Genomic DNA, 56,456 nt, shown 5'->3' with positions numbered 1-56,456 from the left:
GAGGTATATCCATTGTTGTGGTACATTTTAATGGCGTTTGTGGTACATCGTGAGAAGTGTACCACATCTTCATAAAACAGCCACCTTACAAGGCTTTCGAGGTGGCAAATCTTTAGCCACCTTGTCGTGTGCAAATCACTGAAAAATAATGAAATAAATCCTTTCGAGGTGGCAAAACATGGTACAATTTCTATTGCCACCTTTATGCACACCAGATACTTCAATATTTTGCTGCGATTGGGGATAGAGGGCATAAAGCAAAACCTCTGAAAATCGGTGATTTTCAGAGGTTTTCGTCGGATTGATAAACCCTTCTGTGATCCGCCTGGGGCTCGAACCCAGGACCCCAACATTAAAAGTGTTATTTTCAACGCCTCTTAATCGTGGTGGTTTGGTACACTTAAACCTTATATAAAACAAGCAATTAAATGTATATCAAATTCGGTTAATGCTTGGTTTAATATTCTTTAGTTTAACCTATGGTTTAACTTGTTGTATATCCAAGAGTAATTAATATTTTGTTAATTAAAAAGGTGGTTCTTCTTCGTTATATTCACATTCCATTCCATGAGGCTTGTTGTATATGTCCTCAATGCTTTCAGTTTCTTCTTCATAAGTCATGAAGCATGGTTGTAAATGGGAAGAAGGTTGGATGATAGGGTTATTCAATGACGTTGGGGTTGTTTCCATCATAAGAGGCACTGATTTGGTTGACCTTGTAGAGTCATTCCTTTCTAAGGTTATAAGTTTAACCTTTGGCAATATGAAATCAAGATACCCGCAAACCTCACGAAAGAAATCGAAATAACTGCCATGCAATCTTGTGATAATATCTATAGTAGAAAGATCTACTTGTAGTACATTGGCATATTTCAGTCTTATTCTTTTGATGAGAGTATTTATGCCTTGGTAGAGGTTGATACATCTATCCATGTGACTACATAGTTCACACTCATTGTAAGGGTGTATATCTGATTTATAATCCTTGCTGTCAGATATGTTGCAAGGATAAATAGCTTTAAGAAACAAACTATATCTTCCTATGGATTTACTCACTTTAAATCTTACACCAAGCCTAAGTATGCGACCATATTCCAACTTGACACCAACCTCATTATTATCAAATATTTCATAGACTGTAATATTATTTGAATTGATGTCTTTCCATCTTCCAGCATTTGCCTCCTTTTTCAACAGCAGGGAAAATATCCTGAAGAAGTCATAAATATCCTCGGTAGTAGGACAATCAATACCATCAATGAAATCTAAGTATTCAATATCTTCCATATACATAAAAAGGTATGCACTTCTATTATTTTATATACGATGAAGTGCATACAAATTCAGGTTAGAATTTGGAGGTTGTCATAATCAATAATCCATTTATTGTCTGCAAGAAATTCAGAGCCTAAAATACCATGCAGTTGAAAGCCATTCTCCTGCTGCATCCTATAGACTACTTCGTCTGCCTCTAAGACTGAGAATATAGTTTCTGCTTTGGTATTCTCAATCTCTATAGTTGCTTTCACCTGTCGGTTATTGACCACATTGCCCTCTATTCCATACATGGACTTTTCAGAGTCCAATAAGTTGAAATAATCAGGCAACCCCTCATAGACAAAAGAGAAAATCACATTATGACTTGCTCCGGTATATATCAAGAAATTAAGATGGGGTTTACTTGATGTAACAATGATTGGAAGTCCAACACATTGTATACTGTCTGAAATTGATATTGCCATTTGATTTCCTATTATTGACTACTTCCACTTACCACCACATGTAAAACTTTGATATACAAAGTTGTCATATAGTTTGTCATAGGTTATAGTCAGTTTAAGATTATCAGAATAAGGGTTCTCCAATACAAAGGAGGCATAATATGTATTATAACCCGACTTAATCACACATTCTCCTAAGATTTGGTTATTTGGGAATCTTACATTATAAAATTGTGTGATGGGAAAGTCATAGCCTTCTTCAAGTTCTATCATATTCCAAATACCTTCCATATAAACCTCATTAGGTCGCTTAAAAGCTGTAACAAGTTGGGTTCCCCAATAATTAGAGAATCCTTTCCATTGATCCAAATCAACATATTCTGTTATAGTTATATCAGTAAATGTTGATAAAGACGTGGTAATTGCTCCTATTTGAGGATTGTATTTCCAAGTGCCACTTTCACTTCCCGAATAGCATTTGTTATTAGGAAAGAACCAAAGTATACCCCAATTATCATATTCTGTCATAAGCCTCCATGCTCCACATAAGTTTTCCTTAGAGAAAATATCATCATCCTTTGTAGATGGTTCATCATTACCACAACTGGTAAATGACGTGACATAAAAACACGAAGCTATTATAGCTATGACAGACTTGTTAAATAATTTTTTTTCATATTATGGTAAATCTTTTGGTGGATATGCTGTTGTGTAAGGAGATATCGTGTCATCGTAAACGTAATTTTTGACTTCGTTCCATTTGTCCATGGTTTGTCGCATTGATATGCGAGGAAAACCATCGGCTTTAATATGTTCGCCTTTCAATGAAAAGAAGCAGCCCTTGAAGTTGTCATATAGTCTGTCTAAATTTTCAATTTCTGATTCATTTTCATTAAAGCCCAAGGAATAATAACCGGCATATGCTCCTAATTCAGATTCATCAAAATATTCATCCTTAACTTTTAACTGAGATATTTTGTCTGAGATGGCTGCCAGACTGCCTCTTGTAAATTCATTGTGCTTCTTTATGATTTGAAAGAAGAGTTGTCGTTGCTCTTCAGTTAAACCCTCTTCTTTTGCCAATTTATATAAATCAACAATAACTAAATATGCGCCTTGCACATTATACCCTTGGTAGAAGTATTCAATATCCCACTTATGTTCATAATTGGGATTCTGTATTTTCTGAACCTTTTTTGACAAGGTATTCCACTTTGCATGTAGCTGTATGAAATCTATATTCCTCATGTCCTTAGAATAGGACATAAAAAAGGTGTAAGCTAATCCTATCTGTTGTTCTGAAGGTATCGCCAAACACCTATGCCCATACAAAAAGGAAGCCTACACCTCATGGTGCAAGCGTTCCTCCTTACTTATGATGGGCAGTTCTTCTAATTTGGCGATTTTTCAGAACACATCATGTAAGAAGTCACACTTCTTTAATATGTCGTTGTTAAACTTTTATTCCATTTGCTGTTAAGTTTTGATTAACAATGCAAAGTTAATTCTTTTACATCATATAATCAATACCCTACAGAGGAAACAAGAAATAACCTTAGACATAATTACCATGTGGAATAGGCTTCTGTGGATACAAACCTTTTGGATTGAAGAGGCTTCAACAATCCTAAAAGTTCAGCAATATATAATATCAATGTTCTCTCTCATTATAGAATACAGCCCAGCATCCTAATAACCCAAGAGCAAGAGATAAAGTAATATGAATGATTTCTGCCATATCAGTTTTATTTTAAGAACCATGAGTATTCACTATCTCCATAGATAGCCTTGTTCAGCCCCTCTGCAAGTTGAGTGGCATTGAGGCTTCTGTCAAGGAAGTTATCAATATAGGAAGACTTATTGGCTCCCGTAAGGAGATTATAAACATTCCACATATTGATTTCCTTACTGCCTTGTGGCACAGCGAAGTTTTCATCATTGTAGTAGGCTCTGGCTATCATGCCTATCTGAGTGTCAGTCATAAGCATCTGAGGGAGCTTCTTCTGTTCAGCCTTAGGCAGAAAGCCATATAGCCGTGACTTACCCAAGAACTGGGCAAACTGATGTTCCGTCATATAGCTTTCCTGCAAATCACCCATCTCATAGAGATGTTTAGCCATATTGTAGTCCTGAAACAAGGCTAATGCAGAATTGAACAGACCTCTTACATCCATACATTTGAGTTCAGACTGATAGCCATCTGTGCTGACACACAGATTACAGCATACCATATTCTTGAAGCCAATGAAGATTTTGAACTTCTCTGCACCTTTCTTGCTGTAGAGGTTTTCATGATTGTAGGCTCTTACTCCACCTATTGTGAGATTGAGTCTATTGCCACGGATATCCTCGCAGATTGAGGGAATCTCAAAGCAGAACATCATTCTCTCATAGTAGATGGTCTTGTCCTCATCAGTCAGCTCTTTTACATTCTTATGTATTGCTTCGGGTGTTCTGCCCTTGATTACATGGCTTACTCTGATTGAAGGTTTCTCTATACTCTCTCTTGGAAATACCTTAGTGGCTGCTTCCCATACTGCTTCAATGAAAGCAGGATGAGAGATAGTAACCTCATTGTCCTTGGAGAACACTGGCACAACACAATCCTCTTTGAGATGATTGATTGTAACCTCTTTTGTATTGGCTTCTATGAAAGGAAGTCTTTTGGTGAATTGCGGAGTTATGATGTTCTCCACAACCTCAACAGCTTCAACCTCTATGGGCTGTCTAAGGCTGTCATTCAGTCTGCTTGGAAAGGTATTGAACCTACTGACAGGCAGTAGTTGCAAAGTTGATAGTGCGGTCTGCATGGTTTATTCTTGTGAAATTTGGTTGATAATTGATGTGGTGAGCTTCCTCTTTAGGCTGTAAAAGCTCATTCTTTCTATTGGTGAAGTCAGACAGAAGTTGCTGATTCCACTCAGGGAACTGCTGATATACAGAGTTGAGTTGCTCAATGGTTTCAGCATTGGAGATTTCAGCCTTTATCATCTCCAATGTGACACCATCATTACACCAATCAAGTATGATTTTACCTGTAGTTGGTGTTATGGTAAACTCAGATTTATTAGCAAAGAGATTGGTTCTGTCCTTTGAAGCCACGGCTTGATGCTTCATGTTGATGTCAAAGACTATGGTGTATTCATAATCTATTCCATCCCTCATCACAGCCTTTAAGCCTACTTTCTCCGGAACCATTTTGCCATTCTTCTCAGACAGCACATAGTCCTGCTTGCATCTCATAGTGGAGATTACATGGCAGTTAACACCAAGTATCATCTGAATAAGAGATGTCATTCTCGGAGTGACCTTTTGCCAATTAGTGAAAGAATTGCCGGGGAGACAGGCATGGTATTCAAGAAGATTGTCCCAGCACTGACTCATGGAGTCAATGATGATAACCTCCATACCAGCCTTTTCACATACCTTGATGGCATCAATATATGTTTCGGGGTCATACTTTCCCTCAAGCGGGAGTACATTGTATTGACCTAAGTGAGCATATAGATCAGCAGAGTTATTCTCGCTGTCTATCACTGCAATCTTAGTCCAATCTCCACATAGCCCATAGGCTAAAAGCAGTGCTGAGTAGGTCTTGCCACTCCCTGCACAGCCTTGAAGAGCAAGCTTAATCTTTGCTTGCTTCTTGGATGATTTTCTTAACTGCATATTGTATTGATTTGAAATGTTGTAATAATGGAAAGGCAGCCTTACACTAAGTAGTGCAGGCTACCTTTGTAGAGGTTATTGAAAATCTTATAGAGTTGCAAGGGTAGGTGCTCCTCCTTCCCCTCTTTGGTGTAGGAGATAGAACATGTCACCTGTCTCTGGGACACAGACATGAGAGATTACAGGTGAGGTGATTTGTCCTTTGAGGAACTTGTCACTTACTGCGCCAACCTCAACTCCATATACGAAGAAGCATTTTCCATTGTTAGGGTTCTGTTTGACCTCTATCTTGTTAACACCCATCTTCTTTTTGAACTCCGCTACTGACAGAGTCTCAACAAACTTGATTTTAACCATGACATTGAATTATATATTGTTATACTTACAGAGGGGGGAGAATCCCCATTTCCAATGTCAAGGGCGGGTTTATTGGTGGCTATAACGTGCTTATATTTGCAAGAAATAATGAAAAAAAATCAGAAAAATTTATTTCCATTATCAACTGAGGCAGTAAAAATAGCTATGGTTATTATAAGCAAGACGATATTGTAGACACAACTCTTAATATATTATATTAGATGTGTCTACAATCTCACTCTCATCTGTATATTATCTTCCGAAGAAATTTGTGTTATTGGTTCTGATGATAAGTTTAGCGCATTTAAACTTTCAATTACATATTCTTTTGTAGGAGACGCATTTCTCTCCTTTCTTACTGATTTTCTCCGCATACTTAAAAAGTATCTTTTAGCAAACGACATCGCTTGCTTATCGGTTAACAGACCTAATCCCAAAATACCTTGCCAAATAGAGTTCACCACCTCTATAATATAGTTATTGGGATAACTCTTTCCGACTTCAAATTTACTATCAATGGTGATTCTGATGGGGTGATTGGGGGATAAAGCCCAAAATACAACCGCATTGTATAGTTGTTTATATTGAACTGGGTTATCATATTCTTGTAGAAGTGGTATTAAGTCCTGAAATGGTACATAGTTAACCAATTCAATCAATCTATCTAAAAAAACACCATTAGCATTTGTCGCAGAATTTCTTCTCGCCATAGCAACTGATTTTAATTGTCCTAAATCATGATATTGCTGTAATTCTGAAATGATAGCATCCCTTTCCACCATTACATTATGGAAGACTTCAGAGTTAATTTCTGAAATGATTTCTTCCGGAATAGGGGAGAGTATTTTTTGACTTAAATCAAGATGACAATTATTCCCATCTATACAAAGTTGATGGAATAGACCTCTTTCATCTGAATACAGTTCGTTTGCTAACTTTATCTGAATCAAAATATTGTCAATGTTAAAGTATGATAAAGCTAACGTATTATCAGTGACTCTGATTAAAGGAGCTTTTGAACTTGATAAGTATGACTTTTTTGAATATAGAACAAAGTCATCTAAAGAGAAGCAATTAAATGCTCTAAGTAGATTCGGGAATAACAACTTTGTATTGGCTATATTTTGGTTTAAACTAATAAGAGTTTCACCATCCTCAATAATCTTATTCCTTATAGCCTCATAATCTATAGAATTATTATTCGGTGAATCTCTGAAACTATATATGATTTGTTCGCTTATAAGTCCACCTTCATGTCTACACCTACCAGCAATCTGTTGCAATTTGTCTGGTGACAATAAGGAATAAGGATGAAAGACATCAGCAACAGATATTAGATGAAATCTTTCCGATATATCTATTCCCACAAAATAAGAACATGTCATGAATATAATATTCTTATCGAGAGTGTCATTAACATCTTCTATATAGTATTCCTCAACATGCTTCTTACTTTTAATTCCACACCATACTCCACATTGTGATTGAATTTCAGTAGATAAACTTTTTATGACAGGCAATATCCCATGTAACACGCTGTTTAAAGCTATTACAATCTTGTCTGTGGGGAAAGCATCTTTTATACTTTGGATAATATTGGAGGTTGCTGTAATAACATTATTAGTTGGATAAAACGTGATATTTCTTGGAGCCTCACTATTAAATACGATGTCTATTATAGGCTCTGAATTAATCATTGGATTTGAAAAAGAACCTACAGTTGCTGATACAAGGCATCTGTTAGTGTATGGAAATTTAAAATAACAATCAATTACTTTTTCCATATTAGGACGATACCAATTATCATATTGGTATGAATCAATTTCATCAACCATTATGAAATATTTGGAAAAACACTCTTCTCCAAGTCTCTTTAAAAAATTAGGCAGACTGTCAGAAACCACTATAAATTTCTTATATTTGATTTCATCATCCGAAAGGTAGTCTTCTAATTCTCTTGGTTGATGCCCATTGATAGGACTTCCTACATAATAGGAGGCGTGTTTAACAGTATTAGGTATATGACTCTTTATAAATTTATCATATGCCAAAGCTCTTGTAGGTACAACTATTATGCTATTTCTACGTGATTTCATTTCTAATGTTGTTGCACCAACACCAGTCCGATTCTTTTTTATAAGTCCCCATGGCAACATGTGGAAAACAGAACTTAGTTTCGCGTTATCTACGGGCATCTTGAAAGATACAGACTTTACGGCGTTTGATATGTGATCTCTTTTTATAGAGCACTCCAACAAAACATTTTGGCATACATGAGCTCCGTTTACATAGCTGGGGGTTCTATCCAAATACACTTCATCTGTATTGGAGTCAACATATGGGTAACTGTCATATAATATCTCATATTTTTCTTCTGAAAACATGCTTGACCCAAAAATATTTTCTTCAAAAAAATCCATTGTCATTTTTTCTTACAAAGATAATGGATTGTAGACACATCTCCTAATAAATAGAAATAAATGTGTCTACAACCCATTAGTCAAGATGAGACATAGCATCCTCAATTTGGCTATTTTCAAAGGAGTCAAGATAAGTTTGAGTGATTTTTTCTGAACTATGCCCCAGAGATTCACTGATTATAGCAGTCGATACTCCAGCCCTTTTTAGTACAGTTGCATAGGAATGTCTTGCAACATAGGTTGTCAACTTTATTGGCAATCCTATCCTTTCTCCTATTTCTTTCAACGTTCCATTTACTTTCGCCAACACTTTATGAAGTCTGTTAACCTTTTGGACTTCGGTCTGATGAAAATGGGAAAGTATTGGAAAGATGAATGAATTGTTGCCTACTGTGGCATCAGAGTATCTTGCAATGACATTTATTGCCATAGGATGTAATGGTATGACTATCTGCTTCTTTGTCTTAGCTCTCAAGTAACATAACTTACCACCCGTAATATTGGAATGCTTAAGCATAGCCATGTCTATGAAGTTAATGCCAGCACAATAGTAAGAGAAAGTGAACAGGGATATAGCCAATATCTCTATATCTGTTTTCCCTTTATAGGATAATACCTTCTGGATGTCTACCTTGGTCATAGACCTCTTGGGTGGGGATTGACTTACTTTTGACACTTTATAGGATTGAAAGGGATAGCATTCCTTGTCTATAACATGATATTCTATAGCCATATTGAATACAGCTCTAAGATGCCTAATTCTTGTGCCAATTGTATTGACTGCCAAGCCTTGTTTATGCATCCATATCTCATACTTCTTTAGCCACACCACATTAACATCACTAAAGGGAATGTCAAGAGATCCAGCATACTTTACAAAAGAATTATAACTCACCTCATACATCCCTGCATACCTCAATCTACCTTGCTCTTTCAGAAATCTTACATAATAATTGAAACATTCTCCAACATTATTATGCAGATGTGCTTTAGCAGACTGAGATGGTGATAGGAGAGATGACGCAGTAAATTCCTTTCCCTCTATCTTTTTACTAAGGATAGTCTTTTGAAGCTCAAAGAGCCTCTGTTGTATCAGCAATCTTATCTCATCTCTATTGGGGCAACTGTCATTAGGTTCATTCTTTTTGAAGTCCCAATGAGATGGTAAAATGGAGATGCCAAGACTTTGGTACTTTTTCTTCCCATCTTTGCAGATGCGTACCATAAGAGGGTGTTTGCCGTCACTTAAAGTTTTTGACTTGTAACACACGACTTTAACTGTTTCACTCATGAAAGTTTTGGTTTAACTCTCGGTTTAACTTTCATAGTAAAACCACGGTGTACACAAAAGAAAAAAGCAGTTAGATTTTAGTCTAACTGCTTGATTTTCAGTGATCCGCGTGGGGCTCGAACCCACGACCCCAACATTAAAAGTGTTGTGCTCTACCAGCTGAGCTAGCGAATCTTTTTTGCTATTGATTTGGTGTGAACCGGCTTTGACAATCTCGTTTGTGGTAGCCCTTGTTCTCAAAAGCGATGCAAAGGTAGGGGTTATTTTTGAATTGTGCAAATTTTTAATCGTTTTTTTGCAAATAAAATGCAAAAATTAAGATTTCGGGTGTTTTTGAGGGCTTCATATTGGCTTTTACTCTCTATTTGCGAGTACAAAATTAGCGGTTAGTTGGGAAAATGCTACACAGAATAATTTTAAATCTGCCATTACCGCAATTGAAACCCATCTTAATCTTACACTCTTTATTGCTGTCCTCAAAATTTTTTTACCTAACAGCAATAATAAAAAGTAGACTCGACCGCTGATAATCTGCTGCCGAGCCATCTCTTTTTGCTTTAACCGAATTTTATCGGATAGCAATAACACTCTGCCTAAACACCCAGATAGTCCAATTAACACATATAATTAAAAAATGCCATTGACTCATAATACAAAAATGCCATTGACTCACTTGTCATATTCCAATAATGTTCCCCAAACAATAACTCTATCACGGTTCATAAGCAACCGCTATCCTATCCATCTCACCACTTATCCTTCCAAACACCACACCTATCTCTATCGGACTAAACAAAAATCCAATACACGAATCTTATACCCAACTAACCAAATCCGTTACTCACTCTTCCGCTTCCTCACACCATAGCTTTTCCTGCTCTGCTCTCCCACTCCCCTACCCCTGTCTTAATCTACCCAACCTGAAGTATATATCCTTTCTTCTTTATGGAAATGATAGCCACAGCAGGGTCTGTCAACATTTTCCTGATATATGTAATCTGGACATTCAATGCCATTGAATTTGAGTAGCTCGCATCGCCCCAGACGGTGTTGAGAATCACATCACGCTCAACAAGCTTCCCCTCATTACGGGCAAGAATCGAGAGAATCTCGGATTGACGGACCGACAGCGAATGCGTCTCTCCGTCATAGCTTAATGTCGAGAGATTCGGATGGAAAACCGTGTTCCCAAAACGATATTCCATTTCATGGCTGACGAGATCGCTTTCAAACCGCTCATTGATTTTAGCAATCAGCTCTTCCGGATAGAACGGTTTCGGAATATAGTCGTTGCCTTTAAGTGAGAATCCATACAGACGGTCCACCTTGTCCGTTCGGTCGGTAAGGAAAAATATAATCACCCTCTTGTCCGACAATCGTATGGTCCTTGCCACTTCAAATCCGTTCATCTCCGGCATGTTAATGTCAAGCAATATCAGGTCAGGACGGCTATCGCGATACAGTTCAAGACCTATCCGGCCATTCGAGGCGTAGGTGACCTCGTAGCCCTCGGCTTCAATGAAGCGCTTGAGCAACATTGAATTAGTCAGATCGTCATCGACGAGCAATATCTTCTTATTCATTGCGGTATGGTGAATGTTCATTGCGGTATGGTAAATGTGAACGATGTGCCTGCTCCGGGAGTGCTATCGACAAATATGTTCCCACCGTGAGCCTCCACGAGAAGTTTGACATAGGTCAACCCGAGCCCCATTCCGGGAATGTCGCTATCCACTGCCCTACCCCTGTAAAATCTTGTAAATATCTTTGCTTGGTCAGAAAGAGGAATACCGTTGCCGGTATCAGTGACAATGACAGACACTCCCTTGTCGGAAACCGTCGCTTCAACACTTATCACGACCGTATCACCCGAATACTTAATGGCGTTTTCAATCAGATTATTAATGATGTTGAAGATATGGCTACGGTCGGCTGACACCTGAATGTCGTCTTTCACGCGGTTCTCAAACACAATGGTCTTTCCACTCGGTCTTTGGATGGAAGAGACAACGTCGGATACCAACGCCGCCAGATTGAAGCAGACAATATTCAGAGGTATCTGCTCGACACGATTGAAGGTTATGTCGCGCAGTTTCGAGAAATAAGCCGAAAGATTGTCAAGAGCCGTCCGCGTAGCTCCCATTAATTCCGCTTTTACATCCTTGTCGGCAAGCATCTTTTCATTCTCAATTCCCGAAACACACATTTTCAGCGTCGAGATTGGCCGTTTCAGTTCATGAATCATAGTGGTTATGAACATATTGCGCATCCGGTCAAGCCGCGTCAGCCTGACAATCGTCTTTATCTGCCATAAAAGACACAGGATGAGAAACAACGAAATGACAGAAGCCAGCACCAAAGTCCAACCCATGCTACGCAATATCTCCGAAGAAGGAATTTCACATTCTATCACCACCGCCTTTCTTTCAAGTTCGGAATAAGGGGTCGTGACACTGAAGCGGGGCGAGATTACAGATGAATGACGTATGGTTACAGGTTCCCATGTCACGCTGTCCTGCAAAATCAAAGTGATTTCAGCATTGAGGTTACTCTTTCTTAATATTGAGTCTATCCCCACTGTGGTGAAAGGAGATTGTATCTCACTGTCGAAATTCCTCATGGCATTCCACGCAATACCGTCGGAGGGAGCACTCGTGGCATCGACCGTGGCTATCTTTGCATCAACCATCTCAAGTGAGTCAAGCACCAATTCCTGAAGCCTTTTCATTTCTTCGGGGGTAAGGTCGCGTTTATCCGCTATCCCCAGAAGTTTACGGCCATCAATTTCCTTTGTGGTCACAGTCACATTGCGTCGCCGGTTTCCGGCAGAGTCAACATCGGTATTCATCTGATACGATGACTGCGTTCTGGCTATTTTCTTTACTGCTGAGCGTTTTGATCTTTCATTATTATACTCGGCAATGGCATTTGAAATTATTTCGCACGAAATATCCTCATATTCAGATAGAGTATATTCATAGCGACCATACAGCCAATATACCTGCATTCCGAGGAAGGCAAGAATCGCCGCAATTGACAATATATAGAGCGTTTTTATTTTCTTTTCCATTGCGCAAAATTAGTCAATACCTATAACATAAACGCCTGAAACGGTGGATAATTTACAGGGAGTAATAATTTAGTAATAATTCCATAATGTTTGAGTAATGATTATTTTCGATGTGTGCCTCATGGTGGCAGTAACTTTGCATCGTGAACCTCGAAGAGCTCGGCGAGGACCTATAAGACAAGGCAACCGAGCCAAACAAAAAACTACAACAAAATGAATAAATCAACAATCATCCTTGCGGTCATCATGCTGCTGTCAATGGCCGCGTCAGGCAAAGTGTTGCGCCGCACCCTCGGCATATTCCAGCACAATGTGCCCGAAACAGAGACCCTCGCACCGGAAACAATGGAATTTGTCTATGACTACTCATGGTGCAATGATACGACCGATCAACTTGAAGACAACTACACCACCGACCAAATGCTTCTGCAAATAGGCCCCGACGGACTGTCAAAATTCTCAAGCTACAAGAATCTCACAGTCGATTCGCTCCTGATGAACTTGACCCAGGAACAGGTGGCACAAGCTGCTATGGACGGAAAACTTTCCAACGGTGAATTCATGACAATCTTCAAGAACTATCCGGAAAACAAACTTACCCACACAGAAAAAATCTGTATGGACTGGTTCCGCTATGAAGAGGATATGCCTGAACTTGAATGGGAACTGACCGACAGCGTGGCTACGGTTCTCGGTTACGAATGCCACTCAGCCATCTGCAATTTCCGGGGACGTGAGTGGACTGCCTTTTACACAGAGGATATTCCAATGATGGAAGGGCCATGGAAATTGCATGGACTTCCGGGACTTATCATGAAAGCCTCGGATAAAGATGAAAATTATATTTTTGAATGTATCGGTATTAAGTCAAAGGCCGACAGACCGATAACAATCTACAAAGTCCCTTACAACACAACTTCACGAGCAAAATATTATGACGCAAAACACCGCTACGACATAAATCCATACGCTTACTATGAAGCCGGTGGCCACGGACATATCACGGTCAGCGACGAAAATGGCAATCCCATGCTTGATGCTTACGACCCAATTGAATTGCCATTCGATTACATTGAACTTGACTGGAAAAAATAATGACAAGATACAGCTTTTTTATACTCAGCCTTTTCCTCGGACTGCTGTCGGCTTCGGCAGCAGTCCCGGAAACGGTGTCCGGGGCAATAGTTGACGGGGAGAACGCTCAGCCCGTGACGGGTGTGATTGTGCAAGCACTAAACAGACAAGGAAAAGCCATTGCGTTTGCGTCATCTGATGCGGACGGCGCTTTCAAAATCAAAATCTCAGAAGCGGCTGATTCCATTTCATTCCGCTGCATGGGATACGAACCATTGAAATTGCACAAGGATTATGACTTTGCTAAAGGCGTGGAGATGTGGCCAAAGGCCACACAGTTGAAGGATGTGATTGTGCAAGCCCCCGACATCTATGCAAAGGGCGATACTCTTGTGTTCAATGTTTCCCGGTATGCCAATGCCTCCGACAATGCCATTATTGACATCATCAAACGTCTGCCCGGCATCAGAGTCGAGGATGACGGAACCATCAAGTATCAGGGAAAACCTATCAACAAGTTCTATATCGACGGCGATGATTTCTTGGGAGGTCAGTATGGCCTCGCAACCAACAATATCTCACACAAGGATGTAAAATCTGTGGAAGTGATGGAAAACCATCAGCCCGTCAAGGCTCTTGAAGGGAGTGAGTTTCCCGAAGAGGCAGGTATAAATATCAAACTCAACGAAGGAGCGAAAGGCAAATGGGTAGGTGTGGCGAAAGCCGGGACGGGCGCACAGCCGTGGCTTTATGACGGCTCTCTGTATGCAATGCGGATTGCGCCTAAAGTGAATAATATCTTGACACTGAGAGGTGGCAACACAGGCTGGAACCCTGCCGAACAGATAACTGAGCATGATTTCAGCGATATGTCGTTCACCGGCTATTCGGAGTCGTTGTGGCCTGAATATATAGCAGCCGACATCATCAATGCCCCGCTCAATGAAAAGCGCACCCGCGACAACCTGTCGTGGCTCGCCAACTCCATAACGGCATGGACGCGTGGGGATGCCTCGATGCGATTCAAACTTAATTATGTCGGCGACAGACTCGATTACAATTCCGGATTACGGACAGATTATTTCAGCCAGTCAATTCCGGAGTTTATTCAAAACAACAGTCTCCGCACACAGAGTCATGACGTGTCGGCTCAGTTTAACATGCAGATAAACAAACGTGGATATTTCTTGAAGGACAAACTTACGGTTGAAGGCATCCTGGAAAATTCACGCTCGGCCATTACCGGCTCTTTCGACCTTTACCAGCGTATCCGTCGCCGCAATCTTTCTGCCACCAACGACCTGAAACTCGTGAAGCGCAACGACAAAAAACTCTTTGAACTGACATCCCGGAATTCGTTCTCTCACCATCCCGACCGGCTCTTTGTAAATGGCGATGAAGATGCAGTTCAAAACGTCGGCACAACTGATTTCCGAAGCACAACTGAAACTCGCTGGGGCAAATTAGGCCGTTTCTGGAAATTCTATATTAACGGAGGGCTTGACTTGAACTATCACCGCATGAATCTTTTCCTGCTTGGAATGGGAGATTTCGACAATTCGCGATATTTCAACGCATTCCTTTCAAACTTCTATGCCACTCCGCAGCTCGACTACGATCGCAATGGCTGGCTGTTGTCAACCAAAATAACGGCGAAATGGCTTCATCACAGTGTAAACCATCAATCTGACTACATGAATCTCTTCCCAAGAATTTATGTACGAAAGAAAATATCGGCAAAAAGCGAGGTTTCCGCCTCCATTTCATATCAGCTCAGTTCACCTCAGGCCTATATGAATATCAATGTGCCCGTGATGTCAGACTACCGTAATCTCTTCATAGCCAATAATATTGACAAGTATTCGCAGAATATTGCAGCGACTGCAAGTTATAGATACCGCAACCCCCTGACATCTTTCTTTGCCAACGCCTCGCTGACCTATAATTACAGTCGTAGTGCATATATGTCAAACCAATTGTTTATTGATGATTTCATCATATCGACATACTCCGACCGACTTTCGGGAAACCATTTCTGGAGCATAACCGGTGGCGTAAGCAAAGGTCTTGGCCATAGCCGGATGGTCATCGGCTTGGATGCCAATGCCTCTACGAGTTCTGCGTCGTCGATGCGTGACAACATCCTGGAGGATTACAGCCAACAGACCCTGAGCTTAAAACCATATTTCAAGGGAAGCCTGTGTAAGTGGCTTTCTATGAATTATGATGCGAACTATGGATTTTCGCAGTTGAAAATTGGCAACACCGACAATCGCACCCACTCATTCAACCAGAAAATCTATGCCATCATAATGCCGCATGACCGTTGGCAGTTTACATTAGGCGCAGAGCATTTCCTCACCAAATTTCCGGAAGGCAATGTTGAGAACCTCGTCCTGCTCGACGCATCTGCCGTTTGGAACTTCAACGGCAAAGTGCGCCTGTCGCTCACCGCCAACAATCTGCTCGACAACCGCCACTACGACTATGTTACCTACGGCACACTCTCCCGCTCAGAACATTCATTCCAAATCCGCCCCCGCAACATCCTCGCCTCAATCCAATACCGCTTCTGAAGACTCCTGGATGTCATATACATTATAATGGAGATGACAATTAAGGCCAACAAATCTAACGGTAGTTTTCACATAGTCATTTAAGGATTTAATTTTGCAGTGAATTTTAAATCCAAACAGCATAATGACAAACACTTGTACTAAAGTATTTCTTCGCAGACGGCCATACGCCGGAGGGAAAATTTCACTGTATCTTGACTATTACCCTGCAATTCTCAATCCCTACACCAACAGAATGACTCGCCGCGAGACTCTCGGCATTGTCATCTATGCGGAGCCTGCGACCGAGGAGCAGCGGCGGTTCAATCAGGAGATGGAGGACAAGGCTGAAGCTATCCGCTGCATCAGATACCAGTCGCTGATAAACGAGCAATTCGGATTTCTCGACAAGGCCAAGCAGAAAATGGATTTTCTCGCCTACTTCGAGAAGAAAGCCCGAAGCCAGGATGAGAAATGGATAAGTGTCTATCTTCATTTCAAGAATTTTGTCGGCGGCAAATGCTGTTTCAGCGATGTCACGGTGGCATTGTGTGACAACTTCCGCAGCTATCTCCTCAGCGCGGATTTATTGCGTCATCCCGGAAGAGGCGGCCGATTGTCGGCGAACTCCGCCGCAGGATATTGGGCCACATTCCGCTGCCTTCTGAAAATTGCTTATCGCGAACGGTTTTTCCCGGAAAATATCAACGACCGGCTAAAAGGGCTCAAATGGCAGGAGGTCAGGAAAGAGTATATCACCCTTGAGGAAATGAGGATGCTTGCCGATACCGAGTGCGACATTCCGGTCTTAAAACAGGCTTCCATGTTCGGGCTTTTCACGGGATTGCGACTGAGCGACCTCCTGAACCTGACGTGGGACAACATCGGGCGCAGTCCGGATGGGGGCCACTGTCTGCGCCTGCGCACGGAGAAGACCGATAGTCAGGTGACGCTCCCGGTCAGCGAAGAGGCCATGCAATATTGCGGCGAGCGCGACTGTGGCCTTGTGTTCAAAGGATTCCGGCGCTCGATGGCACAACATGCGTTCAAAAAATGGGTGAAATCAGCAGGAATCGAAAAGAAATTGTCGTTTCATTGCCTCCGCCATTCATTTGCAACGATTCTGATTTCATTGGGAATAGATGTCTATGTAGTTTCAAAAATGCTGACCCACCGCAGTGTCCGGACCACCCAGATTTATGCCGACATAGTCAGCGCGAAAAAACGTGAGGCATCCAACGCCATCACCCTTCGGCAGACCTGAAGTCCGGAAGGAGATGCTGATTTAGCGTAAGAGTCCGCATTGACCGTGACTTTTGAGGGCAAAAAAAATCGGCAGACTGTGACACCGTGTCACACTGCCGATTTATAACTTCTACATTGGATTATTTCCCAAAAATGCCACCGATTTTGCCTTTGATTTCGTCCAAAACGCTTTCCTGCACTCCGTCGCCGTCGAGATCACCGATGAGACCTGAGCCTTTGACTTTTTCAATAATCTCCGACATGGAGAAATTGCTTGTGTCAATGCCTTTGAGATGTTCTGTGACAGCAGAAATATCAAACGAATTGCCAAACTTGGCAGTCAGTTCCGACAGTATGTTCTGTATATCCATAACGTTTTTTCTTTTGGGTTAATAGAATTTTAGTACATAAACATAACAAATCGGACGATGGTAATGTTTATCCCCGGGAATGGAGCGGGCTACGGCTCATAGGCGAATGCCGTTTCGCAAGAGCGGTGCCTCCATCATCCCTTCAGGCATAAATTTCTTCAAGGTATCGACGACCGTGTTCAGCATCCGTTCCCTCACAAAATCTTCGCGTATATACATCGACATCTTGCGCAATGAAAGGTGGTCGCCGTCAATCCTGCGGACATTCGGGCGCTGCTGTTCCGTGAGCATCGGGATGTGCATTTCGGGGATGATCGTATAGCCCCCGTTGGCATCCACAATCCTTATCAATGTGTCGATGTTTCCTGCCTCATAGACATGTCGCTTGCCAATCCTCCCCTTGCAGAAACTGAAGGCGCTCTCACGCAGACATTGCACCTCCTTCATCACCCAAAGATGCTCATGCTCCAGTTCCTCGGGACGGAAAACGGCAAGCCTGCGCTGACAGCTCTCGGAGAGGTAGACGAAGAAACGCTCCGTGTAGAGCGGAATCTCATACAGTCCGGGGATTGCAAATCCGGTGGTGGCGATTCCGGCATCGGCCGTCGATTCCAGAATGGATTTGATCATGGCTTCAGGACGCATCTCCTCGACAGAGAGGGTTACGTCGGGATAGTCCGACAGATAAATCCTGATAAAGTCCGGCAATATGTAGGGCGCGATGCTCGGCCCCACCGAGATCCTGAATTCTCCGGCGACCGCACCCTTGCTTTCGCTCACCATCTCCTTGATGCGGTTGGCCTCCATGAGTATCAGGCGAGCTTGTTCCACTATCCTCTTTCCGATTGTGGTGGTCCTCACCTTCCGGCTCGTGCGCTCAAACAATTTGACATCAAGCTCATCCTCCAGCTTGCCGACCATACCGCTCAGTGTCGGCTGAGTCACATCGAGAGCCTCAGCCGCCAGAGCGAAGCTGCTGTAACGGTCTATTGCGACCACATATTTCAATTGCTGCAATGTCATATCAATAGTTTTTATCTATGCAAAGATAGTAAAAACCATTTGTTCGCCTATCGGTTTATATCTACCTTTGTGAAAAATAAATAAAGAACCAAGCAATTATGAAATATCTTATAATCGGAGGAGTGGCCGGCGGAGCCACCGCAGCGGCAAGAATCAGACGAATCTCGGAAGATGCCGAAATAATTCTCTTTGAAAAAGGGGAACATATCTCATACGCCAACTGCGGTCTCCCCTACTACATCGGAGGTGTGATAGCAGAGCGCGAGAAGCTCCTCGTGCAGACCCCGGAGTCGTTCGGACAACGTTTCAACATCGACGTGCGCGTCAACTCGGAAGTGACAGCCATAAACCCGAAAGCGAAAACCGTCACTGTGACAGGTCCCGACGGCTCGTCGTACACTGAGAGCTACGACCGTCTGCTGCTTTCTCCCGGCGCGTCACCCGTGCGCCCACCTCTGCCCGGAATAAACAGCGAAGGAATCTACACCTTGCGCAATGTGGCCGACACTGACAGGATAAAGGCAAAAGTTTTGTCGGGTGATGTGAAGCGCGCCGTCATCGTCGGCGGTGGGTTCATCGGACTGGAGATGGCCGAAAACCTCAGCCATGCCGGTGCGGAAGTAGCCGTCGTGGAAATGGCTCCGCAGGTGATGGCTCCGATTGATTTCTCAATGGCGCAGATTGTCCATTCGCATCTGCAGGAAAAAGGCGTGCGCCTCTATCTTGAGACAGCAGTCTCATCATTTTCGAAAACCGAGGATGGAATTGAAATCCATTTTGCAGACGGACGCACACTTGAAGCCGACATTGTAATCCTCTCAATCGGTGTCCGCCCCAATACATCCCTCGCTGCCGAAGCAGCTCTTGAAATCGGCCCGATGCGCGGAATCAAGGTGGATGAGTTTCTGCGCACCTCTGATGAAAACATCTATGCTGTCGGCGATGCCATTGAATATCCCCACCCCGTCACCGGTAAACCCTGGCTCAACTATCTCGCCGGACCGGCCAACCGTCAGGCAAGAATCGTTGCCGACAACATGGTATTCGGCGACAAAATCAAATACGAAGGTGCAATCGGCACATCCATCGCCAAGATTTTCGACATGACAGTCGCAGCCACCGGCCTCGCGGCAAAACGTTTGAAAAATGACGGCATAGAATATCTCTCGGCGACCATACATCCGTCGTCACATGCCGGATACTACCCCGATGCACTGCCCATGACCATTAAAGTGGTGTTCGCTCCTAAAGACGGAAAACTCCTCGGCGCACAGATTGTCGGCTATGACGGCGTGGACAAACGCATCGACATGATTGCAGAGGTAATCAAAAACGGAGGCACTGTCTCAGACCTGACAAGGATTGAACAGGCCTACGCCCCACCCTATTCCTCGGCCAAGGACCCCGTGGCCATCGCAGGATATGTGGCCGAAAATATCCTCTCCGGAAAAATGAGCCCTATCTACTGGAGGGACTTGCAGAATGCCAAGGCGGATGATTTCGTGTTGATCGACGTACGCACCCCGATGGAATTTGCCACCGGTGCGCTTCCCGGAGCCATCAATATCCCTCTTGACTCAATGCGCGGACAACTTGGAGAGATTCCGACAGGACGACCCATAGTGGTCTATTGCGGAGTTGGACTCCGCGGCTATCTCGCGTCAAACATTCTCCGCCAGAACGGTTTCGACGACGTGCGCAACCTCATCGGAGGAATCAAGACCTTCAAGAGTGCCACCAATCCCCTGCCCCAACCTAAACCCTTCTGCAATACCGAAAAAGTGAAATCTTCAACCCCCAAACCTGCAACTTCAACCATCAGAATTGATGCGTGTGGCCTTTCATGCCCCGGTCCGATAATGAAACTCAAAGAGGCTATGGACCGCATGACACCCGGAGAAACTCTTGAAATCACCGCAACCGATCCCGGTTTTGTACGTGATGCCGAAGCATGGTGTCAGTCGACAGGAAACAATTTCATTTCCTCGGACTCGACAGCCGGAAAGTATAAAATCTTCGTGGGTCGCGGAAATCCCAAAGAGAACGGGGAAAACTGCGAGACCGCAGTGGCAGGACGCGGCAAGACCTTTGTGCTTTTCAGTGATGACCTTGACAAAACTCTCGCCACCTTCGTGCTTGCCAACGGAGCAGCCGCCACAGGCGAGAAAGTCACGATATTCTTCACCTTCTGGGGGTTAAATGCCATCAAGAAATCAAGCAAACCCAAGGTGAGCAAGGACCTTTTCGGAAAAATGTTCTCCATGATGCTCCCTTCCGATTCAAAATCGCTCAAGCTCTCGAAGATGAACATGTTTGGAGCAGGAAGCAAGATGATGCGCCACATCATGAAACACAAGAACATCGCCTCGCTCGAACAGCTCCGTGATGCAGCCATAGAAAACGGTGTTGAATTCATTGCCTGCCAGATGTCGATGGATGTCATGGGCGTGCAGCGCGAGGAACTCCTCGACAACGTGACAATCGGCGGCGTGGCAACCTACATGAACCGCACCGACCACGCAAATCTCAACCTCTTCATCTGATTGCCTCACTCATGGGCTGTGACTTCCTTGACATGGAGTCACAGCCCTCTCTCATTTTACCGCCGTTGAACTTTTCCGTGATGACAGCGTTGTGATTATTGATTAATCAACAATAATCATCTAATCATGGATAAAAAAGTAATCATAACAAATTTTACCGATCCCCTCTGCACATGGTGCTGGGGACTTGAACCGGTGTTCCGCAAACTCGAAACCCATTATCCGGGTGAAATTGAATTCCGCTATGTGATGGGAGGATTGGTAGAGAATATCGAAGAAAAATGGGATCCGGCAAACGGAATCGGACATGCTGACATTCCACAAATCAACCGTCAGATAGAGGCACATTGGCTGGACGCATCACGCCGACACGGTATGCCGGTAAAGGGAACGGGATTCACGCTTTTTTCCCGTGAATACCCATCCACATACCCGCAAAACATCGCCTACAAAGCAGCCCAGATGGTCGACAAGCGAAAAGCCGACCGCTTCCTGCGCAGACTCAGGGAAGCATCGGCGGCGGAATATCTCATGACCTCACATGACGATGTGATTGACAAACTCGCGGAAGAGGTCGGCCTGGATGTCAAGAAGTTTCGCGGATACATTGAGGATGGATCCGCTGAAAAAGCTTTTAAGGAAGATTTAAAACTGACGCGCATGTTTGGAGTGACAGGCTTCCCGACATGTCTGGTCAGCTATGGCGACAAACAGGTACTTCTCCGGGGCTACAACGATTATGATACCTTTGTCAAAGTCATAGATATGGCAAGCGACGGTAGAATCAAGCCTGTCGACAATGTTGACGACGGTGATGACGCAATTCTCGATTTCATCCGCGAGCGCGGTCGTCTCGCCTTGGCCGAAATCACCTCGGCATTTGATTTCCCGGACATGGAAGAAGCTGATTTACGAATAAAGGATATGAAATCAAAAGGAAAAGTCAACATTATTCCGGCAGGGAACAGCTATTTTGTAGAAGCTGTACCTGAAATCAATGGCTCCACTATGTGTGACTCCATAACCGGTAAATGCATCTGACCTGCAATAGCTGAAATATTTTTAGGGATAATTATTGACATGTCAATAATTATCCCTAAATTTGTATATCTCAACAGAATCACATCATGACAAACGACATTTTGCAATTCGGCTATCTCATGGAACGCTGTATGCGCACCATGATTTCAAGGCTCTCCGACAATCTCGCCTCCGCCGGGATAGCATTGCCATATTCCCAATATGAGGTAATGCGTGTGTTGTACCGCGACGGTAACAGGAGTCAAATCCACATTGCCCATGCCCTCCAGAAAGATGCAGCTGCTATAAAACGATCAATCGACAGTCTTGAATCAAAAGGATTCGTGAACCGCAGGGAAGTGTCCGGGAGAGAAAACATTGTTGAACTTACCCCGAAGGGCGAAAGCATCAAAACAACAGTTATCGGAATTGCCGAACAAACCATCAACGATATACTCGCTCCTATAAGTACTGAGCATCGCAGGATTGTAATGGACACACTGGAAGCGATATGCCACCAAAAATGACATGCACAAAAAAATGAACATCCACGACACAACCGACAGACTTATCACTCCCGGGTTCTGCTTTGCAGCCGCTGCCAATTTCTTCCTCTTTCTCAGCTTCTACGCACTGATGCCACTGCTGCCCTTTTATCTGCGTGACAGATTCATGGCCGACGATTCTGCGGTCGGACTCATACTATCGAGCTACATGGTGGCGTGTATTTTGGTCCGCCCCGTCGCCGGATACCTCCTTGACACATTCAGGCGTCGCCCGATATACCTTATCGCATATATCGGCTTTGCCCTGTTGTTCTGCGGCTATATAGTTGCAGGAAGTATCGCACTGTTTGTCATTGTCAGGCTGACTCATGGCTTGATGTTCGGAACAGCGACCGTATCAGGAACAACATTGGTAAGCCAGATGGTTCCCAAGAAACGCCTGGGAGAAGGACTTGGAATATATGGCCTCGCAAATACCCTCTCCATGTGCCTTGGTCCTTTGGCAGCCCTGGTCGCTTACCGCCACCTGACATTTGACAGCATATTTCTTATCATCTCCATAGTGGCTGCCGGTGGCACAATAATGGCTTTTATGGTAAGAATACCTCCGAGACAGCACTTCGTGAGACATCGACTTTCAATCCGCAACTTCTTTATTCCGGAAGCAATTTCAGTCGGAATCACACAATTACTTGTGTTTATTCCCTACGGTGCCACTGTCACATATATCGCCGTCTATGCAGATGAAATTTCCATTGGCCAATATGCCGGATGGTACTTTACGGTCATGGCACTCGGACTTGCGATCTCACGACCCCTCTCGGGACGTTTGGTCGACAACGGCAAGTTATTGAGCTTGATCGGGACCGCTCTCATAGCTGCTACGCTGACCTTTTCGCTTTTGGCTTCGGCGAAACTGCTTCCGGTGGAATCACGACATGTAATATTTCTAACTACCGCTATGCTCCAGGGGCTGACCTACGGAACACTTCACCCCTCATTCAACACAATGTTTGTCCATCTTGCCCCGGAACATCATCGCGGAGCCGCGACATCCATGTTTTTAACAAGCAATGACCTCGGAATCGGAACCGGAATGATTGCAGGAGGTTTTATCGGGCAATTTTTCGGCGGTCTAAGCGAGGCATACATGTTTGGAGCATTGTGCAGCTTTATTGCATGGCTATTGTTCATCACAGCCGTCAGAAGAACCTACGCCCGGAAAATGCAGCCATGAAAATCAGAATGGTAAAAAATAGATTCAACTATTTATCGTAACCCGAGCTTTGGCAGCATTATGCCCACACGCCCCGTAGAATCTTCTGTAGTTCTTGATATGAAACAACAGAAAAATCAGGAATATAAAGCCTATTTTTCCATGAATACCTCCTATAGTGGTATGGATATAGCTTCCAATCCAACAGAAAGTAGCAATTACGCTTGTTATCAATGTAAGAAAAAACAGTAATCCCAGCCAACGAAGATTTTTCCCATGATAATGACGCTTCATCTGTCCGGAATCCACGACCGGTTTCCTATGTAACTTCACATGCCATAGTATGAATCCGGTGAAAAAACATCCAAATATGAGATGTAACCATACCCATGCTTTTTCCCCGACCGGGTTCAATTCCAATTCCACACTCGAAACGAGCATCAAGAGCGACAGAGATAACAGTGTCCAATTGCAGATACGTAATTTTTCAATCTTTTTCATTTTACTTTTTTTGACTGCAAAATTATCGACACTGACAGTATCCGACAATGGACAGAAACCGTGTATAATTGGACAAATCAAGGTTTCTGCCGGAACTTCACCGGTGATCGACCCGTAGCTTTTGTAAACAATCTGGTGAAATAGGCATTATCCTCAAATCCGAGTGATGAAGCTATTTCTTTAATCGTCATATCCGTGTGATACATCAAGCGTTTTGCCCGGAGGACAATCTCATTGCGAATATAACCTCCAACGCTTAATCCGGTGACGTTTTTCACAACCTCATTAAGATAGACCGGTGATATATGCAACTTTTCCGCATAATATGACGGACTATGGCTGTTTACAATATCCGTTTCAAGATGCGAATTAAGAAGAATTACAATCTCCAATTGTCGGTTGTTGCACACAGTGCTTTGACCACATACTTTTTGAAATTTCTCAGCAAATAATCCGATAAAAGCACTGACAAGGTTTCGAATCACCGGATAATCCACTCCATTCCCATTACGTTCATGGATTATTCGGAACAATGATTTAAGTTCCTCCGATTCAGACATTGAAACTGTAGCCGGAATACCTTTGACTGCTACTTCATCGAAGATATATTTATAGGAGCTATCCACAAGGCCGCTTTCAGCCATGAGCATCCACCCTTCAAAATTTTCCGAGTCAATGAATCTATGGACCTGACCGGGACGAATAAAATGGATGTCGCCACTCCGGAGATTGTATTCCTTGAAATCAATACTGCATTTCAACTGTCCTCCTGTGATTATACCGAATATGTAGTAGTCATCCCTATGAGCATAATCAACAGGCGGACTGTTTATCTCAGCGGGAGTAACTATTTTCGTATGAATTCCATTATTGATCAACTGATCGTGATAATGAACAGGTAGTGGGTGGCTCATATTTGATATTGGATTTTTCAATGTACAAATATACACATAATCCACTATATCCACCATTCAAATTCATATATAAACAGCCAATATTTCCCCAAATCGTTTCCTCATACCTCAAAATACATATACTCTTCAGAAGCTACATGTCGATGCAACTTCTGAAGAGCATGTATATCATCTCCGCTGATAAAAAATCAGAGATAATCTTCACGCTGTGGAGTGAAGACATCAACGACCTCCCCTCCTTCGATTACCTCAAAGGAGTGTGGAGTATTTCCCGGAATGGCGTAAGTATCACCAGGATGCATGATGACATCAATCCTCTCATCACCTTCCACAATCAGATGATACTCTCCGGATATGACATAGCCACACTGTTCATGTGGATGTGAATGAAGTGTTGCGAAATCACCTTTCACATAATTCATCTTCGTCACCATCGACTTTTCTCCCACAGCAAGCGAATCGAGGCTCACCCCCTTGAATCTTTTCTTAATTGCATCCTGACGGCGCACAAAAATTTTTCTGTCCATTTTAATTCTGTTTTTTTAATTCAATTTCATCTCCATCTGTATGTCACCTCGAGCGTAGGCCGGATGGAACTCAGGCAATTCCTTGAAACCAAGCTTCCGGTAGAGCGCAATCGCAGGCTTAAGTCGCGTATTGCTCTCAAGAAATATATTTTCTGCTCCCAGCTCTCGGGCCTTCTCCAATGCAGCCTCACACAAGCGCAACCCGATGTGCTTACGCTGTATCTTTGGATCAACGGCAAGTTTTGCCAGCTCAAAATCATAGCCGGTCGATGGATCCATTCGAGACAATGAGCACACTCCGACAGCCTGTCCATCATAGAGCGCGACAAATATGTAGCCTCCATCTTCAATGATACCATCCGGATTCTCAAGGACTTCAATATCATGTTCCTCAAGCTCCCAATAGCGTTCAATCCATTCCTTATTCAGACGGAAGAACGCTTCCGAATATTCTTCCCGGAAGCTGACAATCTCCACTTCGGACTGTTCACGCTCACTTTTCACATCCTCTACCCGTGAAAGAATGGATTTTTGAGCAAGCAGCCTCTCCCATTCCGCAATAGCAGCCCAGAGGTCATGCCGACTCTCATCTGCCACCTGTCTTATTGCCCTGTCGACATCTCGCAACAGCACTATAAGCTCCTGTGCAACCTTCTTCCCTTCTGACGATAATCCTATGAGCGAGCAGCGACGATCCATCTTATTGTCGACCTCAGCAAGCAATCCCTTTGCCATCATCTCCTTCACAATCGTACTGACGGATGGATGCGATTGGCCTATCTCCTTGGCAATCACAGTCACGCTCTTCGGTTGCTCATCGGCAAGAACATAAAAGACCGGAAACCACTTCGGTTTAAAATCTATTCCATATAATGCATAAATAGCCGAAGCATCCTTTGTAATAATATCGGTAAGCATTCTCAATCGGCTTCCTATGGCCATCGGCCCTGTCTTCTCAAAGAAATCCATATAATTTCGTAGTTAATTCCGTAATTGATTACGCAAATTTACTAATAATTCCCATCCCGACAAAATTACGTCAATAAAATTTTTCCACGTCAGTACTAAATATTCAAATTATTCAAATCGGCAATTACAATCCTCCTTAAAATTTTTATGTCTTAATAGCCAACTTATCAATGATTAATGTATACTAAAATACAAATTAAACCGTTTGAAACTCAAATACAACACCATAATTAATGATTTCTGAGTTTGTAATGAAAGCACTGACATATATCAAAAACGGGACTTTCGAATTGATTGACAAGTCAAAGCCCGAAATCTCAGACCAGAAAGATGCTATAGTGAAGATTACTCTTGCGAGCATTTGCTCTTCGGACATCCACATCCTTCACGGAGCTGTTCCGCAGGCACGACCTGGAATTACAGTGGGACACGAGATGGTCGGCATCGTCGAATCCATTGGCAATGACGTATCAACCGTGAAACCGGGAGACAGAGTCGCCGTCAATGTCGAGACCTTTTGTGGGGAATGCTTTTTCTGTAAAAACGGATGGGTCAACAATTGCACGGCACCTAATGGCGGATGGGCACTTGGATGCAGGATTGACGGAGGTCAGACCACATACGTCCGTGTCCCATTTGCCGACAATGGATTGACACGTATTCCCGACAGCGTAAGCGACGAACAGGCACTCTTCACCGGCGATATTCTTGCCACTGGGTTCTGGGCAGTGAGGATTTCTGAAATATCGGAGGATGATACAGTGCTGCTCATCGGTGCCGGACCGACAGGGCTTTGCACACTCGAATGTCTGCGTCTCAAGAATCCCCGCCACATCATCGTCTGTGAGAAAAACGACAGCCGTCGACGCTTCGTAGCCGAGCATTATCCGGATGTCTGTGTCGTTGCTCCCGAAGAATGTATCGATACTGCCATGGCGGTCTCCACAAATGGTGGAGCTGACCGTGTCATTGAGGTTGCAGGCACGGATGATACGTTCCAAATGGCATGGCAAGCAGCCCGACCGAACGCGATTGTCACTCTCGTGGCCCTCTACGAGAAGCCACAGACGCTTCCTCTACCATCCATGTACGGGAAAAATCTCACCTTCAAGACCGGTGGAGTTGACGGATGTGACTGCGAGGAGATTCTCCGCCTCATTGCTGATGGCCGAATCGACACCACCCACCTCATCACACACCGCTATCCTCTCTCCGGAACATTAGAGGCCTATCGAATGTTTGAAAAAGGTGACGACAATGTGATTAAAGTTGCCATCTATCCCGATTGATTAAAACGATTTCTAATAAAATCAACCATAATGAACTTACTGCTCAACATTATATGGGTGGTCTTCGGAGGACTGATGATCGCCATTGAATATGCCATTTCTAGCCTGGTGATGATGGTCACAATCATCGGTATACCTTTCGGCCTCCAGACGCTGAAACTTGCAGCCCTTGCTCTGTGGCCTTTCGGCACACAGATTGTCGACACCTCATGGCCGTCGGGCTGCCTCGCCGGCATAATGAACGTCATCTGGTGGTTTGTCGGTGGAATACCGATTGCTTTGACCCACCTTTGCTGGGGTCTCATCTTCTGCGTGACTGTAGTCGGAATTCCTTTTGGTCTCCAGCACTTCAAACTGATGAAACTCGCCCTGTTCCCCTTCGGCAACTCCATCAACTGACATCCATACGACAATAACGGTCATTCCTTCATATCCAACCTCACCGCCATCCAATCACTTTCCACATGACAATCAGAAGTCTTTCCAACATTCCCTTTGAGTCAATTCTCGAAGCATTTCAGAAAGCATTTTGCGATTATGCCGTTGAATTCGACCGCAAACAGGTGGCCGACATGCTTGTGCGGCGCGGTTTCTGCCCGAATCTTTCATTCGCTGCTTTTGAAAACGATGAAATCGTGGCATTCACACTGAACGGCGTCGGGCCATACAACGGCATCACAAGTTGTTACGATTGCGGGACAGGCACATTGCCGGCATTCAGAGGCCAAGGAATCGCGGGACAACTGTTCAGATACTCCATACCTTACCTGAAAGAAGCAGGAATAAAGCAATACATTCTGGAGGTGCTCCAAGACAACACTGCTGCCATCAATGTCTATCGGGCTAACGGTTTTGAAATCACAGCGGAATACGATTGCTACAATCAGTCCATCGATAGACTCCGGCTTGACCGTCCCCATCCCGACCGAATCGAATTTCATCTGCTCCAACCCGAAGCGCTTAACGGAATGGAACATTTCTGCGACTTCAGGCCATCATGGCAAAATGACCTCAACTCGATTTCAAGAGGGAAAGATGGCCTTTTGATAACCGGAGCCTTCCTTGACGGCAATCCGATGGGATACTGCGTGTTTGATCCCATTTCCGGAGATGTCACGCAAATAGCCGTCGACCGTCAACATCGCAGACAAGGTATAGCCACAGCCCTACTCGCCAACAGTCTGCAAGCAGCGGAATCTCCGACCATCAAAATCCTCAACATCGACACGAACGAGAAAACCCTCCCGGCCTTCCTCTCGTCACTCGGCGTGGCGAAAGGATTGTCGCAGTTCGCGATGTGCAGAAATATTTAATCCACACCCTTGAATCACTTAATATTAAGCATTAGTTCCATAACATTCCAATTAATTTCAACGAAAAGAAAGATTCCCTAAATTATGAATTATCTTCCGATATTGGATGTGGTTCGTGGGGGTAGATGACGTATTCTTCGTAGTAGGCGAGGAGGAGGGTAGTCAGGGGGAGGGCGATTATCATACCTATCAATCCGAGGAGTGTGCCCCAGACCGAGAGTGACAGGAGGATGATGGCAGGGTTGAGGCCCATGACTTTACCCATAATCTTGGGTGTGAGGATATAGTCACAGATACATTGGCTGATGACGTAGACAAGGAGGCATTTGCCAAAGAGTGTCCAGAAAGGTATTTCCCCGCCCATTGATGAAATCAGGCAGACAAAGGCAACGGGAATGACGGTGACATACTGGAAATAGGGTATCATGTAGAGCACACCGACCAGTATGCCAAGCACTATCGCAAGCGGAATACCGACAATCGAGAAACCGATGCAATAGAACACCGCAGCACAAAGCGCGAGGACGGCCTGACCGCGAAAGTAGCGGTTCATGCTGTTCTTGATGTCGTTTCCGACCTTATAGGCTATCGGACGGTATTTCGGCGGGACGAGAAGACGGAAACCGCGCATGATGTGGCGGTAATCAAGCAGGATGAAAATCACATAGATGAATGTCAGGAACCATTCGAGCGTGTGGAGCAGAAACTCAACCGAAGCGGTGATGACAGTCGAACCCTTCGAGAGAAGCGTCTCGAAACGCTGCCCCTCCATCAGCTTCCTCATCATGTCCTCATCGAAATAATTCACAAGGTAGTCATGAATCTCCTTCGGCAGAAACGGCATCAGCTCACCACGCCGGGAGTAGTCGTTAATCATCACACCCATGTCGTGAATCTCCTTCATGATTGATGGCAAAAAGAGATAGGCAAGACCGAAAACAATTCCGGCAACAGATATGAGTGTGGCGAAAATTGCCACGATGCGCCAGCGGAAGTGGAGTTTATTCAGACAGAACTCCACAATCGGTTCAAGGATATAGGAAATCAGACATGCCAGAAAGAAGGGCAACAGGACGTTGCTCAGGCGATTGACGAGCCACACTATAGCTGCGACGATGGCTGCACCGAGAATAAACCGCATGACGCGGTCAAATGTGATGGGATGTGATGCTGACATGAAACATGAGGATTATATCTATTATAATCATCCTCCTCAACAAAAGGTTTAGCCGTAGAATGATACAAATATCTCAAATCCTGTCCATCAGCGGCTGTCCGCACGGACAAAATCGGACAAAACTGTCCGATAGCGGACAGCACTATTTCGCACAACACATTGATTACCAATATATTGGCACTTTGGCACGATATTTGTAATTTATACCACTGAAAACAATAAAAATTTAAATCACATACTTTCATTTCAGACAATGGATAGAGAACTCACATCCGACGAACGCAAAAAAGCGATGCGCAAGAAGATGCTACCCTATATAATAGGTGTCGCTGTCGTGGTTGTAATAATCGCGATACTCATGATCACCCTCCGTTCGAGCGTCAACCGCGACGACCTGCTTATCGCAACCGTCGACACGGGAACAATCGAAACCACCGTCACAGGCTCGGGCAGCGTCGTCCCGGCATTTGAGGAGATAATCAACTCGCCAATCAATTCACGCATTGTCGAGGTGTATTGCAAGGCCGGCGACAGTGTGGATGTCGGCACTCCCCTCCTGCGTCTCGACCTACAGAGCACCGAGACCGAGCTCAACAAGCTTAAAGACCAGATAGAGATGAAGCGCTACGAACTGGAGCAGCAGAAGGTGGGCAACGACACCCGTATCTCCGACCTCACCATGCAGGTGAAGGTGAAGGAAATGACAGTCAACCGTCTTGAAGTCGAACTCCGCAACGAACGCTACCTCGACAGTCTCGGTTCAGGCACCGGCGACCGCGTCCGTCAGGCCGAACTCGCCTACAACACCGGCAAACTCGAACTCGAACAGATGCGTCAGCAACTCGCCAATGAGCATAAGGTCACCGATGCCGGTCTCAGCGTGAAGAATCTCGACATCAACATCGCAAGCAAAAACCTCGGAGAGATGAGCCGCACACTCGACGATGCACAGATACGCGCTCCACGCCGCGCCACCCTTACATTCATCAACGACCAGATTGGCCAAAAAATTTCCGAAGGCGAGAAAATCGCAATAATCTCCGATCTCAGCCATTTCAAGGTAGATGGTGAACTCGCCGACTCCTACGGCGACCGCATCCGCGTCGGGTCCAAAGCCGTCGTGCGCGTTGGCCGTGACCGTCTTCCCGGAATGGTCAGCAATGTCACCCCCCTCTCCCGCAACGGTGTCATCTCATTCTCCGTGCGTCTTGACGACGAAGCCAACGCCCGTCTGCGTTCCGGTCTGAAAACAGACGTATATATAATGTGTGACGTGATGGAGGATGTGAAACGTATCAAGAACGGCACGTTCTATACCGGTCCCGGCCTATACGAACTCTTTGTCTTCGACAGCGATGACGAACTTGTCCGCCGCAGCGTCCGCCTCGGCGAAAGCAACTTTGAATATGTCGAGGTCATCAACGGTCTCGAACCCGGCGACCGCGTGGTCATCTCCGATATGAAGCGTTTCAACACCAACACCTCTCTGAAAGTAAAGTAACCCTGACAACCCCAACCGGCCGAAGGCACCCACAACCCCTTATACTCCCCCCAATAAATTCTCCAATCTCCAACCACACCCAATCATGCAAATCAAATCATCACTCAAACAACTATGGGTCGAATCGCGAGCCAATCCCGGCTTCACATCGCTCTACATCGGCGGCGTAGCCTTCGCGGTGGCATTCATAATGATAATTGCCATAATATATTACGTCCATCTTGCCCCAATTTACCCCGAATATCAACGTGGTCTTACATCATACATGAGCTCAATACGTCTAACGACAGAGAATGGCATGAGTTCCAATCCGTTCTCCAAAAGCTTCATCGATGACTATCTGACTACAGACTCCACACTCTGTGATTACTTCTGTGTCACAGGAGAAGATTGGATGTCAAACGGCGATTATGTGCAACCAATTGACAATAGCGCGGATTTCAAAATCGTCACTAAATATGTAGATCCTAACTTTTTTAGACTCTACAGTTACGACTTTATATCCGGACATCCGTTTAGTAAAGCTGACTTCACGGCAGCAATTCCCAATGTTGTCATTACAGATGCACTCGCCAACCGTGTTTTCAGTTCAACTCAGAAAGCTGTTGGACAAGAAATATCAATGAATTTCAAACGCTATAAAATCGTGGGCGTAGTACGGCGAGGCACACCGCTTGCAAAATCTTCATACGGAGACATGTTCCTGCCCTACACTATCCTTGACCACTCCTTTACCGATGTTGAGTGGCCACGCACACTCATGGGAGCTCTCAAAGTCACTTTCATGTTCAAAGACCGCGAACAGCAAGATGCCATAAAAGACAAATTAGATGCAATCTGTCAGCGAATCACACTTGTAGATACTGTCGCCGGTGTAATTGATATTCCCATTATAAAAACACATTTCACCAATGTGCTTGGCAGTTCCGGATGGCAGAAGCAGTCAACATGGGATATGCTCAAACCTTTCATATTCATCGCAATTGTCCTTCTGATTGTTCCCGCAATCAACATAAGTGGTATGATAGGCGGACAGATGGACCGACGCATTGCTGAAATCGGCATACGACGTAGTTTCGGCGCCACACGCGGTGAATTAACACGCCAAGTGATGTTTGAAAACTTCTTGCTTACATTCATAGGAGGTATCATCGGACTTATTATAGCGTGGCTCATTCTATTCTTCTCCCGGCAATGGATACTCAATATCATCACAGACTCATGGGAGGCAGTAGATCCCAATATAGACGTTGATGTCTCAGCCGAGATGCTTTTCGCCCCTCAGGTCTTCCTTCTGACACTGACAATATGTCTTGCCCTCAACCTACTGTCAGCTTATATCCCAGTCAGGCTCTCCTTGCGCCGGCCGATAGTTTCATCAATCAACACCAAACGCTAATCCTCCACAAATAGCTATGTTAAAACTAATATACCATAATCTCATTGCCAACTGGCGGCGTAACATCTGGCTTCTGCTTCAGATTTCAATCATAGCCTATATTGCATGGATACTTCTCGACCCGGTACTTGTCAAACTCTATGTCAAGCATCTTGATCCAGGCTATGACATCGAACGTCTTGTCCAGCTCAATATCAGTGAATACCCGATCGGTTCATCACAACAACCGGAGGAGATTACCCACGAGGAAAAAATGGAGCATCTCAACCGTATCCTTGCCAAAGTCAAAACTCATCCGGACATCGAGGCTGCAACATTAATAAATCCGGTGTGTTTTGAACAAATGTCAACTAACTCATCGACTTTTACTCCAAATGATGCCTATATACTGGTCTATTTCATTCCCGGGACAGACTTTTTCAAGACATTTGGACTGAAGGATGCCTCAACAAGCGTAATGAAAGATTTTATAGAACCGCCTATGACCGGCAACCATGCCGTAATCAGCAAATCAATAGCGGAATATAATTTCTCCGGTGAGAATCCCATTGGGCAGATTCTTGAAAAAAATTCACCGTATTTTGAAAAATACAAGGAATATTCCCACACCGTAAGCGGCGTGGTCAATGATGCCATCTATCGCTCAGTATTTGGCCGCTCTCCTATCGCTTACTATCCAATGACATCAGATATTATAAAAAATTGGGGTGGTGTGTCAAGACTGTTCATTGTAATGCGACTTAAGGAAGGAATCAACGCAGACGATTTTGCAACTTCTCTCACTTCCTACGCCAATAGCGATCTCAAATCGGGACCGGTCTACACCCATGGCCCACAATCTTATACGGTCAACCGGAAAGTAAATGCACGCGACGATGACAATTCTATTATCATCAACGGTTCCATCGCTCTGTTCTTTTTCGTCAATGTCTTTCTCGGCATGATGGGTACTTTCTATTTACAGACACGCAAACGCAGCATGGATGCCGGCATTCTCCGTTCATTTGGCGGGTCGAAAAGATTCGTCATCTGCGAGATGATATTTGAAGGTTTGGTCATGGTTACCATCGCCTGCCTTATTGCATTCACTGTATATTATTTTCAAGTACATGAATCCGGCCTTACGGCCTTAAATATAGACGGCGAGTATTCTGCTGAATTTAAGGGTTATATGGCATTGTGGATAGACTCCTTCAACAAACATTTCCTGATTATATCCGGAATAATATATGCCATCATGCTCATCTCGGTCCTCATCGGCATCTATATCCCTGCAAGGCGTATCAGCCGCATAAATCCGGTCGATGCACTCCGCGACGAGTAAAGTTAAATCAATGCATGTTTTTTGATTCATGATTCATAACGTATGATTCATATTTTTAATGCGTGGTTCATAATGCATGATTCATGATTTTTAAGTCCAATAAAATTTTCAGAATTTGATTTGTAGGGACGCGCTGTAGCGCGTATGCCAAATAGAATAGTGAAAGTAAACAAGATTAATTTAATGATTAAACAGAATGGTGAATAATAAAAACGGTGTAAAACATCCATATACATAAATTTTACGCGTAATTACATTTTCATCCGGCATACGCGCTACAGTGCGTCCCTACAATATCAAAAAACAAATCAAAACCCAATCCCGACCTCTGTAGGGAACCAATATTAAAACCCAAATCCGACCTCAATCAGAAACCAATTCAACTCCCATTCCGGCATCGGCCGGAAACCAAAAAATTCAACAACAAACAGATTATAAACAAATTAAAACAACAACATATCATGGCAATCATCGAACTCAAAGGTATCAATAAAATCTACCGCACAGACGAAATCGAGACACTCGCTCTTGAAAACGTAAACATCGACATTGAGAAAGGCGAATTTGTAAGCGTGATGGGACCCTCCGGCTGCGGAAAGTCAACCCTGCTCAACATTGTCGGACTCCTCGACACCCCGACCAGCGGAACGGTAAGCATCGACGGCATCTCGCTCGGGAAAATGAGCGACAGCAAACTCGCTGCCTTCCGAAACGCCAAACTCGGCTTCGTCTTCCAGAGCTTCCATCTCATCAATTCGCTCAACGTCCTCGACAATGTTGAACTCCCCCTCATCTACCGCTCCATGAGTGCATCCGAACGCTCGAAACGAGTACGCGAAGTCCTCGACCGCGTCGGCCTCAGCCACCGTATGCGCCACATGCCCTCGCAGCTCTCCGGCGGTCAGTGTCAGCGCGTGGCCATCGCCCGTGCCATCGTCGGCAATCCCGAAATCATCCTCGCCGACGAACCGACCGGTAACCTCGACTCAAAGATGGGTGCCGAAGTCATGGATCTCCTCCACTCGCTCAACAAGGAGGACGGCCGCACAATCATGATGGTAACCCACAACGAGCAGCAGGCCAAACTCACCGACCGCATCATCCGCTTCTTCGACGGCCGCCAGGTACAGTAAAAGAATTCCTTATCTGAACCAAACATCATTTCCAAGCAATGAAAACCAACTACATAAAACTTGCCTGGGCTTCCATCAGGCAGCAGCCGATGGTCAGCACCGTCAGCATTGCCGGAACAGCCCTTGCAATCTTCCTCATCATGATTATGGTGATGATAACTGAAATCAAAACCGCACCCTTCGCTCCCGAGAGCAACCGCGACCGCTGGCTCGTCCAGAAATTCGCCTCCATCGCCCATAAGGACTGGGGCGAGAATAACACCTCAAACGGTGCTCTCGGTTTCAACACCATCAAGGCAGTCTTCTATGAGATGAAGACCCCCGAAGCCGTCACTGCAATGGATGCATGGCCTATGGTCGCCTCCCTCTCTGTCCCCGGTCAGCCTGCCTTCGGTGCTGAATACCGTGGCGTCGACAACGGCTTTTGGGACGTGATGGACTTCACGTTCATCAACGGCAAGCCCTTCACCAAGGCTGATTTTGATTCGGCGATTCCCTTGGCTGTCATCAATGAATCAACCGCGCGCAAGCTCTTCGGCTCAACCGATGTGGAAGGCCGCGAATTCAGCATCAACCATGTCCCCTATAAAGTCTGCGGAGTAGTCAAGGATGTCAGCAACCTCGCCAATCTCTCCTACGCGGAACTGTGGGTGCCCTTCACCTCCACTAACTCAGTAAACGCCACATGGTGTACCTACATGGGTGGTCTCAGCGCGATTATTCTACCAAAAAGCGTGGATGACATCCCGGCTGTCCGCGAGGAATACAAGCAACTTTTCGATAAGCTCGGCGATGAGGCGAAAATCGACGGTTGGGAATTCATCCTGCGCGACCGTCCCTACAATCAGGAAGTGCATGTAGCCACCCCGTGGGCAAACATGTCGCCCGATGTCAACAAAGACCGTCTCCAGCGCCTGACCATCTATCTGATTCTCCTCATTGTCCCTGCGGTAAACCTTAGCAGCATGACCCACAGCCGTCTGCAGCGCCGTCGCGAGGAAATCGGTGTGCGCAGGGCCTTCGGAGCACGCAGGACCAACATCATCACCGACATTTTTGTCGAGAATCTCGTCATCACCATAGTCGCAGGCCTCATCGGTCTCGCACTCAGTCTGATTTTCGCATTGCTGTGGGGTGGAGTGATATTCCAACCCGGCTACGGTGCATCACTGTCGGCAAGCGGACTGAACCTCGGCATCCTTTTCCACTGGTCGACATTCGGATGGGCAATGCTCTTCTGCTTCCTGCTCAATCTGCTCAGCGCCGGTATCCCATCACTCAACGCATCAAGAATCAACATCGTCAACGCACTCACAGGCAAATAACTTCTATGAAACGTAAACTTCTGAAACAGATAGGTAATGAATGGCGCTCAAACGTGTGGTTGGGTGTCGAGCTCCTGATAGTGAGCGTTGTGATGTGGTTCATTACCGACAACCTCTACACGGCCATCTCCACCCTCAACGAGCCACGCGGCTTCAACACTGACCACTGCTACCTCATCAAATACGCTCTGCTCAACCAACAAAGCCCCGAATTCATCCCCGACAAATCAAACTCTGACAACAACGCGGACTTTCTGACCCTCATGGACCGCCTTGAAAAGCGTCCGGAAATCGAATGTGTGGCTGCCGGACAGAACTCCTATTTCTACAACGGCTCCAACTCGAATACATACATGGCAACGGACACCTTCTCATCAAGCGGTTATCTTCTCCGACGCCTCGTCAGCCCGGATTTCCCACGGGTGTTCCGCATCCGGGGAGCCAACGGTGAGACCCCTGAGCAACTGTCCGAACTGCTCAAGGAGCCACGCGCCTTCCTCATTTCCGACAACGCTTTCAAGGAAAAGTATAACCTTGACCACATGGGCGCTTTCATCGGCAAGGAGTTTTCAAATCACGCCTATGGTGACACCCTTGTCCTGAAAGCCGCCTACGAAACCGCGCGTTACAACGATTTCCAGGCAGCCGAATGGTCCACCTCCATGATGTCGCTCTGTCCTGAAAGGCATTATATTGATGCGCTTAATGAACTGATGGTGCGTGTGCGTGACAACATGGACACTGACTTCATCGAGAATCTCATGAAGGATGCCGACAGTCATTTCCGCATCGGCAACCTCTACATCTCATCAGTCCAGTCATTCGATGATATACGCCATATCCATCAGCGTGACAATGTCACCGGGATGCGTACATTTTTTGCCGGAGCGGCCTTCCTCGCTCTCAACATCTTCCTCGGTCTGCTCGGGACATTCTGGTTCCGCACCCGTATGCGCATCTCCGAAATCGCAATTCGCAAGGCCAACGGAGCCACCCGCAGCGACATTTTCCGCCGTGTCATCAGTGAAGGAGAAATCATTCTGCTTGTCATCACTCCTTTGGCCATCCTCTTCGACTGGCTGATTGTCCATTTTGAATTCAACACCTACTACCACGGCGCATATTTCGAACCCTCGCGCTTCATTGCCTGCGTCGTCATCGCATGGGCATTCATGGCTCTCATGATTCTGCTCGGAATCCTCATTCCTGCCAACCGTGCGATGAAAATAGCTCCCGCAAAAGCCCTCATGGGTGAATGACAGTTATTAAACCCGCTTTCCATGAAATTTATTCAACAATTGATGCTTCTCGGTTCACTCGCAGTCGCCATGACTGCGGGTGCGGCTGAGGAAGCGGTCAAAACCATAACCCTTGAGGAGGCCATATTGACTGCACGGGCGAACAGCGTCGATGCAGCCGTGGCCCTCAACGAACTCCGCACGGCCTACTGGACTTACCGCACCTACCGGGCCGACCTTCTGCCGGAAGTCAACTTCAACGCGACCATCCCGAGCTACCATAAAAGCTACAGCCCATATCAGCTCGACGACGGATCCTACACGTTCGTGCGCAACAACTACATGCAGATGAGCGGCGAGGTCTCCATCGACCAGAATATATGGCTGACTGGCGGTACGCTATCGCTCAACACATCGCTCGACTTCCTGAAGCAGCTCGAAAATCCGCGCTACAACCGCTTCATGTCAGTACCCATCGCGCTTACGCTCTCCCAACCCATATTCGGCGTGAACCACACCAAATGGAACCGCCGCATCGAGCCGGTGAGATATGAGGAATCAAAGGCTGCCTTCATCAGCGCGACCGAGACAGTGGCCCTGACAGCCATCAACTATTATTTCTCCCTCCTGTTGGCCAAAGAGAATGTCGAAATTGCCTCGCAGAACCTTGCCAATGCCGAGAAGCTCTATGAAGTGGCCAAGGCAAAGCGCGAGATGGGACAGATAAGCAAAAACGACCTCCTCCAGCTCGAACTCAACCTGCTCAACGCACGGTCGAACTTCACTGACTGTGAGATAAGCTACAAGTCAAACATGTTTCAGCTCCGCGCTTTCCTCAACATTCAGGAAGATGTGACACTCGAACCCGTCGTCCCGGAAAAGATTCCTTATACGATGGTAAGCTACAACGATGTCCTTGAAAAAGCCCATGCCTACAACAGTTTCTCGAAGAACATCCGCCGCCGTCAGCTCGAAGCCGACTATGCCGTCGCCCAGGCCAAAGGCAACCAGCGCGAGATAACCCTCTTCGCCCAGATAGGCTATACGGGAACCGCCGACAAATTCGGACCGGCCTACGATACGCTCAAAGACAATCAGGTGGTGGAAATCGGATTCAAGGTGCCGATTCTCGACTGGGGCAAACGCCGTGGAAAGGTCAAAGTGAGCGAAAGCAACCGCGACGTAGTGAAAAGCCGTCTGCGCAAGGAGCAGATGGACTTCGACCAGAACATCTTCATCCTTGTCGAGCGGTTCAACAATCAGCAGAGGCAACTCGACATCGCTCTCCGTGCCGACACGATAGCCCAGCGCCGCTACGACACCAATGTCGAGACCTTCCTCATCGGCAAAATCTCAACACTTGACCTCAACGACTCGCAGACAAGCAAGGACCAGAGCCGACAGGACTACATCAATCAACTTTACTACTACTGGAACTACTACTACCAGTTGCGTAGTGTGGCCCTTTGGGATTTTGTGACCAACAAGGGGATTGATGCTGACATTGAGGCCATACTCAGGCAGTAGAAGCCGGAAGTTGCACAAAAAACAACTCTTATTTGTTTTATGACCGGGCATACAGCCCCGGAGGGCGGGATTTTTTCATTGTTACAAGCTATCCATTATTACGTCTTTAAAATATTAATCACTACCTTTGCATCATGATTCTAATTGTAGATGATGACGCAGGCATCAGATTGTCACTGCGTCTGCTGCTCTCCCGCAACGGTTACGATGTTTCCATGGCTTCCAATCCCAAAGAGGCCATGGAAATCGTGCGTTCCTCCACTCCTCCCGACCTCATCATGCTCGACATGAATTTCTCACGCGCCACTTCCGGCGACGAAGGACTGACATTGCTGAAACAAATCAGGATTTTCCTGCCGGATGTGCCTGTCATATTGATGACGGCATGGGGCAGCATCCCCCTCGCCGTCGAAGGAATCCAGGCCGGAGCGTTTGATTTCATTACCAAACCCTGGGACAATGCCTCGCTCCTGCAGCGGATAAATGTGGCGCTGGATCTCCATGCGTCCAAATCCACGACTGACGAAGAGGTCCGTAAGTTTGACCGCTCATTCATCATCGGTAAAAGCCCTGCGCTGCTCAACATCCTCCACACCATCGAGCGCATAGCGGCTACCGATGCCCCTGTGCTCATCATGGGCGAAAACGGTACGGGCAAGGAACTCATCGCCGAGGCCATCCACCGGAATTCCCACCGGCGCGGTGGACCGATGGTGAAAGTCAATCTCGGAGGCATATCCTCGTCGCTTTTCGAAAGCGAGATGTTCGGCCACAAAAAAGGCGCCTTCACCGGAGCGGTGGCCGACCGCGAGGGGCGCTTCGGAATGTCGGACGGCGGAACCATCTTCCTCGACGAAATCGGTGACCTCGATTTCAACTGTCAGGTGAAACTCCTGCGGGTGCTTCAGGAACACACCTACGAGATGCTCGGCGACAGTACTCCGCGCCGCTGCGACGTGCGTGTGGTCTGCGCCACGAATGCCGACCTCCCCGCAATGGTCCGCGAGAGGACTTTCCGCGAAGACCTCTTCTACCGCATAAATCTCATCACCGTCACCCTTCCCCCTCTGCGCGACAGGAAAGAAGATATTCCCCTGCTCGTGGAACATATCGTGGCGAAACACTGCGACACGGTGGGCTGCGAACGCACGGAAATCACTCCCGATGCCATCTCTTTCCTCCAGTCACTCCCCTATCCCGGCAACATCCGCGAATTGAAGAACCTCGTAGAGCGAACCCTCCTCGTCAGCGCGTCGTCGCGTCTTGATGCCCGCGATTTCCGTGGGCAATATACCGGCGACACAATGTCGACACTCTCCTCATCCGACATCACTCTTGAATCCAAGGAGCGTTCAGCAATCGAGAATGCACTCGCCCAGTCCGGTGGCAACATGTCGCGCACAGCCGCCCTGCTCGGCATAAGCCGTCAGGCTCTCTACCGCCGCATTGAAAAATATGGAATCAAACTATGAGGCTTAAGTGGATATTCATATTGATTGTCCTGATTCTTGTCTGTACCGTGGCCACGACGTTCATGATACCGACGGAGGATGACCCGACTCTCAGTTGGGTCACCCGCGGCTCATGCGGTCTTGCGTTGCTGCTCATGGTGGTGTTCTACATCAACATCATGAAGCCGCTCCGCAGCATCACCAACGGTTTTGACCTCCTGCGCGCTCAGGATTTCAGTAGCCGCCTGACCCACGTCAACCAGCACGAGGCCGACCGAATAATTGATATGTTTAACCGAATGATGAATTCCCTAAAGGAAGAACGTCTGCATCTGCGTGAGCAAAACCACTTCCTCGACCTGCTCATAAATGTGTCGCCGATGGGAATCATCATCCTCGACACTGATGACCGTATCGTCAATGCCAACCCCTCGGCAGCAAATTTCCTCGGATTTTCCAAAAAGGATAATGCGGGAGGACGCAAACTCGACACACTCGATTCGCAACTCGGCCACACGCTCGCAGCCTTGCAGCAGGGGGAGGTCAGGACAGTCCGTCTGAACGACTCCATGATTTACCGCTGCTCACGACTCTCGTTCATGAACCAGGGCTTCGCCCATCCGTTCATCCTGATTGAGAAACTTACCGATGAAGTGATGAAAGCCGAGAAGAAGAGCTATGAGAAAGTGATAAGGGTGATTGCCCATGAGGTCAACAATACGATGGCCGGTGTCAACTCCATGCTTTCGACTGCCGGCACCATCCTTCAGGAACATCCCAAAGAGAATGCCGACATTCTCGAAGTCATCGGTGTTTGTGAAGGTCGTTGTGCTGCCATGAGCAATTTCATCACCTCCTACGCGGATGTGGTCAAAATCCCCGAACCGACTCTCATCACCACCGACCTTAACCGGGAGATTGACCACTGGCACATCATGCTTGAAAGCCTGTGTGCCGGACGGAATATCAAGTTGCATCGGAAACTCTGTCATGAACCGGTCAAGGTCAACATTGACCCGGTGCTGATGGAACAGGTGTTGATCAACATCGTAAAGAACTCTGCTGAAAGCATCGGCTCAGACGGAGAGATAACAATCAGCACCACCCCGTCGCCTCCGACACTGACAATCACCGACAACGGCCCGGGCATCTCGGAGGAGACGGCCAAAATGCTTTTCAGTCCCTTCTTCTCGACAAAGGTCAACGGCCACGGTATCGGCCTCCTCTTTATCAGCGAAGTCCTCCACCGCCACAAATGCAAATTCTCCCTCAGCACCGCCACCGATGGTCTCACCCGTTTCACAATAAGTTTCACAAACGGCTGAAATTGACAGCGGCTGCGCAAATCAATCCCAATGATAGTCCAAGGATAGTTTTGAAGATTATGCAAAAATTTGTATCTTTGCACCGACACTACAAAATCATGCCTTGGTAGTTCAACGGATAGAATGGGAAATTCCTAATTTTCAGATAGGGGTTCGATTCCCCTCCGAGGTACAAGTGAATCCTTAGAACCTATTGGGTTTTAAGGATTTGCTTTTTATTCGGGGTCGCTGCCGAGTGGTGATTGACAACAATACCTCTTCCGTATGCGTTTTTATTTTGATTGTCCATGACTGTTTTTAGATAATCGGAGGACTGTCCGACGGCAATCATCGTTTTCAACAGTTAAACTTCAATTTCTCATCATAATATATTTGTTTCATCCTTCCTTATGCTTCTGAATATATTTTTTCTACTGCTCGGACTGGGCTTGATTCTCGTCGGAGCCAACTGTCTGACAGACGGCGCCTCGGCAATTGCCAAACGTTGGGGTGTCAGCGATTTGGTCATAGGTCTGACCGTGGTTGCGTTCGGCACTTCCGCGCCTGAACTTGCAATCAGCCTTATTTCCGCTCTCAACGGGAGTGCCGAGATGGCCATAGGCAACGTGGTCGGTAGCAATATTTTCAATATCCTCGTCATAATCGGAGTGACAGCTATGGTCGTGCCCATCAAAATCCAGCGCAGCATCATGACCAATGAAATTCCGCTTGTCCTTCTATCGGCGCTTGCGCTGCTGACGATAGCCAACGGCCCCCTGCTTGATGGCGCTCAGTCCATGACAGTCAGTCGTGTCAATGGCATCCTCCTATTGCTGTTTTTCCTGATATTCATGCGCTACACGTTCTCGCAAGCCAAGGATGCATCAACGGAAGACCCTGCTGCAGAATCCGGAGCCGGTGTCAAGGCCATGCCTATCTGGAAAGCCGCCTTGTGGGTCATCGGCGGATTGTGTGCGCTTATCTACGGTGGCGACCGCTTTGTGGCAGGGGCATCGGGCATCGCCTCAGCACTCGGAGTGAGCGATGCGATAATCGCACTTACAATCGTTGCTGCCGGTACTTCTCTTCCGGAACTCGCAACCTCCGTCACCGCTGCCATGAAAGGAAAAACGGGCATAGCGCTCGGTAACGTTATCGGCAGCAATATCTTCAACATATTCCTTGTGCTCGGAGCTACTGCCACGGTGCGTCCACTCGGATTCGGCAACATCGGCAATCCGGATCTCCTCGTGCTGACCGGCGCATGTCTGCTATTCTGGATATTCGGCTGGTTCTTCAAAGAGCGCACCATCACCCGCATCGAAGGAGCCCTCCTCACGTTTTGCTATATCGGCTATATCGGCTATATGATTATGGCTCAGTGACGGTATGTCTATATCCTGACTCCACTTACAAATTTACACCTTGTTGACCTTCCGGATAATCCAATACTTCCAATATCCGGGATTTCAACCTTTTGTAGCCGGAATAGAACCCAAAGCGAAGAAACAGGAATAGAACACTTCCAAACAAAAGAACAATAAAGAGCAAACCCGCATCTTCCTTGTCGAACCCTCTTTCCGACACTCTCATGACAATAGCTATCAGCGTGACAATGAGTGCGATAATAACTATAATAGCACCGACTGCGCCTATCGAATAAAGACCCACTTCAAGTCTCACGGAAGACTGAGTATCACCTACGGGTAGTATCACGGCTCTCGCTTCCGGCGCAAATGAATTACGAAAAACGGAGTTCTCATACACACAAAAGCCGTTTTCCCATACCCAACCCTCAAACTCATATTTTCTCTTATGCCTATAGTCAGAAAAACGAGTCGGGGAGTCATAACTGAATGTAGACTTCTTCATGAAATCTATTACTTCAACACATGGTCTGTCGATTATAAAATTTCGCTTGAAAAAAGGCAATGACATAATTTAACGATATAAGTTTATGACTCTGCACTAAGTTACTGATTTTATATGAAAAACCAATATTTTTCTTCATCGGTTTTGTAAATTCGCACCTTTTCGGAAAGTTCATGATGTAGATTTGCATCAGTATTCAATTAAACACACTGTTCAACCCAAAAATCTCTCTAACCATGAACCACGAACTTTCCACAACAACAATCATCACCAACGCTTCATCAGGTCAGGCAAAATCCTTCCACCAAAGCTCTGATTGCAACCGTAGTGAATCCGGCACGAAACGCAAACGTGGCAGACCGAAAAGTCCGATGGAAAAAAAGCCTTGGACACTTCCTGTCTCCAAGGCTTTCTATGAAAAAATGCGTCGGCGAGGCGAGATGATTATGGATGCTCTCGGTTATGGCGCGGAATGGATGAAATATCTGATGCCTCATCTCGACGCCTACATGTTGAAAGGCGAAAAACTTGGCTATCATTATGAATATGAGTGCATGAGAGTTGTGTTCATGTGTCTATGTCTCGACATAGACACTGCCATGCAACGCTCGGCCCGCGCAAAGGCCCGCGCAGCCGAACGCCGTGCGGCTGCCGAAATGACCAAGGCTGAAAATAAGGATGAAAAATCCGAAGCAGATAAGGCAACAGAAAATTCAACTCACCCCGACGAAACGATACAGCCGCAAACCGAAGCGGAAAGCAATCAAGGCGAACCGGCTACAGAAAGAAAACCGACTGAACAAGCAACCGACTCCCCCACTCCGGAAACAAGCATATCCGGACCAATTACTGACGTGTACAACCCGGCTGGCGCAGATAAACTCTCACTTCACCGCACAAAGAGATTTTTCAGAAAAAATACGCTGAAACTAAAAAGGACGCAGGTCCGGAGGGTGTAGCCACACGGACCTGCGTCGGTTTTCTTCGTATTATCAAATGAGCAAGATGGATGTTACTTGGCTGTCTTCTTCATGAGATGCTTGGTTGCTCCGATGAGCTGGTCGTCAACACCGCTGAGGACATTCTCGGGGGTGTTGTAGATAAGCACGTCGGGATTGAGCTGCTTGTTTTCAAGAACCTCACCGTTGACATCAAGCGAAGTCACCTGGGGGATACCGAAATACAGCGTGGGGTCAATCTGAGTCTCCCACCATACGGCAGTCATTGTTCCGGGAACGGGAGCACCGACAACATCGCCTATCTTCAAAGTCTGGTAGACGTAGGGCGAACCGTGGGCATCGCTGTAGTTGCTTTCATCAACGAGCATCACAGAAGGCTTGGTCCACTGTGAGAACGGCTCGGTACCGATATACTGTCCACGGGGATTGAAACGGACATAAGCCTTACCACCGAGAAGAAGAGCAAGGTCGTTGTGGAGCCAACCGCCACCATTATGACGGGTATCGACAACTACGGCATCGCAGTTGCGGAACTTGCCGAGCAGACGGTCATAGACCTCGCTGAAGCTCGAACCATCCATGCCCTGCACATGCACATAACCGATGCGTCCGCCGGAAACGCTGTCCACAATATGCTCGTTGCGCTCAACCCAACGGTCGTAGAGAAGCTGATGAATGGCACCGGCGCTTGTAGCCTTAGCATAGACAGTCTTCTTGTCGCCATTGCGCTTCTTCACATCAAGTTTCACCTTCTTCTTGCCTTCGAGCAGAGGGAAATAGTCCTGACCGGCAAGGATAGTGGAGTCGTTGATGGCAAGGATAATGTCGCCGGCTTCAACACCCACATTCTTGGCTGACAGCGGACCGCGCTTGATGACCTCGGCAACTTTCAGACCGTCGCCTTTGTAGCTTTCATCAAAGAATGCACCAAGGCTCGAAGTCGATAGGCGGTTGCCCGAAGAACGGTAGCCACCACCGGTGTGCGATGCGTTCAACTCGCCAAGGATTTCGCTCAGAAGAATGGCGAAATCATAGTTGTTGTTGATATAGGGGAGGAATTTGGCATACTCGTCGCGATATTTTGCCCAATCCACACCATGAAGATTGACATCATAGAACTTATCGAGCACCTGACGCCACATGTGTTCATAGATGTAGTTGCGTTCATCCGATGCACGGCGTGTATATTCGGCCTCAAATGTGACAGGGGTCTGCTTGCCTGAAGAGAGATTCACCTTTGAAATGCCATTGCGGCCCATCACGAAGATGTTCTTGCCATCCTTGTCGGGAATCATGCCCCATGCGCTCAGGCCCTTTGCAAGAATCTTGGTGTCGCCTTCCTTAAGGTCGCGCTCATAGAGTGAACGGCCGTCGGGGCTTGAAGCGACATAGTAAAGTTTATCGGCCTTGGGCGATACATAGTAGCCACCAAGCATTGACGACGAGCCGGTGATACGGCGCAGACGGTGACGGCGATCGGCAAGTTCAAAGGTGAGGGGCTTGACCTCTTCCTTTTTCTTGTCGGCCTTCTCGTCCTTTTTGTCTTTCTTGTCCTTCTTGCCTTTCTTGTCGTCCTTCTTGTCGGCTTTGTCCTTGCCGTCCTTGTCTTTTTTATCCTTTTCAGCCTTTTCGGCAAGCTTGACCTCCTCTTCAGTCATGTTGAAGCGGTCGTAGGCCTCACCATCGAGAAACATGAGAAGGACATCGCTCTCGTTGCCCCAGCTACCGTGGCTCTTGTAGCCATATTTTCCGGTGGTATATGCTACGGCCTTACCGTCAAGAACCCACTGCGGACTGCCGTTGCTGTAGCCGCTTTCGGTGAGATTGACAACCTCGCTTCCATCGGCTTTCACGAGCGCAATGTCAGAGTTGTTCCAACCTCCGACACCGATGTAGTCGATGAGAAGCCAGTTGCTGTCGGGACCCCATTCGAAACCTATGTCCCCATCCTGATAACTATAGTTGAACTTTCCGTCAAGAGCGGTGGTCACCTTCTTTGACTTCAGGTCGAGCACACGGAGAGTTGTGCGGTCCTCAAGGAATGCAACTTTCTTGCCATCGGGACTGTAGTCGGGGAAGAAAGCAGGCTTGTCGCTCTTATAGAGTGGTTTCTCAACCAGTTCGGTTGCATAGAGAAGTGATTTTTCCGATGGATCCTTGATTTCGGTTGTGAACAACTGCCAGATGCCGTCGCGGTCACTGTCATAGACAATGCTGCGGCCGTCAGGAGCGAAATCCACCGCACGTTCCTGAGCAGGAGTGTCGGTGATGCGGCGTGTGGTATTGTATTCTGTGGAAGTCACATAGACATCACCTCTGAGGACAAATGCCACGAGTTCGCCGTCGGGCGACACTGCAATCGACGATGCACCCGAACGACGGAGGGATTTCTCAGCCGGGGAAGCATATTCGTCAGCGATAATCTCGACATTGACCTTCTCCGGTTTCCCGTTCTCGTTCATTGTGTAAATCTCACCGTCCCAACTGAAGGCAAGAGTGCCGTTGTTGGAAGCCGAGAGTGAACGGACCGGATGGGTGGTGAAAGAGGTCAACTGCTTCTTCTGCTTGCCGTCGACCGAACGCTTGTAGACGTTGAGCGTTCCGTCCTCCTCGCTGATGAAATAGAACGAACCGTCAGGAGCCCATACGGGATTCAGGTCATGGCCGTTGAAATCGGTAAGCTTCGTATGCTTGCCATTGTCCATAATCCAGATGTCGGATGTGCCGGACGAACGTTCGTGCTTACGCCAGATATTCTCAACACCCTTCTTATCGTGATAGAGCAGACGGCCGTCACGACCGATGCTGATTGACGGCATCGTGAGCGACATGAACATCTCGGGACGGTGGCCTTCAAGGTCAACGCTGTAGACCTGCGAGGTGAAACCGGCCTGTGCAGCTGTCGGTGAAGGGAGGACAGAGGCACTGAAAAGGATGTGTCCGTTGTCCTTGAATGCAAGAGGAGTCTCATTGCCTGAATTGGTGGTCAGACGCTTGGGGACACCGCCTCGGCTGTTGACCACAAATACATCCATCGAACCCTCACGGTCGCTCCCGAAAGCAATCTTGCTGCCATCGGGACTCCAGATGGGAGTGGTGTTGTAGCTGCTGCCCGATGTCAACTGACGGGCCTCACCACCCTTGACAGGGACAGTGAAAATATTGCCTTTATATGTAAAGGCAATCGTGGAGCCGTCAGGAGAAATGGCTACATTGCGCAACCAGAGAGGTGCGGCAGACGCACCCACGGCTGAAGCTGCGAGCAGAGCCAAAGAAACAATACTTTTTCTCATAACGTGATATTTAATTGAATTGGTTTATCTGTCACCAACAAAGGAGTCCTGCGGGATGCGGAAACTCCCAATATATATTAGACGAAAGCGATTGGCAAAAAGTTACTTATGCCATCGTCTTTTTTTGCATAAAATCCGCTGAATATTTCAACATTGCCGTCATTCAGCCCCCGACTTTCCGTCAAAGATACTGTCGGTCGGGATACGTTTGCGCTTTTCAAGCACACTTTCGGTCTGCGGAACGGCCTCTTCGTCGTTGGACTCCTTCTGCTCCTTTTCGTCCTTCTTGTCATCTTTCCGTCGGCGCAGGAAGGAGAAGATGTTGTCGAACTCACGCTTGAACACCAGACCCACACCCTGAGTTGTCAAGGCGCTTTTGAGGTAATAGTTCTGATCGTTGTAGCGGTTGTAGGCTTTAAGTTGAATTGAGCCAGAGCGGTTCAAAAGATAGCGGATGTCGAAATCGCCGATGAAACTGTTGTTGTTGAGCGACTTGTCACGGTAGCCGAGATTGCCGTTGAGCAGCAGACGGTTGTTGAGCAGATGGCTTGACAACGCCACATCAACCTCCACGTCCGAGAAGTCGCCACGGTCGCTTCGGATAGCCGGTGCGATGCTCCAGTTATCGCTCAACTGTCCGAGCATTGAGCCGAGACGCGATGAGAGAGTGGAAGAGAGTGTCGAGGTGGCCACTGCAGCGAATTCGTTGTTGCCGTGGTTGACAGCCATGTAGTCGGGAGTGTAGAATTTGTTGAGTGCAAGCAGATAGATAATCTGGCGGTTCATCATGTCCTCGGTGGAGACAATCGAGCGAACCTTACGGTAAATATCCTGCGAAAGACTCGGGAATTCAAGGTCAAAACTGATGTCGGGCTGACGGATGTCGCCACGGACAAACATCAAGGCATCCACCCTGACATTGGTACGGTTAAGCTCTCTATCCTCCAGGAATGATTCATCGAGGTCACTGAGATTGGCGTTTACGGCGTAGGAGGCAGTGATGTCGAGCTGCGCAGCGTAGGGGTCACCGAGGAAGGTAATCTTGCTCCCCTCGCGGATGTCGAAGTCCTTGATGATGATGTCCTGAAGCGTGAAGTTGTATTTACCTCGATTGATGGTGTACTCGCCATACATCCTCATGTCGCCATCCGAAGAATAAGTCATCCTGAGGTTACCGCTGCCGTATGCCGTAATCTTGTCACCGCCGACAGGGTCCATGATGAGATTTATGGCAGCATCGGGGGTGATGCCGACCTTGAATGTCATATTGTAGAGCGACGGACTCCCCTCCTCCTCATGCTTCATGCGTTCCTTCAATTGACGTATTGCAATCGGAGTGGGGTCAAGCGCCGCGATGGAATCTTTCTTGGCCTTGTCGCGGTCGCGGAGGGTAATGAAATTGTAGTCCACGGCCTGTTCGGAATCACTGAGCACGAAGGTGAAACGCGAATTCTGCGCGGTGGTCATGTCGACATCAATATCGACCTTACCCGGCACTCCCGTGACGGTCGCACTGCCATTTCCGAAAATCTTGCCATACCAGGGATCCTCGGTGTGATTCTCCTTCACGTCATAGACAAGAAAATCGCGGGCATTTCTCACATTGAAGCCGAAAGAAGCATCGTGGAAATAGTTATGGGTGACGTAACCGCTAAGGTCAGCGGTCTTGCCGTAGCGGTCGGTAAGGCGGATATTGTCGAACTGTATGCGTCCCGGAGTGATGTGGACACTGTCAGTAGCGGTGTAAGTCACATCGGTAAAATCAAGTTTCATCGACAGATTGTCGACAAAAATATCGCCGGTCATGTCAATATCCTTGAAAGTTCCGTAGAGGTGGGCGTCGCCTGAAACCTTGCCGGAGACTTTCGAGGTGAACGCCGACATGAACGGAGCCATGAAGCCGACAGGAGCGTCCTTTGCAGAGAATTTAAAGTCAAGTTCCTCCGTCATGGGCTTTATATAACCATCAATCAACGAGGCCTCACCTGTAGGCTGGGTGATTGTGGCGTTAATCATGATGCGCTTGTTGGCATGATCCCAACTGGAGTGGATGTCACCGTCTCCCATGACACAACGGTTGTATTTCAGTCCCTTTACCTTCAATTGAGGGGTGAAGAGGACAGGATGACCCGACAATAGGCTAAGACCGTAGAAATCACCGGTGGCACGTCCGCCAAACTGGACAGCATCACTGAGATTGAGGCTTTCAAAAATATAGTCAAGGTCGATGTTACGGAGTTTCAACACCAGACGGTCCGTCGAATCGGCTGAGGCCACACCGTTGATGCTGAGCGACTGCCCCTCACGACCTCCGCTGAGGTTATCGACAACAATGCGTCCGGGGGCAATCCTGATTTGAGAGGGATTGACAGTCCATGCGGAGTCGTTGAAAATGAGCTGAGACGTATGGAAATCTATGTCGGTGAGAAGGGCGTTGCTCTCCTCATCACGGGCAAAAACTGTTGCGAAATCAAGATTTCCCTTGAATTCTTTCTGACGGTCGACCACCCAGCCAATATCCGTATGAATCGAGTCGGTCACACCTTTCGACTCAATGTCGAGCGCAAGCATACCGTCCTTGGTAGGGACAGAAGTGTGGGCAATAAACTGAAGCTGACGTTCAGCTCCGTCGAGAAGCAATGACAGACGGCTTCCCTCAATGAGTTTGTCTTTCTTGCGAAGGAAAGGCATGTCGACCGACAGACCGAGTGTCGGAGTTTCACCACCCTTTGCCATTGATGTGACAGAGACAGGATAGATGAAGTCGACAGGCAGGTTGAAAAAGCGCGACAGAGTCGTGTCCTCCTTTATCCTGATGTCGAGATTGCAATCCAGAGTGTTTTCCACATCAGCAACCGGAGGTACGAGAGCAGGATAGACCGAGGAAATGATTCCGGCTACATCACGACCTATTGATTTGAGGCTGAAACGGCCGGAGATGTCGGCATCCGCCTGCGGGCTACGCAGTGTGATGGACCTCAGCGAATCCGGTCCGGAAGCTTCAAGTTCGATATAGGGTATGGCAAGCGACTTTCCGTTCGCACCCGCCATTTTCAGGCCCTCAACCTTGACCCAACCATCCATTGTGTCGGGATTACGGCCACGGACAGAAGCATCGACATCACATGCAAGCACATAATCCTTCATCGCTCCCCCCTTCACGAATGGTGCGAAGGAGAATTTACGGATTTCTGCATAAAATTCATTGAGAGGCATCTCCCCCTTGAAGTCGGCACCTCCACTCGCGATGAAGTCAACGTAGGGTGAGGCTGAGGAGGCGGAAAATTCAAACTTGTCGCCGAAAAATTTCGCTCCGGCAGTGATATTGTCAAGTGCATAGCCATTCCATTCGAGTCCAGTCACATTGACCTGTGCGTTTCCGGTGATATAGCTGTTCTGCGCAATCACGACGTCGCCCGAAGCATCGAATGCGACATTGGCAAGCGGTGCGAGTTGCGGAAGGATATTAGCGGGAGCAAAGGAAGATGTCGTCACGCGACCGTCAATCTTCAACGGACTTGATTTTCCATCGCGATAAAGGCCTCCATCAATGTCGATATTGCCACATCCGGTATTCAACGAGCCATTGAAATCAAGGCTCTTAGGGGTGAACGAGAGGTCGCCGAGAAGGTCAATGTTGCCAAGTTCAGCCAAAGGGGAGAGTTTTCCGTACAGAGAATGGAACATGCTCGACGGCGAAGCCATGAAACCAAGCGCTGCAGGGACATTGGCCACAAGATTCAACCGGCGCAGGTCAACTGAGAGGGAATCGCGTCCACAGGTGAGATTTTCAATCACACCATGTGTGCTCAGACGGGCATTGCGGTCAGGAAACTCCAGTGAGAAGCGATGGATAAGGATATTGTCAAGCTCACCCTCCGCTTCAAAATCAATATCCATCCGCTCGTCAATCTCACCGAGTTCGGCAACGAATGGAGCGAGATCTGAAAGAACGAGATAGGTGTCGGGAAGGGTTTCAAAAGAGGAACGGAGCATGGTTGCCACATCGAATCCCGGACCGAGAGGTGAAGCCAAAGTGATGTCGTTGAAGGCAAAACGCGACCGTCCGATCTCAAACATGAGATTGTTAATCTCCATGTTTTCAGTATCGGCAAACACTGAGGCAGTGAACTCATTCAGTACCAATCCGGAGCGTTCGGAGGCACCGAGACGCTTCACGTCGATGTGCAGACGGTTGTTGGATATTTTGGGCGCGCTTATGTCGGTTCTGAGCCCCGTCACTAAAATATGATTCTTGTCAAAACGGCCGGAATCCGCAGGTGCGGCATCGAGGACATCATATTTCAGCTCACTCCGCCGGATGACCACAAGATTGACAGCAAGGTCAAAGGCTGTCGGCTCCTTCTTTTCTTTCGACTTGAAGCGGTCGAGGATAGGCTGGATGTTGAGCGGAGCGGAGGCGGTAGGCTTGTAGAGCGCCATCTTCAAGTCTATCAGCTCAACGTAGGATATGACCGGACGGCTTGCCCAAAGGCTCTCCCAGATGCTTATGCCTGCACCGAGATGGTCGATTTCCAGAGCCGTGACACCGGCATTGTCCTTGACGGTCACATCGGAAAGCACGATGCGGTTGAAAGGCGCGACACTCACCTCCCCTAAATGCACGTCAGTGCCGAGCAGGGCGGTGAGCTCCTGTTCGGCACTAAGCGCGATCTGCTTCTGCACTGAGGGCAGCGACAAAAGCACATATAGGATTATCGGTACTGCCAGAGGTAGCACAAGCACGAACACAAGGACAAACCGAAGAATCCTATAGAATGTTTTCAATTCAAATACTGAATATCAATTCCTTATTCAAAAATTTTTCAAGCCTCCGAGACCACCGGCAGCCTCACCGGCAAACAAGCGGGAGCTTAAAGGCGACGAGCCACCGATGAATCAAGAGTGGAGATGTCGGACACGCGCTCGACAACGTCACCGTTTCTGTCGAAGATGAAAATTGCGGGAAGAGCGCCGACGTTATAGTCGCGGAGAGCCTTGTCGCCATCGTTGGGTCCGTTGAGGACAGTAATCCAAGGAAGATTCTTGGCGGCCTGCTTCCAGGCATACTCGTCATCGTCAAAAGCGACCTGGAAAATCTCAAGGCCCTGCGAACGGTACTTCTCATACACTTTGTTGAGAGCGACATTCAACGCAGGAGAACCATCGGCCGTATAGGCTGTGAAATTCAGAATCACGACGTTGCCTTTCGAGGTCACATCGAGAAGAGAGTGTTCCTTACCGGTGTTATCGAAAAGTTTGATGTCGAACGCACGGACTTCGTTAGCCACACGGAGATTGCCTTCGTTCAGAGCATCAAGATTGCTCTTCGGACGATTGCCGAGGAAAAGACGGCGCAGATAGCCGGTGCGGGGGTCGGAAGGACGGCGCTCATTGAAGGCATTGGCAACGGCACCGATGATGCGAAGGTCTTCCTTGACGGAGGGATTGAAAATGGGTTTTCCGGCCACGCTCTTATTTATTATATAATAGGTGACGATACCGGCGGGGTCAGCCACTATCATCTGACCGAGCTGACGTTTGAGTTCGGCGTTGGTGCTGACGGAAGCTGCACCACCCTGAGCGGCTGCCACACGAATCATGCTGTCGACACGGACAAGGTTTGCGGCCTGTGGGGAACCGCCGAGAGTGCAGGTCGACTCGATGTCGGGAGCCTCGGCAGAAAGTGAGATGGATTCGATGCTGTCGACGGGGAAATAGACCGACTTGTCCCCTACACGAAGACGGTAGATGTCGGGATAGCCCTGAGCCTCACGGCTGTAGGAATAGGAACCGTTGGACGAGACCTTGATTGTGTCCATCGGATACCAATAGCCTTGGTTGTTACCTTCGAGAACCACCATATCGTCTTCCGACAAACCTGAAATCTTGCCGTCGAGATGCCATTTGTTTCCTCCTCCACACGATGCGAGGAGGGCTGTAAGGGAGAGAGCTATGAATTTGCCTGTCTTGTTCATTAGTTTAGATGTTATTTTAACATGCAAATTTAATCATTTCCCCTCTAAAATTCAAGTTAATTTCGACCGAATAGCGAATTCAATCGTTAAAACTCCTTTACGGCAAACCATCCCGCCGTTTTTTAACCCTTGGCACAACGGATGTTAAATCTTTCCGGAGCATTAAACCATCGGCATTGACAGCAGTCTTAACAGTACAATAACACAGAAAATCAATCATTCAAAAATAACCTCTCCTTAAAAAAACAACGAACATTATGAAGAAAACAATTCTCAGTCTCGCAGTCCTTTTCGCCTCAATGGCCGGTTTCTCAGCTGCAGCCAACACCAAGGCCGACACAGCAACCAAGGCAACTACCGAAACACAGAAAGCTACCGATAAGAAGAAGGCTCCCCGCCACAATCCATTCGAAGGTCTCGGCCTCACCGAAAAACAGCAGAACGACCTCCAGGCACTCCGCGCTTCACGAAACGGAGAAGCAAAGAAAGATGGCAAGACTGCCGACAAACAGAACAAAAAGCAGCTCACTCAGGAAGAGAAGCAAGCCCGCCAGCAGCAGCGCGCCGAACAGCGCAAGGCCCGTCAGGAGCAGCATCAGGCACGCATGGAGCAGCGCAAGCAGAACCGTCAGGACTATCTTGCAAAGGTAAAAACCATCCTCACCCCCGAGCAGTATGTGAAATTCCTCGAAAACAACTACAGTGACCGCGGAATCATGAAAGGAAAAGGTCATGGAAACTTTGCCAAAGGCAAGGACGGAAAACGCCACGGAAAAGGTAAGTCAAGCCACCGCGCACACAGAGGCAACAAAACCCTCAACACCAATGCCATATCAACTCCAACCCAAGGCTAACATCAATACATATCCACGATACCCCAACGGACACAGGATGTCCGAATAAGTTTAATGCCACGATATTGAATATCATGGCATTAAATTTATTATATATCATGCATTCTTGACCGAATCTCAGAATAATTACAAAACAACTTAGACGTACTTTCGCTCAACTTCTTATAATTGAACTGCATTTTATATAAAACGCGAAAACATTTCGAATGATTCAAAAGGTCCTATCTTCCAATATCGTATTAACAATACCAACACCTATATGCCTTTTGAGCGATTTGTCTCAATCGCTCCATAGTGGTTGATTATTCCAATTTATGGGGAAGCCCATAGCCGTGACATCCACATTCTGATGAGAGCTAATGAGTTGTTTCAGTTGTTGTCCGAAACTGTTGACAGGATGTATTGCATTCTGCAAATAGGCAAGACAACACAACTGGGCATATAGTCTATTGTTGGGAACAGACGAGGTGTCAATCCAATCACCGGTCAATGATTGAGGAAGCTGCGGCTGTATAGGATAAATTCTG

The 56,456-nt window shown here is 46.7% G+C and carries 44 protein-coding genes and 2 tRNA genes (1 of these 46 only partly in view); 23 read left to right on the top strand and 23 right to left on the bottom strand.

All coding sequences use genetic code 11. The features are described from left to right. Window positions 1–525: 525 nt before the first annotated feature. The 12 genes from QZ310_RS05525 to QZ310_RS05470 form a co-directional block, all read right to left on the bottom strand. Window positions 526–1,287, bottom strand: coding sequence for a hypothetical protein (locus QZ310_RS05525; protein ID WP_297071229.1), 762 nt, complete (start codon window positions 1,285–1,287; stop codon window positions 526–528). A gap of 56 nt (window positions 1,288–1,343) precedes the next feature. Beyond that, entirely contained in the window at window positions 1,344–1,742 is a 399-nt protein-coding gene (locus QZ310_RS05520) for a hypothetical protein (protein ID WP_297071227.1), read from the bottom strand. A gap of 18 nt (window positions 1,743–1,760) precedes the next feature. Continuing rightward, complete coding sequence (locus QZ310_RS05515; protein ID WP_297071226.1) at window positions 1,761–2,249, bottom strand: hypothetical protein; 489 nt, start codon at window positions 2,247–2,249, stop codon at window positions 1,761–1,763. 150 nt (window positions 2,250–2,399) lie between these two features. Continuing rightward, window positions 2,400–2,969 carry a hypothetical protein gene (locus tag QZ310_RS05510; protein ID WP_297071224.1) on the bottom strand — a complete coding sequence of 190 codons (570 nt, stop codon included), beginning with the start codon at window positions 2,967–2,969 and terminating at the stop codon, window positions 2,400–2,402. A 497-nt stretch (window positions 2,970–3,466) separates the two neighbouring features. Further along, the gene (locus QZ310_RS05505; protein ID WP_297071222.1) at window positions 3,467–4,531 is read right to left on the bottom strand and encodes a DUF3871 family protein; all 1,065 of its coding nucleotides are present in this window, start codon (window positions 4,529–4,531) and stop codon (window positions 3,467–3,469) included. Beyond that, window positions 4,488–5,390: an AAA family ATPase gene (locus tag QZ310_RS05500; RefSeq protein WP_297071221.1), complete on the bottom strand. Its 903-nt coding sequence runs from the start codon at window positions 5,388–5,390 to the stop codon at window positions 4,488–4,490. Before QZ310_RS05500 ends, QZ310_RS05505 begins: the two co-directional genes overlap by 44 nt. Before the next feature lie 87 nt (window positions 5,391–5,477). Beyond that, complete coding sequence (locus tag QZ310_RS05495) at window positions 5,478–5,747, bottom strand: hypothetical protein (RefSeq protein ID WP_297071219.1); 270 nt, start codon at window positions 5,745–5,747, stop codon at window positions 5,478–5,480. Window positions 5,748–5,974: 227 nt separating this feature from the next. Further along, window positions 5,975–8,167, bottom strand: coding sequence for a DEAD/DEAH box helicase family protein (locus tag QZ310_RS05490; RefSeq protein ID WP_297071216.1), 2,193 nt, complete (start codon window positions 8,165–8,167; stop codon window positions 5,975–5,977). A gap of 76 nt (window positions 8,168–8,243) precedes the next feature. Continuing rightward, window positions 8,244–9,458: a site-specific integrase gene (locus tag QZ310_RS05485; RefSeq protein ID WP_297071214.1), complete on the bottom strand. Its 1,215-nt coding sequence runs from the start codon at window positions 9,456–9,458 to the stop codon at window positions 8,244–8,246. A 101-nt stretch (window positions 9,459–9,559) separates the two neighbouring features. Continuing rightward, window positions 9,560–9,632 (bottom strand) — tRNA-Lys (locus tag QZ310_RS05480). A 737-nt stretch (window positions 9,633–10,369) separates the two neighbouring features. Continuing rightward, the gene (locus tag QZ310_RS05475; protein WP_297071212.1) at window positions 10,370–11,041 is read right to left on the bottom strand and encodes a response regulator transcription factor; all 672 of its coding nucleotides are present in this window, start codon (window positions 11,039–11,041) and stop codon (window positions 10,370–10,372) included. Between the two features lie 17 nt (window positions 11,042–11,058). Beyond that, window positions 11,059–12,528, bottom strand: coding sequence for a HAMP domain-containing sensor histidine kinase (locus QZ310_RS05470; protein ID WP_297071210.1), 1,470 nt, complete (start codon window positions 12,526–12,528; stop codon window positions 11,059–11,061). A gap of 213 nt (window positions 12,529–12,741) precedes the next feature. On the opposite strand from QZ310_RS05470, the gene QZ310_RS05465 reads away from it, so the two are divergent. The 3 genes from QZ310_RS05465 to QZ310_RS05455 all read left to right on the top strand — a co-directional run bounded on the left by QZ310_RS05465 (window position 12,742) and on the right by QZ310_RS05455 (window position 17,421). After that, window positions 12,742–13,623: a GLPGLI family protein gene (locus tag QZ310_RS05465; protein WP_297071209.1), complete on the top strand. Its 882-nt coding sequence runs from the start codon at window positions 12,742–12,744 to the stop codon at window positions 13,621–13,623. After that, complete coding sequence (locus QZ310_RS05460; protein ID WP_297071207.1) at window positions 13,623–16,178, top strand: hypothetical protein; 2,556 nt, start codon at window positions 13,623–13,625, stop codon at window positions 16,176–16,178. Before QZ310_RS05465 ends, QZ310_RS05460 begins: the two co-directional genes overlap by 1 nt. 124 nt (window positions 16,179–16,302) lie before the next feature. Next, on the top strand, window positions 16,303–17,421 hold the full coding sequence (locus QZ310_RS05455) for a site-specific integrase (protein WP_297071204.1): 1,119 nt from the start codon (window positions 16,303–16,305) through the stop codon (window positions 17,419–17,421). Window positions 17,422–17,542: 121 nt separating this feature from the next. On the opposite strand, the gene QZ310_RS05450 is transcribed toward QZ310_RS05455, so the two are convergent. Then, window positions 17,543–17,773: a hypothetical protein gene (locus QZ310_RS05450; RefSeq protein WP_297071202.1), complete on the bottom strand. Its 231-nt coding sequence runs from the start codon at window positions 17,771–17,773 to the stop codon at window positions 17,543–17,545. Between the two features lie 96 nt (window positions 17,774–17,869). Further along, the gene (locus tag QZ310_RS05445) at window positions 17,870–18,796 is read right to left on the bottom strand and encodes a LysR substrate-binding domain-containing protein (protein ID WP_297071200.1); all 927 of its coding nucleotides are present in this window, start codon (window positions 18,794–18,796) and stop codon (window positions 17,870–17,872) included. Window positions 18,797–18,894: 98 nt separating this feature from the next. Here QZ310_RS05445 and QZ310_RS05440 point away from each other — a divergent pair, with 98 nt between their 5' ends. From QZ310_RS05440 to QZ310_RS05425, 4 genes are all read left to right on the top strand, one after another. Next, the gene (locus tag QZ310_RS05440) at window positions 18,895–21,339 is read left to right on the top strand and encodes an FAD-dependent oxidoreductase (protein WP_297071198.1); all 2,445 of its coding nucleotides are present in this window, start codon (window positions 18,895–18,897) and stop codon (window positions 21,337–21,339) included. A gap of 126 nt (window positions 21,340–21,465) precedes the next feature. Then, entirely contained in the window at window positions 21,466–22,380 is a 915-nt protein-coding gene (locus QZ310_RS05435; RefSeq protein WP_297071196.1) for a DsbA family protein, read from the top strand. Window positions 22,381–22,466: 86 nt separating this feature from the next. Next, window positions 22,467–22,886 (top strand): MarR family transcriptional regulator, encoded by a 420-nt coding sequence (locus QZ310_RS05430; protein WP_297071194.1) that lies wholly within the window; start codon window positions 22,467–22,469, stop codon window positions 22,884–22,886. A 13-nt stretch (window positions 22,887–22,899) separates the two neighbouring features. Further along, the gene (locus QZ310_RS05425; RefSeq protein ID WP_297071191.1) at window positions 22,900–24,102 is read left to right on the top strand and encodes an MFS transporter; all 1,203 of its coding nucleotides are present in this window, start codon (window positions 22,900–22,902) and stop codon (window positions 24,100–24,102) included. Between the two features lie 557 nt (window positions 24,103–24,659). On the opposite strand, the gene QZ310_RS05420 is transcribed toward QZ310_RS05425, so the two are convergent. The 3 genes from QZ310_RS05420 to QZ310_RS05410 all read right to left on the bottom strand — a co-directional run bounded on the left by QZ310_RS05420 (window position 24,660) and on the right by QZ310_RS05410 (window position 26,992). Then, window positions 24,660–25,496 carry an AraC family transcriptional regulator gene (locus QZ310_RS05420; protein ID WP_297071189.1) on the bottom strand — a complete coding sequence of 279 codons (837 nt, stop codon included), beginning with the start codon at window positions 25,494–25,496 and terminating at the stop codon, window positions 24,660–24,662. 188 nt (window positions 25,497–25,684) lie between these two features. Beyond that, on the bottom strand, window positions 25,685–26,023 hold the full coding sequence (locus tag QZ310_RS05415) for a cupin domain-containing protein (RefSeq protein ID WP_297071187.1): 339 nt from the start codon (window positions 26,021–26,023) through the stop codon (window positions 25,685–25,687). A 15-nt stretch (window positions 26,024–26,038) separates the two neighbouring features. Then, a complete protein-coding gene (locus tag QZ310_RS05410) occupies window positions 26,039–26,992 on the bottom strand; it encodes a bifunctional helix-turn-helix transcriptional regulator/GNAT family N-acetyltransferase (protein ID WP_297071185.1) in 954 nt (317 codons plus the stop codon). A gap of 251 nt (window positions 26,993–27,243) precedes the next feature. Here QZ310_RS05410 and QZ310_RS05405 point away from each other — a divergent pair, with 251 nt between their 5' ends. From QZ310_RS05405 to QZ310_RS05395, 3 genes are all read left to right on the top strand, one after another. Next, complete coding sequence (locus tag QZ310_RS05405) at window positions 27,244–28,281, top strand: alcohol dehydrogenase (RefSeq protein WP_297071183.1); 1,038 nt, start codon at window positions 27,244–27,246, stop codon at window positions 28,279–28,281. Window positions 28,282–28,311: 30 nt separating this feature from the next. Then, window positions 28,312–28,680 carry a YccF domain-containing protein gene (locus QZ310_RS05400; RefSeq protein ID WP_297071182.1) on the top strand — a complete coding sequence of 123 codons (369 nt, stop codon included), beginning with the start codon at window positions 28,312–28,314 and terminating at the stop codon, window positions 28,678–28,680. Window positions 28,681–28,745: 65 nt separating this feature from the next. Then, the gene (locus QZ310_RS05395) at window positions 28,746–29,594 is read left to right on the top strand and encodes a GNAT family N-acetyltransferase (protein ID WP_297071180.1); all 849 of its coding nucleotides are present in this window, start codon (window positions 28,746–28,748) and stop codon (window positions 29,592–29,594) included. An 82-nt stretch (window positions 29,595–29,676) separates the two neighbouring features. On the opposite strand, the gene QZ310_RS05390 is transcribed toward QZ310_RS05395, so the two are convergent. Then, a complete protein-coding gene (locus QZ310_RS05390; RefSeq protein WP_297071178.1) occupies window positions 29,677–30,771 on the bottom strand; it encodes an AI-2E family transporter in 1,095 nt (364 codons plus the stop codon). A gap of 253 nt (window positions 30,772–31,024) precedes the next feature. On the opposite strand from QZ310_RS05390, the gene QZ310_RS05385 reads away from it, so the two are divergent. The 11 genes from QZ310_RS05385 (at window position 31,025) to QZ310_RS05335 (ending at window position 44,358) form a co-directional block, all read left to right on the top strand. After that, entirely contained in the window at window positions 31,025–32,272 is a 1,248-nt protein-coding gene (locus QZ310_RS05385; RefSeq protein ID WP_297071176.1) for an HlyD family efflux transporter periplasmic adaptor subunit, read from the top strand. Window positions 32,273–32,357: 85 nt separating this feature from the next. Then, window positions 32,358–33,671 (top strand): ABC transporter permease, encoded by a 1,314-nt coding sequence (locus QZ310_RS05380; RefSeq protein WP_297071173.1) that lies wholly within the window; start codon window positions 32,358–32,360, stop codon window positions 33,669–33,671. Window positions 33,672–33,687: 16 nt separating this feature from the next. After that, on the top strand, window positions 33,688–34,995 hold the full coding sequence (locus QZ310_RS05375; RefSeq protein WP_297071171.1) for an ABC transporter permease: 1,308 nt from the start codon (window positions 33,688–33,690) through the stop codon (window positions 34,993–34,995). A 467-nt stretch (window positions 34,996–35,462) separates the two neighbouring features. After that, a complete protein-coding gene (locus QZ310_RS05370) occupies window positions 35,463–36,128 on the top strand; it encodes an ABC transporter ATP-binding protein (RefSeq protein ID WP_297071237.1) in 666 nt (221 codons plus the stop codon). A gap of 38 nt (window positions 36,129–36,166) precedes the next feature. Further along, the gene (locus tag QZ310_RS05365; protein WP_297071169.1) at window positions 36,167–37,453 is read left to right on the top strand and encodes an ABC transporter permease; all 1,287 of its coding nucleotides are present in this window, start codon (window positions 36,167–36,169) and stop codon (window positions 37,451–37,453) included. A gap of 5 nt (window positions 37,454–37,458) precedes the next feature. Further along, window positions 37,459–38,712, top strand: coding sequence for an ABC transporter permease (locus tag QZ310_RS05360; protein ID WP_297071167.1), 1,254 nt, complete (start codon window positions 37,459–37,461; stop codon window positions 38,710–38,712). A gap of 21 nt (window positions 38,713–38,733) precedes the next feature. After that, window positions 38,734–40,218: a TolC family protein gene (locus QZ310_RS05355; RefSeq protein WP_297071165.1), complete on the top strand. Its 1,485-nt coding sequence runs from the start codon at window positions 38,734–38,736 to the stop codon at window positions 40,216–40,218. A gap of 134 nt (window positions 40,219–40,352) precedes the next feature. Further along, complete coding sequence (locus QZ310_RS05350) at window positions 40,353–41,690, top strand: sigma-54 dependent transcriptional regulator (RefSeq protein ID WP_297071163.1); 1,338 nt, start codon at window positions 40,353–40,355, stop codon at window positions 41,688–41,690. Further along, on the top strand, window positions 41,687–42,994 hold the full coding sequence (locus tag QZ310_RS05345; RefSeq protein WP_297071160.1) for an ATP-binding protein: 1,308 nt from the start codon (window positions 41,687–41,689) through the stop codon (window positions 42,992–42,994). The genes QZ310_RS05350 and QZ310_RS05345 overlap by 4 nt, the downstream gene beginning before the upstream one ends. Window positions 42,995–43,094: 100 nt before the next feature. Continuing rightward, window positions 43,095–43,166 (top strand) — tRNA-Arg (locus QZ310_RS05340). A gap of 217 nt (window positions 43,167–43,383) precedes the next feature. Then, window positions 43,384–44,358: a calcium/sodium antiporter gene (locus tag QZ310_RS05335; protein ID WP_297071158.1), complete on the top strand. Its 975-nt coding sequence runs from the start codon at window positions 43,384–43,386 to the stop codon at window positions 44,356–44,358. A 25-nt stretch (window positions 44,359–44,383) separates the two neighbouring features. On the opposite strand, the gene QZ310_RS05330 is transcribed toward QZ310_RS05335, so the two are convergent. Next, window positions 44,384–44,845: a hypothetical protein gene (locus QZ310_RS05330; RefSeq protein WP_297071156.1), complete on the bottom strand. Its 462-nt coding sequence runs from the start codon at window positions 44,843–44,845 to the stop codon at window positions 44,384–44,386. A 236-nt stretch (window positions 44,846–45,081) separates the two neighbouring features. Here QZ310_RS05330 and QZ310_RS05325 point away from each other — a divergent pair, with 236 nt between their 5' ends. Beyond that, window positions 45,082–45,804, top strand: coding sequence for a hypothetical protein (locus QZ310_RS05325; RefSeq protein WP_297071153.1), 723 nt, complete (start codon window positions 45,082–45,084; stop codon window positions 45,802–45,804). Between the two features lie 53 nt (window positions 45,805–45,857). Here QZ310_RS05325 and QZ310_RS05320 read toward each other — a convergent pair whose 3' ends face one another. The 3 genes from QZ310_RS05320 to QZ310_RS05310 all read right to left on the bottom strand — a co-directional run bounded on the left by QZ310_RS05320 (window position 45,858) and on the right by QZ310_RS05310 (window position 55,075). Next, a complete protein-coding gene (locus QZ310_RS05320; RefSeq protein WP_297071151.1) occupies window positions 45,858–49,097 on the bottom strand; it encodes a S41 family peptidase in 3,240 nt (1,079 codons plus the stop codon). Between the two features lie 159 nt (window positions 49,098–49,256). Further along, window positions 49,257–53,885: a translocation/assembly module TamB domain-containing protein gene (locus QZ310_RS05315; RefSeq protein ID WP_297071149.1), complete on the bottom strand. Its 4,629-nt coding sequence runs from the start codon at window positions 53,883–53,885 to the stop codon at window positions 49,257–49,259. Between the two features lie 86 nt (window positions 53,886–53,971). Beyond that, window positions 53,972–55,075: a peroxiredoxin gene (locus tag QZ310_RS05310; RefSeq protein ID WP_297071148.1), complete on the bottom strand. Its 1,104-nt coding sequence runs from the start codon at window positions 55,073–55,075 to the stop codon at window positions 53,972–53,974. Window positions 55,076–55,332: 257 nt separating this feature from the next. Here QZ310_RS05310 and QZ310_RS05305 point away from each other — a divergent pair, with 257 nt between their 5' ends. Then, on the top strand, window positions 55,333–55,929 hold the full coding sequence (locus QZ310_RS05305; RefSeq protein ID WP_297071146.1) for a hypothetical protein: 597 nt from the start codon (window positions 55,333–55,335) through the stop codon (window positions 55,927–55,929). A 280-nt stretch (window positions 55,930–56,209) separates the two neighbouring features. On the opposite strand, the gene QZ310_RS05300 is transcribed toward QZ310_RS05305, so the two are convergent. Further along, window positions 56,210–56,456, bottom strand: partial view of an Abi family protein gene (locus tag QZ310_RS05300; RefSeq protein WP_297071144.1) — the end only. The gene runs 650 nt beyond the window's last position; 247 of the gene's 897 nt are visible here — the last part of the coding sequence; the start codon falls outside the window, past its right edge; it ends in the stop codon at window positions 56,210–56,212.

The organism is uncultured Duncaniella sp., from assembly GCF_910577345.1.
In the GTDB taxonomy this organism is placed as follows: Bacteria; Bacteroidota; Bacteroidia; order Bacteroidales; family Muribaculaceae; genus Duncaniella.
This window is presented reverse-complemented; position numbering and strand designations above follow the sequence as displayed.

Bases quoted from the DNA above. Each gene is read 5' to 3' on its own strand.
- QZ310_RS05525 (WP_297071229.1), bottom strand. From the start codon at position 1,287: ATGGAAGATATTGAATACTTAGATTTCATTGATGGTATTGATTGTCCT.
- QZ310_RS05520 (WP_297071227.1), bottom strand. From the start codon at position 1,742: ATGGCAATATCAATTTCAGACAGTATACAATGTGTTGGACTTCCAATC.
- QZ310_RS05515 (WP_297071226.1), bottom strand. From the start codon at position 2,249: ATGACAGAATATGATAATTGGGGTATACTTTGGTTCTTTCCTAATAAC.
- QZ310_RS05510 (WP_297071224.1), bottom strand. From the start codon at position 2,969: ATGAGGAATATAGATTTCATACAGCTACATGCAAAGTGGAATACCTTG.
- QZ310_RS05505 (WP_297071222.1), bottom strand. From the start codon at position 4,531: ATGCAGACCGCACTATCAACTTTGCAACTACTGCCTGTCAGTAGGTTC.
- QZ310_RS05500 (WP_297071221.1), bottom strand. From the start codon at position 5,390: ATGCAGTTAAGAAAATCATCCAAGAAGCAAGCAAAGATTAAGCTTGCT.
- QZ310_RS05495 (WP_297071219.1), bottom strand. From the start codon at position 5,747: ATGGTTAAAATCAAGTTTGTTGAGACTCTGTCAGTAGCGGAGTTCAAA.
- QZ310_RS05490 (WP_297071216.1), bottom strand. From the start codon at position 8,167: ATGGATTTTTTTGAAGAAAATATTTTTGGGTCAAGCATGTTTTCAGAA.
- QZ310_RS05485 (WP_297071214.1), bottom strand. From the start codon at position 9,458: ATGAGTGAAACAGTTAAAGTCGTGTGTTACAAGTCAAAAACTTTAAGT.
- QZ310_RS05475 (WP_297071212.1), bottom strand. From the start codon at position 11,041: ATGAATAAGAAGATATTGCTCGTCGATGACGATCTGACTAATTCAATG.
- QZ310_RS05470 (WP_297071210.1), bottom strand. From the start codon at position 12,528: ATGGAAAAGAAAATAAAAACGCTCTATATATTGTCAATTGCGGCGATT.
- QZ310_RS05465 (WP_297071209.1), top strand. From the start codon at position 12,742: ATGAATAAATCAACAATCATCCTTGCGGTCATCATGCTGCTGTCAATG.
- QZ310_RS05460 (WP_297071207.1), top strand. From the start codon at position 13,623: ATGACAAGATACAGCTTTTTTATACTCAGCCTTTTCCTCGGACTGCTG.
- QZ310_RS05455 (WP_297071204.1), top strand. From the start codon at position 16,303: ATGACAAACACTTGTACTAAAGTATTTCTTCGCAGACGGCCATACGCC.
- QZ310_RS05450 (WP_297071202.1), bottom strand. From the start codon at position 17,773: ATGGATATACAGAACATACTGTCGGAACTGACTGCCAAGTTTGGCAAT.
- QZ310_RS05445 (WP_297071200.1), bottom strand. From the start codon at position 18,796: ATGACATTGCAGCAATTGAAATATGTGGTCGCAATAGACCGTTACAGC.
- QZ310_RS05440 (WP_297071198.1), top strand. From the start codon at position 18,895: ATGAAATATCTTATAATCGGAGGAGTGGCCGGCGGAGCCACCGCAGCG.
- QZ310_RS05435 (WP_297071196.1), top strand. From the start codon at position 21,466: ATGGATAAAAAAGTAATCATAACAAATTTTACCGATCCCCTCTGCACA.
- QZ310_RS05430 (WP_297071194.1), top strand. From the start codon at position 22,467: ATGACAAACGACATTTTGCAATTCGGCTATCTCATGGAACGCTGTATG.
- QZ310_RS05425 (WP_297071191.1), top strand. From the start codon at position 22,900: ATGAACATCCACGACACAACCGACAGACTTATCACTCCCGGGTTCTGC.
- QZ310_RS05420 (WP_297071189.1), bottom strand. From the start codon at position 25,496: ATGAGCCACCCACTACCTGTTCATTATCACGATCAGTTGATCAATAAT.
- QZ310_RS05415 (WP_297071187.1), bottom strand. From the start codon at position 26,023: ATGGACAGAAAAATTTTTGTGCGCCGTCAGGATGCAATTAAGAAAAGA.
- QZ310_RS05410 (WP_297071185.1), bottom strand. From the start codon at position 26,992: ATGGATTTCTTTGAGAAGACAGGGCCGATGGCCATAGGAAGCCGATTG.
- QZ310_RS05405 (WP_297071183.1), top strand. From the start codon at position 27,244: ATGAAAGCACTGACATATATCAAAAACGGGACTTTCGAATTGATTGAC.
- QZ310_RS05400 (WP_297071182.1), top strand. From the start codon at position 28,312: ATGAACTTACTGCTCAACATTATATGGGTGGTCTTCGGAGGACTGATG.
- QZ310_RS05395 (WP_297071180.1), top strand. From the start codon at position 28,746: ATGACAATCAGAAGTCTTTCCAACATTCCCTTTGAGTCAATTCTCGAA.
- QZ310_RS05390 (WP_297071178.1), bottom strand. From the start codon at position 30,771: ATGTCAGCATCACATCCCATCACATTTGACCGCGTCATGCGGTTTATT.
- QZ310_RS05385 (WP_297071176.1), top strand. From the start codon at position 31,025: ATGGATAGAGAACTCACATCCGACGAACGCAAAAAAGCGATGCGCAAG.
- QZ310_RS05380 (WP_297071173.1), top strand. From the start codon at position 32,358: ATGCAAATCAAATCATCACTCAAACAACTATGGGTCGAATCGCGAGCC.
- QZ310_RS05375 (WP_297071171.1), top strand. From the start codon at position 33,688: ATGTTAAAACTAATATACCATAATCTCATTGCCAACTGGCGGCGTAAC.
- QZ310_RS05365 (WP_297071169.1), top strand. From the start codon at position 36,167: ATGAAAACCAACTACATAAAACTTGCCTGGGCTTCCATCAGGCAGCAG.
- QZ310_RS05360 (WP_297071167.1), top strand. From the start codon at position 37,459: ATGAAACGTAAACTTCTGAAACAGATAGGTAATGAATGGCGCTCAAAC.
- QZ310_RS05355 (WP_297071165.1), top strand. From the start codon at position 38,734: ATGAAATTTATTCAACAATTGATGCTTCTCGGTTCACTCGCAGTCGCC.
- QZ310_RS05350 (WP_297071163.1), top strand. From the start codon at position 40,353: ATGATTCTAATTGTAGATGATGACGCAGGCATCAGATTGTCACTGCGT.
- QZ310_RS05345 (WP_297071160.1), top strand. From the start codon at position 41,687: ATGAGGCTTAAGTGGATATTCATATTGATTGTCCTGATTCTTGTCTGT.
- QZ310_RS05335 (WP_297071158.1), top strand. From the start codon at position 43,384: ATGCTTCTGAATATATTTTTTCTACTGCTCGGACTGGGCTTGATTCTC.
- QZ310_RS05330 (WP_297071156.1), bottom strand. From the start codon at position 44,845: ATGAAGAAGTCTACATTCAGTTATGACTCCCCGACTCGTTTTTCTGAC.
- QZ310_RS05325 (WP_297071153.1), top strand. From the start codon at position 45,082: ATGAACCACGAACTTTCCACAACAACAATCATCACCAACGCTTCATCA.
- QZ310_RS05320 (WP_297071151.1), bottom strand. From the start codon at position 49,097: ATGAGAAAAAGTATTGTTTCTTTGGCTCTGCTCGCAGCTTCAGCCGTG.
- QZ310_RS05310 (WP_297071148.1), bottom strand. From the start codon at position 55,075: ATGAACAAGACAGGCAAATTCATAGCTCTCTCCCTTACAGCCCTCCTC.
- QZ310_RS05305 (WP_297071146.1), top strand. From the start codon at position 55,333: ATGAAGAAAACAATTCTCAGTCTCGCAGTCCTTTTCGCCTCAATGGCC.